At 42.0% G+C, this 57671-nt stretch carries 46 protein-coding genes and 1 pseudogene (1 of these 47 running past the window's edge); 23 read left to right on the top strand and 24 right to left on the bottom strand.

The window, feature by feature from the left end; all coding sequences use genetic code 11:
* Together B2863_RS13220 and B2863_RS13215 are read right to left on the bottom strand one after the other, a co-directional pair.
* Positions 1-749, bottom strand: the 5' portion of a protein-coding gene (locus B2863_RS13220) for a hypothetical protein (RefSeq protein ID WP_296211400.1). The gene continues 286 nt to the left of window position 1, outside the view; 749 of the gene's 1035 nt are visible here — the first part of the coding sequence; its start codon is at positions 747-749; its stop codon lies beyond the left edge, outside the window.
* 1248 nt (positions 750-1997) lie between these two features.
* Complete coding sequence (locus tag B2863_RS13215; RefSeq protein WP_156410733.1) at positions 1998-2084, bottom strand: helix-turn-helix domain-containing protein; 87 nt, start codon at positions 2082-2084, stop codon at positions 1998-2000.
* Between the two features lie 100 nt (positions 2085-2184).
* Here B2863_RS13215 and B2863_RS13210 point away from each other — a divergent pair, with 100 nt between their 5' ends.
* On the top strand, positions 2185-2613 hold the full coding sequence (locus tag B2863_RS13210) for an MgtC/SapB family protein (protein ID WP_296211399.1): 429 nt from the start codon (positions 2185-2187) through the stop codon (positions 2611-2613).
* Between the two features lie 62 nt (positions 2614-2675).
* On the opposite strand, the gene B2863_RS13205 is transcribed toward B2863_RS13210, so the two are convergent.
* Positions 2676-4868, bottom strand: coding sequence for a heavy metal translocating P-type ATPase (locus tag B2863_RS13205; RefSeq protein WP_296211397.1), 2193 nt, complete (start codon positions 4866-4868; stop codon positions 2676-2678).
* Between the two features lie 188 nt (positions 4869-5056).
* Between B2863_RS13205 and cadR the strand changes: the two genes are divergently transcribed.
* A complete protein-coding gene (gene cadR, locus B2863_RS13200; protein ID WP_296211395.1) occupies positions 5057-5488 on the top strand; it encodes a Cd(II)/Pb(II)-responsive transcriptional regulator in 432 nt (143 codons plus the stop codon).
* 124 nt (positions 5489-5612) lie between these two features.
* Here the strand turns inward: cadR and B2863_RS13195 are convergent, their stop codons facing one another.
* On the bottom strand, positions 5613-6392 hold the full coding sequence (locus B2863_RS13195; protein ID WP_296211392.1) for a PaaX family transcriptional regulator: 780 nt from the start codon (positions 6390-6392) through the stop codon (positions 5613-5615).
* A gap of 131 nt (positions 6393-6523) precedes the next feature.
* Between B2863_RS13195 and B2863_RS13190 the strand changes: the two genes are divergently transcribed.
* Complete coding sequence (locus tag B2863_RS13190) at positions 6524-8182, top strand: isovaleryl-CoA dehydrogenase (protein ID WP_296211391.1); 1659 nt, start codon at positions 6524-6526, stop codon at positions 8180-8182.
* Between the two features lie 187 nt (positions 8183-8369).
* On the opposite strand, the gene map is transcribed toward B2863_RS13190, so the two are convergent.
* The 5 genes from map to B2863_RS13165 all read right to left on the bottom strand — a co-directional run bounded on the left by map (position 8370) and on the right by B2863_RS13165 (position 13200).
* Positions 8370-9143 carry a type I methionyl aminopeptidase gene (gene map, locus B2863_RS13185; protein ID WP_296211389.1) on the bottom strand — a complete coding sequence of 258 codons (774 nt, stop codon included), beginning with the start codon at positions 9141-9143 and terminating at the stop codon, positions 8370-8372.
* A complete protein-coding gene (locus B2863_RS13180; protein WP_057761037.1) occupies positions 9136-9342 on the bottom strand; it encodes a ParD-like family protein in 207 nt (68 codons plus the stop codon). Before B2863_RS13180 ends, map begins: the two co-directional genes overlap by 8 nt.
* A 216-nt stretch (positions 9343-9558) precedes the next feature.
* Positions 9559-10962 (bottom strand): YjiH family protein, encoded by a 1404-nt coding sequence (locus B2863_RS13175; protein WP_296211387.1) that lies wholly within the window; start codon positions 10960-10962, stop codon positions 9559-9561.
* 96 nt (positions 10963-11058) lie between these two features.
* On the bottom strand, positions 11059-12075 hold the full coding sequence (locus B2863_RS13170) for an arginase (RefSeq protein ID WP_296211385.1): 1017 nt from the start codon (positions 12073-12075) through the stop codon (positions 11059-11061).
* Between the two features lie 30 nt (positions 12076-12105).
* Positions 12106-13200 (bottom strand): ornithine cyclodeaminase, encoded by a 1095-nt coding sequence (locus tag B2863_RS13165; protein ID WP_296211383.1) that lies wholly within the window; start codon positions 13198-13200, stop codon positions 12106-12108.
* A 168-nt stretch (positions 13201-13368) separates the two neighbouring features.
* Here B2863_RS13165 and B2863_RS13160 point away from each other — a divergent pair, with 168 nt between their 5' ends.
* Positions 13369-13800 (top strand): Lrp/AsnC family transcriptional regulator, encoded by a 432-nt coding sequence (locus B2863_RS13160; RefSeq protein WP_057761040.1) that lies wholly within the window; start codon positions 13369-13371, stop codon positions 13798-13800.
* 266 nt (positions 13801-14066) lie between these two features.
* On the opposite strand, the gene B2863_RS13155 is transcribed toward B2863_RS13160, so the two are convergent.
* Positions 14067-14792: a GntR family transcriptional regulator gene (locus B2863_RS13155; protein WP_296211381.1), complete on the bottom strand. Its 726-nt coding sequence runs from the start codon at positions 14790-14792 to the stop codon at positions 14067-14069.
* 337 nt (positions 14793-15129) lie between these two features.
* Here B2863_RS13155 and B2863_RS13150 point away from each other — a divergent pair, with 337 nt between their 5' ends.
* From B2863_RS13150 to B2863_RS13130, 5 genes are all read left to right on the top strand, one after another.
* Positions 15130-16419 carry an SLC13 family permease gene (locus B2863_RS13150; RefSeq protein WP_296211379.1) on the top strand — a complete coding sequence of 430 codons (1290 nt, stop codon included), beginning with the start codon at positions 15130-15132 and terminating at the stop codon, positions 16417-16419.
* 578 nt (positions 16420-16997) lie between these two features.
* Positions 16998-18011: a Bug family tripartite tricarboxylate transporter substrate binding protein gene (locus tag B2863_RS13145; protein ID WP_296211377.1), complete on the top strand. Its 1014-nt coding sequence runs from the start codon at positions 16998-17000 to the stop codon at positions 18009-18011.
* A 116-nt stretch (positions 18012-18127) separates the two neighbouring features.
* Complete coding sequence (locus B2863_RS13140; RefSeq protein WP_102092303.1) at positions 18128-18583, top strand: tripartite tricarboxylate transporter TctB family protein; 456 nt, start codon at positions 18128-18130, stop codon at positions 18581-18583.
* A gap of 5 nt (positions 18584-18588) precedes the next feature.
* Entirely contained in the window at positions 18589-20094 is a 1506-nt protein-coding gene (locus B2863_RS13135; protein WP_296211374.1) for a tripartite tricarboxylate transporter permease, read from the top strand.
* 185 nt (positions 20095-20279) lie between these two features.
* Positions 20280-21053, top strand: a complete 774-nt coding sequence (locus tag B2863_RS13130) for a sulfite exporter TauE/SafE family protein (protein WP_296211372.1) — start codon at positions 20280-20282, stop codon at positions 21051-21053.
* 440 nt (positions 21054-21493) lie between these two features.
* Here the strand turns inward: B2863_RS13130 and B2863_RS13125 are convergent, their stop codons facing one another.
* From B2863_RS13125 to rutA, 9 genes and pseudogenes are all read right to left on the bottom strand, one after another.
* Complete coding sequence (locus tag B2863_RS13125; RefSeq protein WP_296211370.1) at positions 21494-22090, bottom strand: malonic semialdehyde reductase; 597 nt, start codon at positions 22088-22090, stop codon at positions 21494-21496.
* A gap of 18 nt (positions 22091-22108) precedes the next feature.
* Positions 22109-22885, bottom strand: a complete 777-nt coding sequence (gene rutD / locus B2863_RS13120) for a pyrimidine utilization protein D (RefSeq protein WP_296211368.1) — start codon at positions 22883-22885, stop codon at positions 22109-22111.
* A gap of 200 nt (positions 22886-23085) precedes the next feature.
* Positions 23086-23679, bottom strand: a pseudogene (gene ribB / locus B2863_RS13115) (3,4-dihydroxy-2-butanone-4-phosphate synthase); the annotation flags it as partial.
* A 108-nt stretch (positions 23680-23787) separates the two neighbouring features.
* Complete coding sequence (locus tag B2863_RS13110; protein ID WP_296211366.1) at positions 23788-25287, bottom strand: CoA-acylating methylmalonate-semialdehyde dehydrogenase; 1500 nt, start codon at positions 25285-25287, stop codon at positions 23788-23790.
* A gap of 39 nt (positions 25288-25326) precedes the next feature.
* On the bottom strand, positions 25327-26685 hold the full coding sequence (locus B2863_RS13105; RefSeq protein WP_414706951.1) for a solute carrier family 23 protein: 1359 nt from the start codon (positions 26683-26685) through the stop codon (positions 25327-25329).
* A gap of 35 nt (positions 26686-26720) precedes the next feature.
* Positions 26721-27302 carry an NADH-dependent FMN reductase RutF gene (gene rutF / locus B2863_RS13100; protein WP_191114002.1) on the bottom strand — a complete coding sequence of 194 codons (582 nt, stop codon included), beginning with the start codon at positions 27300-27302 and terminating at the stop codon, positions 26721-26723.
* A gap of 132 nt (positions 27303-27434) precedes the next feature.
* On the bottom strand, positions 27435-27818 hold the full coding sequence (rutC, locus tag B2863_RS13095) for a pyrimidine utilization protein C (protein ID WP_296211362.1): 384 nt from the start codon (positions 27816-27818) through the stop codon (positions 27435-27437).
* A 75-nt stretch (positions 27819-27893) separates the two neighbouring features.
* On the bottom strand, positions 27894-28613 hold the full coding sequence (gene rutB, locus B2863_RS13090) for a pyrimidine utilization protein B (protein ID WP_296211360.1): 720 nt from the start codon (positions 28611-28613) through the stop codon (positions 27894-27896).
* Positions 28614-28627: 14 nt separating this feature from the next.
* Positions 28628-29731 (bottom strand): pyrimidine utilization protein A, encoded by a 1104-nt coding sequence (gene rutA / locus B2863_RS13085; RefSeq protein ID WP_296211358.1) that lies wholly within the window; start codon positions 29729-29731, stop codon positions 28628-28630.
* Between the two features lie 487 nt (positions 29732-30218).
* Here rutA and B2863_RS13080 point away from each other — a divergent pair, with 487 nt between their 5' ends.
* Positions 30219-30854 carry a TetR family transcriptional regulator C-terminal domain-containing protein gene (locus tag B2863_RS13080; protein WP_296211356.1) on the top strand — a complete coding sequence of 212 codons (636 nt, stop codon included), beginning with the start codon at positions 30219-30221 and terminating at the stop codon, positions 30852-30854.
* Between the two features lie 274 nt (positions 30855-31128).
* The gene (locus B2863_RS13075; protein ID WP_102078430.1) at positions 31129-31407 is read left to right on the top strand and encodes a peptidylprolyl isomerase; all 279 of its coding nucleotides are present in this window, start codon (positions 31129-31131) and stop codon (positions 31405-31407) included.
* A gap of 227 nt (positions 31408-31634) precedes the next feature.
* Here B2863_RS13075 and B2863_RS13070 read toward each other — a convergent pair whose 3' ends face one another.
* A complete protein-coding gene (locus B2863_RS13070; RefSeq protein ID WP_296211354.1) occupies positions 31635-32573 on the bottom strand; it encodes a pirin family protein in 939 nt (312 codons plus the stop codon).
* Between the two features lie 308 nt (positions 32574-32881).
* Between B2863_RS13070 and truC the strand changes: the two genes are divergently transcribed.
* Positions 32882-33655 carry a tRNA pseudouridine(65) synthase TruC gene (gene truC / locus B2863_RS13065; RefSeq protein ID WP_296211353.1) on the top strand — a complete coding sequence of 258 codons (774 nt, stop codon included), beginning with the start codon at positions 32882-32884 and terminating at the stop codon, positions 33653-33655.
* A 157-nt stretch (positions 33656-33812) separates the two neighbouring features.
* Positions 33813-34499 (top strand): hypothetical protein, encoded by a 687-nt coding sequence (locus tag B2863_RS13060; RefSeq protein ID WP_296211351.1) that lies wholly within the window; start codon positions 33813-33815, stop codon positions 34497-34499.
* Positions 34500-34640: 141 nt separating this feature from the next.
* On the opposite strand, the gene B2863_RS13055 is transcribed toward B2863_RS13060, so the two are convergent.
* From B2863_RS13055 to B2863_RS13045, 3 genes are all read right to left on the bottom strand, one after another.
* Positions 34641-35276 (bottom strand): hypothetical protein, encoded by a 636-nt coding sequence (locus B2863_RS13055; protein ID WP_296211350.1) that lies wholly within the window; start codon positions 35274-35276, stop codon positions 34641-34643.
* Between the two features lie 1261 nt (positions 35277-36537).
* Positions 36538-37410, bottom strand: a complete 873-nt coding sequence (locus B2863_RS13050) for an alpha/beta fold hydrolase (protein ID WP_296211348.1) — start codon at positions 37408-37410, stop codon at positions 36538-36540.
* Between the two features lie 7 nt (positions 37411-37417).
* Complete coding sequence (locus B2863_RS13045; protein ID WP_296211346.1) at positions 37418-38209, bottom strand: class II aldolase/adducin family protein; 792 nt, start codon at positions 38207-38209, stop codon at positions 37418-37420.
* An 85-nt stretch (positions 38210-38294) separates the two neighbouring features.
* Between B2863_RS13045 and B2863_RS13040 the strand changes: the two genes are divergently transcribed.
* From B2863_RS13040 to B2863_RS12995, 10 genes are all read left to right on the top strand, one after another.
* Positions 38295-38984, top strand: a complete 690-nt coding sequence (locus B2863_RS13040) for a Crp/Fnr family transcriptional regulator (protein ID WP_296211344.1) — start codon at positions 38295-38297, stop codon at positions 38982-38984.
* Positions 38985-39125: 141 nt separating this feature from the next.
* The gene (locus B2863_RS13035; RefSeq protein ID WP_296211342.1) at positions 39126-40844 is read left to right on the top strand and encodes a phosphoethanolamine transferase; all 1719 of its coding nucleotides are present in this window, start codon (positions 39126-39128) and stop codon (positions 40842-40844) included.
* Positions 40845-40950: 106 nt separating this feature from the next.
* Complete coding sequence (locus B2863_RS13030) at positions 40951-41646, top strand: response regulator transcription factor (protein WP_296211341.1); 696 nt, start codon at positions 40951-40953, stop codon at positions 41644-41646.
* Positions 41647-41773: 127 nt separating this feature from the next.
* The gene (locus tag B2863_RS13025) at positions 41774-43114 is read left to right on the top strand and encodes a sensor histidine kinase (protein WP_296211339.1); all 1341 of its coding nucleotides are present in this window, start codon (positions 41774-41776) and stop codon (positions 43112-43114) included.
* Between the two features lie 178 nt (positions 43115-43292).
* Entirely contained in the window at positions 43293-43766 is a 474-nt protein-coding gene (locus B2863_RS13020; protein WP_296211337.1) for a diacylglycerol kinase, read from the top strand.
* Positions 43767-43904: 138 nt separating this feature from the next.
* Positions 43905-44729 (top strand): PAP2 family lipid A phosphatase, encoded by an 825-nt coding sequence (locus B2863_RS13015; protein ID WP_296211334.1) that lies wholly within the window; start codon positions 43905-43907, stop codon positions 44727-44729.
* 203 nt (positions 44730-44932) lie between these two features.
* A complete protein-coding gene (locus tag B2863_RS13010) occupies positions 44933-45547 on the top strand; it encodes a YceI family protein (RefSeq protein WP_296211332.1) in 615 nt (204 codons plus the stop codon).
* A 121-nt stretch (positions 45548-45668) separates the two neighbouring features.
* Positions 45669-47057, top strand: coding sequence for a c-type cytochrome (locus B2863_RS13005; RefSeq protein WP_414706954.1), 1389 nt, complete (start codon positions 45669-45671; stop codon positions 47055-47057).
* 69 nt (positions 47058-47126) lie between these two features.
* A complete protein-coding gene (locus tag B2863_RS13000) occupies positions 47127-48728 on the top strand; it encodes a flavin monoamine oxidase family protein (protein ID WP_296211330.1) in 1602 nt (533 codons plus the stop codon).
* A gap of 102 nt (positions 48729-48830) precedes the next feature.
* The gene (locus tag B2863_RS12995) at positions 48831-49514 is read left to right on the top strand and encodes a c-type cytochrome (protein ID WP_296211328.1); all 684 of its coding nucleotides are present in this window, start codon (positions 48831-48833) and stop codon (positions 49512-49514) included.
* A 147-nt stretch (positions 49515-49661) separates the two neighbouring features.
* On the opposite strand, the gene B2863_RS12990 is transcribed toward B2863_RS12995, so the two are convergent.
* Positions 49662-57650: a beta strand repeat-containing protein gene (locus B2863_RS12990; protein ID WP_296211326.1), complete on the bottom strand. Its 7989-nt coding sequence runs from the start codon at positions 57648-57650 to the stop codon at positions 49662-49664.
* Positions 57651-57671 lie beyond the last annotated feature (21 nt).

Below are 57671 nucleotides of genomic sequence, written 5' to 3'. Positions count from 1 at the left end.
GGTTCAATCTGCTGCATACCCATAAACTTTAGCGGCTTCCACAATACGATCGACAATGCCGCTAAGATAGGAACAAACATGACCACTCGAATAAAGTGGTAAAACATTGCCGCATCTCCAAATGGGGAAGCCAAAAACGCCCATTCGTCGCCAAACTGTTGCTTCAGTTTGGTATCTGCACTATTACCACTAAAATACAGATTAAAGAATTTTCTATTCTCACTAGTCGGAGGCAGCGCCAAATTATTATGTATCCAGCCAATGCAGGCATTGACCCAGTCAGGCTGCCACACTAGGCTCAGTTCTCTTATCCAGCAGCGGGTATACAATATATCGAAGAGTATGAATGCAAATAGAAACGCCAGTGATAGCGTTTCTAGTCGGTTAGGTGGCAACTTGCCATTGCTAGTAATCTGCTTATGTACCTGCTCTCTTTGTTCCACATCTTCTATGCTGTCTAATGTTTCATATACTTTGTCAGTAGCTTGAAACAGGTACGCATTTTTGCCTTTTATCAGCCGATACCAAAACTTAGGAACACTTAAGGCCACACATAAGAGCAAGAACCATACTGAGTTGAGGATTAGGTTTTGAATATCATTGAATACAGGTATACGTACACCAATAGAAAACAAACCAACGAAAAACCAAAATAGGCATATGAGTAAATAAAAGAACAGATACTCTTCATAGAGACGGTCTGATGTCATCCATTCTTGGATAGATTCGTTATCGGAAGAGATTTTCATTAGCACCTTAATACTTGATTGTAATTTGGTTAATCATTTTTTAGTCTTCCTCATCAATAAAGTATTTATCTTCAATAAACGTTTTTATATGTTCGGAAGCGATTTATCGTAGGCAGACAAAGTAAACATCATCAGTATGATAGCTAAACTCGTGATTGGTATTATCTTCAGGAAATTGTTTATTTTTCGTATAGACGGTAGTATTTCAGAGATAATCAGTAACTAATACTAACAATTGTTTACATAACTGTACAGTCTTTTTATTGTACTTTTATGGCGAATATCAACACCTTGAATCTAATGTATCTTCATAAGATAGATGTTCTTAATTATTGATAAAAGGACTAGAAAAGATAAAAGATAAAGGTTAAGAAGATGGATATAGAAAAGTTGAAGTACATACTGGAGCGTGGATTGTAACATTGATATATTGAATTCTTGGCCGCTATGAGCATTAGCGTTATAGGTAGGTGGATTGAATAATGAGAAGCGGTATGGTTTATGAAAGATAAAGAGAACAACTTGGTAAAGATATAGAAGGTACCGCTGTATATGTCTAGCGGTATCTAAGATTTGACTTTGATCTTCCCCTTTTGTCAGTCCCATTAGATGCTTCTCTTGCAGAACTTGAGCATGATCTCGCAATTGTTCAAGCTCAGCATTTAATCTGGTTAACTTGATTTTTAGCGGCGTTACATAAATATGAATCAGAAAATAGTATACGATTAGCAAAAAATACTTTTGCTTTAAAATAAGATTATTGACCGTTATAAATGGCTAAAAACCAATTATCACCTGAGATATTATGGACAGAGTAGCAGTCAAAAACACTGCCAAATGACAGTGCCTAATTACGAGTTAAATATTAATTTACATCAATTTCATACTGATATATAATTATGAATATAAGGCTCTAGCCCTTTAATTACAGTACATGTAGAATCAGGTCATTTGAAGGCAGTTGGTCGACCTACCTTGACATGGTAGAGGTCGTTGGTTCGAATCCGATTACGCCTACCAGATTCGAAAAACCCCAATCTTAAGATTGGGGCTTTTTTTTCCGTGAAATATGGGCTGTAGAGAAAAAGGAAACTATACGCCGATGCAAATTATCTCTTTTCTCACTTTCAGCAAACATCATCAAAGAACGTGTGTGCCCAAACTGTGTCCGCTCTTTATTTTGCCTTTCTTTCAGGGTAGCACTTTCGGCGTCTACCCTAAATTATCTAAAACACTCTCAATATTTATTTACTTCTCTTTATCTAGCGAGTCGTTAGGTACATAAGTAAATAAATCACCTACTTCAATATCTAGTGCCTCACAAATTTTATCAATTAGATCTTAGACACTACAACTTACTAATTTCTGTTATTCTTTATTTATACTTATATTTTTAAAAGTAAACCATGCCATAAATATATTCTGAGTTATTACTATGTTTAACTTCGATATTAGTCTAAATGTTCTGGTGTATCATGCCTTTCAATTAGGTATTGCTTTCATATTGTCACTACCGATCGCGCTTAACCGTGAACTTGAAGATAATGGTGCAGGTTTAAGAACCTTTCCTCTAGTGACCATTGCTTCGTGTGCTTTTATGCTAGTAGGCATGGATATTTATCAAGACGCCGATGCTGAGGCTAGAATTATGTATGGCATCATCACTGGAATGGGTTTTATCGGCGGTGGCGCTATCTTTAAAAATGAAAGTGGCGCAAAGGGCACTGCTACTGCGGCTGGATTGTGGAATACAGCCGCCATTGGGATATCGGTGGCTTATAGTCGCTATGAGATTGCCATTATATTATCAATAGTTGGTTTTTTAATTCTACAATTCTCAAAACCTTTTAAACCAAAATCTTAACGTTGCCATTCTTAGTCATTAGAATAGAGAATCAAACCGCCATTTTAATAAGAACTTCATACTTACTTTGCTTTGGACAAAGTTGTTAGTGGTTGAGCTCCTTTGAACCTTAGCAAGCGTAAAGCATTGAGAGTCACTAGTACCGTTGCACCAGTGTCCGCTATCACAGCAATCCATAGTCCGGTAATACCTAGTAAAGTAGTGATTAGAAACACGGCCTTTAGTCCTAGAGCAAAAATTACATTTTGATGTATGTTGGCCATGGTTGCACGCGATAAGGCAATGAGGTGAGCAACGTCTGTAACACGACTTTTTAATAATGCGATGTCGGCCGTTTCGATAGCAACATCCGTACCACCACCCATAGCAATACCTACGTCTGCTGTTGCTAACGCTGGCGCATCGTTAATACCATCACCAATCATCGCTATCTTGCTATTATCCTTCATCTCATTGAGCAAACGTAGCTTATCTTCGGGCAACAGCTCAGCTTGCCATTCTATCTCTAAATAACTAGCAAGCGCCTGAGCGGTCAGATGGTTGTCACCCGTGAGCATCACAGAGCGCACACCCATCGCTTTGAGCTGAGCCACGCCTTCTTGAGCATCATCTCGCAACTCATCTCGTAATGCTATCAATCCAAGCACTTCACTACTTTGCTCATCATACAAAACTGAGACAGTCTTGCCTTCCTTTTGCAATACTTCAATGTCTGCCTGTTGGTCCATTGACAGCAAGCTTTTTTCAGTTGCATAGACTGGTGATCCAATGGCTAAAGGGCGATCAGCTACCGTTGCATGTACTGCTTTTCCCGCAGTAACATAAGCTTTGGAAGCCACTGGTATGGATGTCTGGGCAGCTTTAGCATGATCGATAATAGCTTTTGCAAGTGGATGGCTAGAGGCGGATTCAACGCTGGCAAACAGCGCTAGTATCTCATTATGACCTTCAGACCCTATGCTTTCTTGTACTGATAGCTTCTGTGTAAAGGCAATCACGTTGGTCACCTGTGGCTTACCTTCAGTCAACGTACCTGTCTTATCAAAAGCCACGACATTTACGTGACCCATGGTTTCTAAAGCGCTGCCCCCTTTGATAAGTAAGCCTCGGCGTGTACCGACAGCCAATCCTGATGCAATGGCAGCCGGAGTAGATAGTACAAGCGCGCAAGGACAGGCGATTAGCAACAGTGCAAAACCACGATATAGCCAAGTCGACCATTCACCTCCCATCGCTAGCGGCGGAACAATAATAACCAGTGCGGCAATCGCCATCACCGCTGGGGTATAATAACGACTGAATTTTTCAATAAAACGAGCCGTAGGGGCTTTAGAGGCTTGCGCCTGCTCTACCAGATTGATAATGCGTGCGATAGTGTTGTCAGCAGCTGTCTTTTGTACACGGATTTGCAGCGCCCCATCCATATTGATTGATCCTGCAAATACTGCATCGCCCATGTCTTTAGCAACGGGTATGGATTCGCCAGTAACAGGTGAGTCATCAAGACTAGAGCTACCTTGAACAATGACACCATCAGCAGATACTTTATCGCCAGGACGTACCAATACCAGATCATCGATCTGCAACGAAGCTGCAGGAACGTCATGCTGTCCGCCTTGTGCATCAAGTAAAATCGCAGTCTTTGGAACCAATGATGCCAATGCTCTGATACCAGCACGGGCACGATCTGCTGCCACACCTTCTAACAATTCACCGACGGAGAACAAAAAGACAACCGCCGCCGCCTCTTCAGCTTCACCAATGATAAGTGCACCAATTGCCGCGATAGACATCAGCATTTCAATAGAAAACGGGGTGCCTGTCATTGCCAAGGTCATAGACTTTCGGGCAAAAGGGAAAACACCCACAATGACGGCAATAGCAAATGCCCACATGCCATAATCAGGGAAAAGTAATGCCAACGCGTAGGCGACACTCATCAAGACGCCGAGACCAACCACTTGCTTACCTTTTCTGGTTTGCCACCAACGCTGTTGCTGCGTATTTAATAGATTATCACTAATGCTGTCTGCTGCGTTTGCTTGATCAGTAGTGGCAGATATGCCAAAACCCAGACGCTTGATGGTCTTTTCAATATCGTTGCACTGAGTATCTGAATCAGGGGCAAGCGATAGCTCTAACTTTTCAGTCGCAAAATTAAGCTGTATGTCAGAGACACCAGGTATACGTGCTAATGCAGCTTCAATCTTTCTGACGCAACTGGCACAGTCCATACCTTCAATACGATATTGCATAATAAACTGCCTCATTATAAGAATTCATTTGATAACGCTATTTTGAACCCTCTAGTGGCTTCAGAGTCAAGGCCGTTTATATACAGTTGTATAAACTTGATTTCCTTAGGGTTAAACCTTATAGTTACTTTAATGTTTTCAATTTTGAAATGACTTTGGAATAACTTCAAGAGAACTGTGAGATAATTATGCTAATAAAAATCGGAGAGCTTGCTAAGCGTACAGGTGCTACAGTAGAGACCATTCGCTATTATGAAAAAGAAAAGCTATTACCAGAGCCTGCGCGTAGTGAAGGGAATTATCGCTTATATCGCGAAAGTCATATCGAGCGTCTACAGTTCGTTCTGCACTGTCGTACACTAGATATGACATTGGATGAAGTACGGACTTTACTTAAGTACTGGGAAGAACCTAGCAGAGATTGCGCTGATGTCGATACCTTGTTGGATGAACATATCCGCGCTGTAGAAACACGTATAGAAGAGCTAAAACAGTTAAAAAAACACTTAAGTGTTTTGCGGCAGAAGTGCGTCAGTAGCGCACCAGCGAAGTCATGTGGCATATTGAATGCACTTGCTGATCATTCTTGTCATGAAAATTCGCCATATGGCTCACATTAAATACTATTCGAATAGATGCAAATAATTAATGCTTATTCATCGCTATAGATAACGCCTATGCTGCTTGTTAATTACTGTGCCACCATTTCACTTGATTCTATTTAAGCGCATTCTAATGACTTGGTTAAACGGATTCTAACGATTTGGCCTCTTCGAAAAAGGCAAACCATAAACGCCTACCCTCCTCATTAATACGCCGCACCGTCTCAAAATACTTTTGCCGTGCTTCTTCATCTACTAAGGGAGCAGGAAGTAAGGGGTCAAAAACAACACTGCGGATACCTGCATCTCCAAGCATGAATATTTCTCGAAGCGCTACATGGGAGGGCAATTCGTCCAAATCACTTAGCCAGTCGGTGAGCTGCTGCGACTTTTCCTTATAATGCTTTTCAAGATGCATGTCTGACCAAAGCGCTCGTGCTTTTTTCTGCCTAACCTCATCAAATTCATTGGCTTTAAAAACTGCAGCTTCCTCTTCTAAGCCCAAGTCCAATAGACGCTGACGGACGACATCAACACCGCCTAGTAAATTATTGGGACGCAGATAAAGCCCTTTATCAAGTTCACGAAACCCCAATAATGATAAAGCACGAGCACGGGCACGCAGCACTTTACGATCACTGCGAGGTAATCCACCGGTCGCTACCGCTATCCATGAACCATCGGATTTTATCGTTCTTTTATCTGCTGTTTGCCATAAGGCCACATCGGCGCCCAATTTTTGAGCTTTCGGTCCGAGTTTGTAGGTGGCAGGACCAATCGACTCAGCAAGATCCGCTTGGATCAAACGAGCCAGCGTCACACGTATACTATTTTCTGTCATACCAAAAATAGAGCCTGCCAGCACTGCTTCGGAAGCACTAAGTGTGTTTGCCTCTGCCACCATAAGTAAGCGTAAAAGCAATAAACGAGGCGTTGGTTTGTTCATATTACACCTATTGACGTAATTATTTTTTATATGTAATACTAATCGTGTAAGTTACTAAACTACTGAAACTTAGGAAATGACATTCAAAATCAGGGAAGATAATCATCATGTCAATTGTAAATCAATTTAAGACCCATGAGGTGCAGAATCAACCTTTTGCCTTAGCCAATTATAATGCATGGGAAGCAGATACAGCGCTCAAAGAAGCTGTCGCAAGAGAAGGTGCTGCTTGGGCAGCAAGTCACTTAAAAGAGTTTGGGGCACTGACTGGTGGAAATCTGATCACTAGCGGATTCCTAGCCAATGAAAACAAGCCTAAATTGCGCAACTTTGATAGCTATGGTCGGCGTATAGATGAAGTAGAGTTTCATCCGGCTTACCATGATTTGATGCGTGCAGGAATGAAGTACGGCATGAGCAATTTTGCTTGGCGCAATGAAGAGCGTGATAGTGTCCACGTGGCTCGAGCGGCCGTCATGTATCTCGGCTCACAGCCTGAAGCTGGGTTTGGTTGCCCTATGTCTATGAGCTATGCCGCTATCCCTGCCCTACGTCATTCGCCTTTACTGGCTGAAAAATGGCTGCCAAAGCTATTATCCGAGCACTATGATCCGCGCAGCTTGCCCATGGAAGAAAAACTAGGCTGTACGATGGGCATGGGCATGACAGAAAAACAAGGTGGGTCAGACTTACGCCGCAATACGACTCGAGCCACACGACAAGAAGATGGCTCTTATGAAATCATTGGACATAAATGGTTTTTCTCAGCGCCAATGTGCGATGCTCATCTCGTCTTGGCTCAATCTGACAGTGGTCCTAGTTGCTTTTTAGTACCACGCTTTCGGCCTGATGGCACACGCAATGCCGTACAAGTCCAACGCTTAAAAGACAAATTAGGAGATTGGGCAAACGCTTCCTCAGAGGTCGAGTTTCAAGGCGCATTCGGTGAGCTAGTAGGCACTGAAGGTCGCGGTATTCCTACCATTATTGAGATGGTCGCCCTAACCCGACTTGACTGTATGATTGGCTCCTCAGCTCAAATGCGTCAAGCGATCGTTCAAGCGATTCATCACACCAGTCAGCGTGAAGCCTTTGGTAAGTTATTAGTCAACCAACCTATTATGCGTAATGTGTTGGCAGACTTAGCCTTAGAGTCAGAAGCGGCTTTGGCCCTAACAATGAGGATTGCGCGCGCTGTTGATAGGATAGAAACAAACCCTCATGAAGCTGCACTTGCTCGTATCGCGACAGCAATTGGAAAGTATTGGATATGCAAACGCGCCCCCATTTTTATCAATGAGGCACAAGAATGTTTGGGCGGTAATGGCTATGTCGAAGAGACTATTATGCCGCGTTTGTACAGGCAAGCGCCGCTAAACTCAATCTGGGAAGGCAGCGGCAATGTGCAGTGTCTAGATGTGCTACGTGCCTTAAAAAAGGAGCCAGAAACTCAGCGAGCTTTATTTAAGGAACTGCAGCAGGCAGCAGGGAAAAATGCTGACTATGATAAAGAATTACACCTGCTGATAGAGCGATTTGAGGACACTCAAACCTTGGAGTTCCGTAGTCGCTATGTGATTGAGCGCCTAGCACTGATGCTACAGGCTTCGATACTACTGCAGACTGAACATATGGAGATCGCTCAGGCATTCTGTCGTTCTAGGATTGGGAATGAGCATGGGCTGGCCTTTGGTACACTAAGTCCTGATGCTCCCGTGGATTTATTGATCGAACGGGCGGCTGGCGCGACCAAAGCGGTTCTCTAAATATATTTGTATGTGTTAAATAGTCCTCTGCTACTGATTGGTGTCGCAGCAGAGGCTTTTGCCCTTAACGTCAGTCACTTTCTTCTCAGCCATAACTGGCTAAATAACAGTCACATGACATCCTAAAAAAAGGCGCTTCTGAATTACAGAAACGCCTTACCGAATCGTCGTTCAAATATCAAATCGCTTAAAGTATTTCATCGTTTCGCAGAGTGAGAACCTCATAGCCGTCAGAAGTAACCGCAATGGTATGCTCCCACTGAGCAGATAGCTTTTTGTCATTGGTGATGACGGTCCAACCATCTTTTTTGACTTTAACTTTGGCTTTACCTTGATTGACCATTGGTTCAATGGTAAATGTCATACCTTCTTGTAGGACTAGACCTTTTCCTTGATGTCCGTAATGTAGAACTTGCGGTCCCTCATGCATTTCGCGTCCAATACCGTGACCGCAATACTCTCGCACTACTGAATAGCCGTGCTGCTCAGCGTAACTTTGGATGGCATGGCCAACATCACCCAGCGTTGCTCCAGGTTTCACCACTCGTATTCCTTCCCACATAGCTTCATAGGTCTGATCAACCAAGCGTTTTGCAAATGGCAACACCTCACCTATCAAATACATTTTGCTAGAATCAGCGATAAAACCTCCTTGTTCTAGGGTAATATCCACATTCACAATATCACCCGATTTGAGTATTTGCTGCTCTGAAGGAATGCCATGACAGACCACGTTATTCACTGAGGTATTCAATGCATATTGGTAACCATACTGACCCTTACTAGCTGGACGTGCACCTAACTGATCGGCAATATAGTGCTCAGCAAGGTTATTGATGTCCATCGTAGAAGTACCAACTGTAATTTTCTCATCGAGATAATCAAAGACAGAGGCTAGAAGTCGCCCAGACTCGCGCATGATTTCCAATTCTGCTGCATTTTTAAGTATGACCTTATCCATCTATAAGGTTCCTTACATTGACATCAGCTTGTCTCATTTGCTCATTGATAATTTGGTTGTAAGACATATTGGGGTTGGCTTCAGCAAGCATGCCTATCTTCATCCAATATTCAGCTTGTGCGTTGATGGAGCGCACCATGACGGCACTTGCTTTACGAATATCTTCATGCAGTTCATCATCAATTTTAACAATACCCATAAAAACACCTTAATATACGAAACGTATATGAATCGTATATCTATTTTTGTATGGTTGCAAGAAATTATGTATCGCTTGAGCTCAGTTTCCTTATATCGAAATTATTTGAATTAAACTATAGCTTGATACTGATAGCAAAAAACCACCTATCAAGGTGGTTTTTTGCGACTGATTTTTTGTTCAAATGTGGTGTAGCCAGCTTTTAGAAAGTTCTATTTAGAAAATCATATGAGCACACACCGCAATGATTGGTAACGAGATAATGGTTCTCAATAGAAAAATGACTAATAACTGAAAAAAGCTCACTGGGATTTTTGTCCCTAAAATCAATCCGCCGACTTCTGACATATAGATCAATTGAGACACTGACAAGCAAGCGATGACAAATCGAGTTAGTTCTGACTCGATTGAAGAACCGATAATAGCCGGCAAAAACATATCGGCAAAACCTACCATAATCGTTTTTGACATTTCTGCAGCAAAAGGTATGTTCAATAACTCTAAGAATGGAATAAACGGCATACCTAAATAATCAAATACAGGTGTTTCTTCTGCAACGATTAACCCCATAGTGCCGATTGCCATAACGACAGGCAATATCCCAATCCACATATCCAAAATATTCTTTAGACCATCTCTTAAGAAAGTAAGAAAACTTGGACTCTTATCTGCTTTTTGGACAGCTTTATGTAAACTGTGGGTGAATAACGTTTTTCCTTCAGGAATGGTTTCATGATCTCTATCACTGTTTTCGATAGTATAAGTATCTTCAATTCTAGATAAAGGTAACAACCTTGGGACTATTAAAGCACAAACAATCCCGCATAAAGCAACGACCCCAATCATATTGATAAAGTAGCTCTCAAGCTTAACCTGAGAGATGACAACCAAACAGAATGTAATCGATACTGCTGAAAAGCTTGTAGCGATAATTGCCGCTTCTTTTTTGGTATAGAACCCACCTTCCAATTGTTTATCGGTTAATAAGACACCGATAGTGCCATCACCCAACCATGACGTTAGACAATCTACAGATGACCTACCTGGCAAGCCAAATAAAGGTCTCATTACTTTGCTTAATAGAACACCGAAGAATTCTAATAAGCCAAAATCAAGCAATAATGGTAGCAGCAATCCAGCCAAGAAAAATACGATAAAAAGTATGGGCATTAATTCATATAATATTAAACCGCCAATATTGTCTGAATATATTGCCTCAAACCCAAATTTAAAATAGGTCACGACAACGAAAAACGCACCAAGCATTCTAATGATAAGCCAAGGCGTTGTAACGTTTAATAAATTATTCAAAAACGAATTATTCAGAATAAATGCAGGTTTCATGACTTTAGTATATAAAGTACAACACAAGGTAATCATGATCGAGGTGACAACCAATAGCGGCAAAAGGTCACCAATATAACCCTGTATATAATCCTTCAATACAGATATAGGAATGGTAAATCCTTCTGCATAGGTGACAAACTTACCGTCCACATAGGGAATTGGAAATACGAAAAGCATCAAACCTATAATAGATGGGATAAAGAACTTCAAAAACTGTTTGATATTGATACTGCTAACATCTCGACTTGCAGCGCTGGCTTTAATAATGTCCATATTATTTTTACTCGCAGTCCCTTTTTAACCAACCTAAAGAAGGTTTTAACAAACCCCTTTAGGCTAGATTCTGTTACTCATTTTGAATATTCAGTACTAGTAATTGCTCAAAAGTGTGTGGGTCACTTTCTCTAAAATTTTAAATATTCTGGTCGAGTCATCTTTTGAGTTGTTGTACAAAGGATTTATCTCTGCCATTTCCCAGCAGCATACTTTCTTGTTCTTAATTAACTCTATATTAAGTTGCATCGCTTGCTCGTATGACAGACCATTCATTGCAGGCGTACCGGTGCCTGGCACATATAAAGGGTCGACACTATCAACATCAAACGAAACATAGATATGATCGCAATATTCTAGTTTTTTGAAGATTTCCTCTACGGTAGAACTGATGCCTTTTTGGGTTATCTCAGCCACGCTATATAAAGGGATTTTATGTCTTCTAATTAAATCCATCTCTTCTTCTTGATAATCTCTAACCGCACAAAACACCACATTTTCTGGCTTAATTGATGGCTCGCTTGATGCCATAAACTTTAACTTTTCCCAATACTCTTTTTCTTTTTCAGAAAGCTCGTTACGCTGACATTCCAAATTATCAATGGCACAAGCCAACGCCAAAGGCATGCCATGCATATTTCCTGATCCACTGGTATATGGTGAATGAAAATCAGCGTGAGCATCTATATAAACCACGCCGATTTCCGCATCAGGGTGCGCCATTTTTAGGCCGTGCATGGTGCCTGCACAGCTAGAATGATCACCTGCAATAACAATCGGAAATTGATTCTCATTTCTTATATCTTTGATTTTATGCGCTAATTTAGAAATAACAGGCTCAATTACATCGGCGTATTTTGCATGCTTAAATGGCGACTCTTCTTCATGTATATATTCATTTTTTATACTATCAAGTTGCAATTTTTCATAGTAGTCTGCATTCATCTCTTTTGATGACGCGCGCAATGCATCGATTCCTAGTGACGCGCCTTTTTTATGCCCTGCGACATCTGAATAAACTTCTACTATTCGCACGTTTTTCATTAAATCATTCATTATTTTGTCTCTATTAAATAAAACAATTTTTTCATCATTTGAGTCCAAATCTGGCATTGAACTCCTATTTTTCTATATTCAAATGACTTATGATGCGGCCATCGCTTCATCCGTCTCTAGGCTACGATCTTTGCTATGAGCTTTGACTACCGAATAGAGGTTTTTAGGGTCTTGTTGCTGAGGAATCAAGTCAAGCAGCTCATATGCATCCTGCTTTTTGATCAAATCACGCAAAAATACCAAAGCCGTAAAGTCTTCTGAGGCAAAACCAACACCATCAAATACAACCAAGTTATCTTCGTTGGTGCGTACTGCTTTTTCACCATTTACGATGCGGTGAAACTCTGTCACAGGGAAATCTTGAGAAAGCTGTTGAATATCGCCTTCAATACGGGTTTGTGGTTCAAACTCTACAATGACATGATCGGCTCTTAACAAGATGTTGGCATCTAGCTCTGTTTTGCCAGGGCAGTCACCGCCGATGGCATTGATATAAACGCCTTTTTTGACCATATCATCACGCAGAATGGTGGCGTTTTTCTTATCTGCGGTACAGGTAGTGATGATATCTGCACCTTCAACTGCTTCTTCTACCGTTTTGCAAATAGTAATCTCTAGACCTGTATCGGCAAGGTTGCGCGCTACTTTTTCAGATGCGGCTGGGTCGACATCGTATAGACGTACTTTTGAGATACCCACGACTGCCTTCATACCCATTGCTTGGAACTCACCCTGAGCACCATTACCGATAAGCGCTAAAGTCTGGGCGTTTTTGGGCGCACAATGTTTGGCAACCAATGCAGAAGTCGCTGCTGTGCGTAAGGCCGTTAAAATACACATTTCTGTCAATAAAATCGGATAACCTGTATCGACATCAGACAACAAGCCAAAAGCGGCTACCGTCTGCAAATCGCGCTTGGTGTTGATCGGATGACCATTGACATATTTGCACGCAAACATTTCACCATCGCTGACAGGCATCAACTCTATGACGCCGTCTTTGGAATGAGAAGCAAAACGACTGGATTTTTCAAAACTATCCCAACGAGAAAAATCTTGTTCTAAAGCATCTACCAATTCTTTTATCGTCTGTTCTATACCATAATTACTAATGATTTCAGCCATCGCCTGTACGCTAACAAATGGCACACCCTGCTTCTGTGATACGATAAATTTAGACATTAATTTTGCTCCATTCCTTGAATATTATTTATTTAACCGACAATTAATATGCTACCAATTATAATTGTCAGTTAAAATGTCAATAATTTACCAAATATGGATATTTTTTTGACACATTGTTAGGTGCTACTTAGCATAATGTCAAAATCTAATAAAGGAAGCATTTTTATGGCGTATTACACTTATGACTCTTTAGATAGCGAACTGATATCTGAACTTCGACAAGATGGTCGAGCAACCATCTCAAACCTGGCTAAAAAACTTAAAGTCTCTCGTGCCACTGTCCAGAATAGATTGGATAGATTGATTCACAACGGTGCTATTTTAGGATTTACGATTCGAGTGCATGAGGCACTAGATAAAGAAACAGTCAAAGCGATGATGATGATTGAAGTAACAGGAAAATCTACTTCACAAGTGATTAGGAAACTGCGGGGTATCCCTCAATTGATTAAGCTACATACGACCAATGGGGCATGGGACTTGGTAGGAGAGATACACACGACAAGCTTGAGAGAATTTGATGAAGTGCTGCGTCAAGTCAGAGAGATTGATGGCATTTTGAATAGTGAAACAAGTGTTCTGCTGTCGAGTTTGTAATGTCATTAAACTCACAATCGCATAAGCGATGCTGTTTATCTGATAGATATTGACTTAGAGTGTTGTAATTAAGCCGCCTGAAGGTAAACGTAAAAAGAATATATTGGCGCTTTATAAGCTAGATTTTTTAATTTTTATTTGACTGGTACAATAAAACTAAAGAACGTATCTTTTACTACGTTCTTTAGTATGAGAACACGATGGTATCTTTAACTCAGACGATATTTTATCTTAAGACAAGAAATCTACTAATGGCTTACTATTTATTAAATAATATTAACTTCATAGCTGAACTTCTCCGCCATTCCATATGACTCTCTATATTCGATAGGATCACCTTCTAGACTCTTAGCAATACGGCATACCTTCACTAGGTTTTCTTGCTCATTATTATCTAAATAAGGGTCTACGTGATTGGCTACAAAAAATAAAGTCTCTACGGCAGATGAGACAAACTGACCACACTTTGTATAATAAAACGGATATAGCAAATTCTCAAAATCTTCAGGCTCTAGACTTACAAAGGCTTGATAACGACTCTTAGGTAACCAAATTTTTTCACTCAGCGAAACTTTGCCCTCAATGATACGTACACGTTCTATATAAATAAGCGCTTTATTCTTACCAATATCTAGCTTTTCATTAATCTCTTCAATACCCTCTATTACCATGACCTTTTTGACCACGCCTGTCGGTGTCGCATAGCAGGCATCTTTATCACGAAATTTGAAAAACCGTAATAATGAGCTTTCAAAATCTGGACGCTTTAGAAAGGTACCTCTGCCTTGATACTTGGTTAACACACCATCGTCGACCAGCTTTTCAACCGCTTTTCGAACGGTTCCGACTGATACTTGATACTTGTCTGCAAACTCCTGCTCAGTCGGTAAAGGTGTGTTTTCATCCCATTTACTTTCTGTCAATAAAGTCAAAATGTGCCATCGTACTTGCTCATACCGTGGTATTTTAAATTTTTCTAAATTTTTTAGCATTATTTCACCACAATTTAAGGGGTTTATGAATTGTTTTACTGTTTTTAAGCATTGTTATCATTCTAGAGATTGGAATATAACGGAGTACTCTATCTTAAGCGCTAAGAAAACCTTATATATCATTGCAATACTAACGACTGTCTGGCATTTTGTGGGCACTCTTATCTAATTCATATTACTTTTTTTGCTATTATTCCACTTATTTATACGTGCATTTCAGGCTTATACGATTCTGTAATCTAGAAAGTTGTTTGTCAATATTCTCGTAATGCTCTTTACCTATAGAAGTCGATACAGTTCTCTATAGAATTCATGTAGTTAAGCTCAAGGGACAGTAATGACTCTTTATATTCTAGCCGCAATAGTAATATGTATCATTTTTGGCTATACCACCAAGATCAATATTGGTCTATTTGCTATTGCATTTTCATACCTCATCGGCTGTTTCGGTATGGGAATGAGCGCTTATGAAATTGTTGAGCTATGGCCTCTCAAAATTTTCTTTGTTATTTTTGCTGTTACTCTCTTCTATAATTTTCCTTTAGCGAATGGCGCTTTAGAAAAACTATCGAATCATTTGATCTATAGATGCCGTCATTTTCCCGAGTTTTTACCCTTGGTTATTTTCTTTGCTGCTACGGTCGTTGCTGGCTTAGGAGCTGGTTATTACACCGTCTTAGCCACGATGGCACCTATGATTCTGTTATTGTCTAAGCGTACTAATTTGAGTCTTGTCATTGCTACTTTATCTGTTAACTATGGTGCATTGGCTGGTGCTAATTTTATCACCTCACAAAGCGGGGTTATCTTTCGAGAACTGATGCGCGGGGCCGGCGTCGCAAATGATAATACCTTTACTTATGTTTTAGGTGTCTTTGCGGTTACCTTTCTCATGCCAGTGATCGTCCTAGGTATCTATTGCTTTTTTAATGCTAAAAATAGCAAAATTGCGATTCAAACGATAGTACCAGAGCCTTTCGATAATAAGCAAAAACAATCTATTATGCTGATTTTTATTATGATGGCTATCGTGCTTATTGTACCCATCTTAAATCTCCTAATGCCTAACATAGAAGCAATTCAGTTTTTGAACGCTCGGATTGACATTGGTTTTATCGCCATTATTTTTGCCTTAATCAGTTTATTACTGAAATTAGGTCACGAAAAAACAGTAATTGCTTTAATTCCTTGGAATACACTTATTATGATTTGTGGGGTCGGCATGCTAATCGGCCTTGGCGTCGAGATCGGTGTTATTTACGAGCTAACAGAATGGCTAAGTACCAACGTTCCTATCTGGATGATACCGATTTTGGTCTTCGTTATTAGCGCAATCATGTCAATCTTTGCTAGTACACTTGGCGTAGTCGCTCCTACTCTATTTCCTATGGTGCTGCCTTTAGCCGTCGCCTCTGGACTTAACCCTCTATTGTTATTTACCTGTATTGTGGTGGGAGCACAAAGCTCATCCCTTTCTCCTTTCTCATCAGGAGGTAGTCTAATGTTAGGCGCTTCTCAAGTAGTTATAGAAAAAAACAAGCTGTTTAATGCGCTACTATTCAAAGCGGTACCCTTAGATATTGGTATTGGCATATTAGCCATTTTCATTATCCAGCTGCTGTTTTAACTAGTATGTATTCTTATGTTGAGAATGGGAACACGCTCTACCCTTAAGCAAACCCCTCCCAAAAGACAGTTTTGAAGCAGCTGTCTTTGGACTAACATATACGACCAAACTTCTTAAATGCCTAATAAAGTGCCCGTCATGGCGCTTAGTCTCATCTCACTGACTTCATCTACCGAGTTAGCTCTTCTCCTTATACACAGCAATATATCCTAGCACGTTTTCAATGTACCTCTCATAATTACCAATATCTATAAATCATTGTATTAATTAGTTTTTATCGAAATAGACATCTTGTATTCTGAAGGTTTTGCTGTCTTATCTCTTTCTTGATATTGAGACAATAAGTAATTTTGTATCAGTCATTGCGATAGTACCTTAAAATAAAATTCATGTATACATACATATGTTTCTTGTTATTTCTATAATATTCTGTTACTTTTGCAAAACGCTAAAAACTCTACTTTTATGAAGTTTAGTAGTTATTGTCAGGATGATCTGAACTTCATCTGTCATCACTTAATTATTTTGCTCAGAATTCTATTGAGCTATTCATTAAAAATACACACAAGGAGTGTCGTGTGAACAAACTATCCTATTTGGCTCTTGGCCTTTCTGTACTCACCCTTACCGCATGTAATAAATCTGATACGACAGCATCTGATGCCAGTTATGACGCACCTTCACGTCCAGAATGTATCGCCCCAGCAAAACCAGGCGGTGGCTTTGACTTGACTTGTAAACTTGCTCAAGCTGGCTTAAGAGATACCGGCCTATTAGAAGATCCGATGCGAGTCACTTATATGCCAGGCGGTGTAGGTGCGGTTGCTTATAACAAAATCGTTGCCAATGATCGTGCTAATAACGATGCAATCATTGCTTTCTCTACTGGCTCTATCCTAAATCTATCGCAAGGTAAATTTGGTAAATTCACTGAAAAAGACGTGAAATGGCTAGCAGCCGTTGGTACTGATTATGGTGCTATCGCTGTCAATGCAGACTCACCAATCAAAGATTTGGCAGGATTGGTTGCTGAGCTTAAGTCAAATCCAAAAGCAATTAGTTTCGCCGCTGGTGGTAGTGTTGGTGGTCAGGACTGGATGCAAACAGCTATTTTAGCTAAAGCGGTTGGGGTCAATCCTAGTGACATGACTTATGTTGCGATGGAAGGCGGCGGTGAAGCTATTACAGCGGTCATGGGTAACCATGTGACTGTCGTAAGTGCTGGTATCGCTGAGATCATGCCACAAGCCACTGCTGGCAAATTACGTGTACTGGCCGTATTTGCAGATGAAAGACTCGGTGGCACTATGGCCGATATTCCTACTGCTGTAGAGCAAGGCTATGACGTTACTTGGCCTGTCATGCGTGGTTATTACATGGGTCCAGATGTCAGTCCTGCCGCTTATGACTGGTGGAAAGCAAGCTTTGATAACATGCTTGCGGATCCAAAATTCGCTGAATTACGCGAGCAGCAAGAGCTACTACCATTCTCTATGACTGGTGATGAGCTAGAAGCATACGTTTATAAACGTACCGGTGAGCTACGTGAATTGTCTGCTGAGTACGGTCTTGTTGATGCTGCAGCTAAGTAGCATTACTCAGATCATATCCCCTTAATGATTGAATACTGATTTTTATAGTATTTATCGAAGGTTGACAGATGAGACATCTCTCAACCTTCTTGTTTTGGAATTCAAGGAATACTTCTATGACAATGGAACGTGCGTTTTCTGGATTAATGGGGCTGTTTAGCTTATTTTTGGTCTATTTAGCTATTGGTTACGTTGCTCCTATTGCCTATGATCCTATCGGCCCTAGACCCTATCCTATTTTGATTTTCTCACTTACGGCGCTTTTGACCTTGGTTATTGCCTTTCGTCCAGCACGGTTTACGAAAGTCATCGATTTGGGCTATAACAACGTCGTGCTTAGAAATCTTGTGCTGTGTGTCAGCGCATTATTGATTTATAGCTTAATTTTTGAGCCTTTAGGTTTTGTGATTGCTACCACACTGATGTGTTTTGCGGTTGGTTTATTATTTGCCGGAAATCCTATTAAAAGCCTTATCTTTTCAGTTGTGATCAGTATCGCCCTGTATGTCTTATTTGACATGGCTTTGGATGTGATTCTGCCACTTGGAATATTATCAGGAATAATGGGATAGCTATTATGGAAACTTTTGACTTTTTAATGCAAGGTTTTGGCGTAGCGATGTTGCCCAAAAACTTACTGATTGCACTCATTGGCGCTTTTATTGGTACAGTTGTAGGCATGTTGCCTGGCCTTGGCCCTATTAATGGTGTGGCAATTCTATTGCCTTTTGCCTTTGCCCTTGGTCTACCACCCGAGAGTGCACTTATCTTACTGGCGGCTGTTTATCTTGGTTGCGAATATGGCGGTCGTATTTCTGCCATTCTACTTAACGTGCCTGGATCTGCCGCAGCGGTTATGACCTCATTGGATGGTAACCCGCTAGCGGTTCAAGGCAAGGCTGGTATCGCCTTGTCTATCTCTGCGGTTGCCTCGTTTATTGGTTCTACGATTGCGACCATTGGTGTGGTCTTGTTCGCACCTCTATTGGCTAAATGGGCAGTGTCGTTTGGACCTGCTGAATACTTCGTATTAATGGTATTCGCGATTTGCTGTTTGAGTGGTTTGGTTGGTGATCAACCTATCAAGACAGCAGTGTCAGCGTTAATCGGCTTGGGTCTGGCTACTGTTGGTGTCGATGCGGTCACAGGTATCTATCGCTATACCTTTGATTCAGTCAACTTATCTGATGGTATTCAGTTCACAACGATCGTTATTGGATTTTTCAGTGTCAGTGAAATCTTGATTTTGCTCGAAAGAACCAGTACTGGTGGGAAAATTATCGCGCAAGGTAAGCGTAGCTTATTCAACCTAAAAGAACTTCTCTTTACCATTGGCGCCATGGTGCGTAGTGGCATAATGGGCTTTTTCGTTGGTATTTTGCCTGGTGCAGGTGCGACTATCGCGAGTGCGATGACCTATGCTAGTGAACGTAAAATTGCTGGAGACAGCGGCAAATTTGGTGAAGGCGATCTTCGTGGTTTAGCCTCTCCAGAGGCGGCTAATAACGCATCAGCATGTGGTTCATTTGTACCGATGTTGACTTTGGGTGTTCCTGGTTCTGGTACGACAGCGGTCATGATGGGTGCCTTGACTTTATATAATATCACGCCAGGTCCGCAGCTATTTACCGAACAGCCAGACATCGTTTGGGGTCTGATTGCCTCATTATTCATCTGTAACGTTATCTTGTTAGTAATGAATATTCCTTTGGTTGGTGTATTTTCTAAGCTACTTAATGTACCAAACTATATCTTGATACCATCTATTGCTGCTATTAGTTTCGTTGGTGTTTACTCTATCAACAGCACGACCTTTGATATGGTATTCATGGTAGGACTTGGGATATTTGGTTACTTCTTACGTAAGCTACATTTCCCTCTATCAGCCCTTATTCTAGGTTATGTACTAGGAGAGCTAATGGAGTCTAACCTCAGACGCGCCTTGTCTATTTCTCAAGGTGAGATGTCTATTCTATGGAGTAGCCCAATCACTGTGTCACTATGGGGTCTGGTAGTTGTTATGATATTCATGCCAATCATTCGTAAAATGTATCGTAAGCGCTTTAAGAAGACTGCTGCATAAGTTCTTGCTATTTCGTCTCTAAATCTCTCTCCGGCGGTGGTTGTACTCTATGTATGGCCACCGTTTTTTTAGAGATACTTTCACCTTACTTTCAACAGCTATTTAACACTCCTAACTCTTTTGTCAGCTTTCCAAAATTAGCAAAACATCACTACTTGATGTCACTTATGAAATAGGATTTTATAGTGCTCTTTGTTTTAGATTTATTGCAAACCATTCCAACTTGGCATTTAGTAGGTTTGTTTGTCGCTGGCATGGTCGCTTTTATTATCTCCACTATATCTGGTGGTGGCGGTGCTATGCTACTGATACCAGTTACCTCTTCGATGGTAGGGACAGCGATTGCACCACCTGTGATCAACGTGGCTACCTTTCTGAGTAATGCCTCACGGCTCTATCTATTCTGGCATGATATTGATTGGTCATTGACCAAATATTATGTCCCAAGCGCTATCGTAGGTGCATGGCTAGCCGCATTGGTGTTTAGTCGTTTGGACGCAGGCTGGATTCAGTTATTGGTTGGCGCATTTTTAGTCTCGACTATTTTCCAATACAAGTTTGGTAAAGTAAGTAAAACATTTGATATGCCAAAAGTAGGTTTTGTGCCTGTGGGCTTTGCCATTGCTTTTATGAGTACATTGGTGGGTGGCCTCGGCCCTATTCTTAACCCTTTTTATATGAATGCTGGACTGGAAAAAGAAAGTCTTATTGCGACCAAAACAGCTAATTCTTTTTTTGTAGGTATTGTACAAATCGTCAGCTACACCTTTTTTGGGATACTCACCGTCAAGATATGGGTGTATGGTCTTGTATTAGGACTGGGCGCCGTGATTGGCAATATAATTGGCAAACGCTTTTTGGCAGGTATTAGTATTAGCCAGTTTAGAATCATGCTGCTGATACTAATGGTCATCAGTGGTCTAATAATGATAATAAGAAATATTGATGTACTGTTCTAGAGACTCTTCTATGCCATAACTATTCATAGTACATTTGCATAAACAATGACAGTACTTTCACCGCATATATTTTTACTGATTGAATATCTGCGTACAGTATTTTTATTAATTGCATTACAACTTACATTGTTGTTGTTCAACCATATAATACCTATAATTCGATAGAATCAATACATGTAAGATATTGTCACTCCATAACATCCAGTTGACCCACTTTAAAATAGTAGAGATCGTTGGTTCGAATCATATTATGTTTGCCAAATGTAGATAGCCCCAATCTCAAGGTTGGGGCTGTTTTTATGCCTGCAATAACAGAGCTGTAGCGGAAAACCTTTAGTTTCAAAGCTTTGTAATCAAAAATGGTTATTAAGCGTCATCATAGTTCACTTAATAACCCAGTCGAAAACAGCTACCCTTTCACATGGATGAATCGTCTGTGTTTATAAGATCTGGCAAGCCTCATCAAAGTCCAATCTTGGCAGACGGCTGTACAATTGATCTTCTTGGCCATAACCTATATTAATGAGCAGGTTTGAGGTCCATTTACTGTCTTTAAGAAAGGTGTCATTCACTAATTCATTATTAAACCCAGACATTGGGCCTGTGTCTAAACCCAAGGCTCTACAAGCTAAGATGAGATACGCCGCTTGCATAGAACTGTTTCTAAACGCCGTTTCTTTTATGAGTTCAGGGCTAGAGTTAAACCATGATCTGGCGTCAGTATGTGGAAATAATTTGGGAAGTTGCTCATAAAACTCATTGTCATAAGCGACAATCACTGTGATAGGTGCTGTCATTGTTTTTTCGATATTACCTGATGACAGTGCTGGCTCTAAGCGCGCTTTAGCGTCATCAGATTTAAGAAATATAAAACGCGCCGGTGAACAGTTGGCCGAGGTAGGTGCCATTTTAACTAAATGATAGATCTCTTCAAGTAGTGCATCTGGTACGTCTTTTTTTTGCCAAGCGTTGAAGGATCTGGCCTTACCAAACAGTTGGTCAAGACCGTCTGGAGATAACGATAGGGAATCAGTCATAGTACGTCCTAATTGATATTAATTTTTGGATAAGAATTGAAGAATTTTACTATTGGTTGAGCAGGTCTCTGTGATTGTACTAGCATGTCCACCTGTCACCATCAACTCAAATTGAGCATTCTGCATATTTTCAGCCAAAGCCAGACCGCGTTGCCATGGCACCAACACATCATCAAGATTGCTTAAAACTAGCGTTTTATTTTTGATATGCTTGGCATTTATCAGGGGCTGATAAGCCTGCAAGGCTTTTAGTCTCGTTGAGACGTTCTCGACTGGCGCAAAGTGAGCGATGGCTTTATTTTCTTTTTGCGTGAGTGTATCTATGTTGTCTGAGATCCAGATCGGTGGGTACAAAAATATCGCTTGGGCACGTACAAATGCTTCTACCCCTGTATCTTGTAGCAAACTGGTTCGCATGCTAAAACATTTAATAGTGTGAGGATCTAGGCTTTCCCATCCATTTAAGATGACCAGTTTATCCAACAATTCTGGCGCTTTATAAGCGACTTCCATACCAATGAATCCGCCAAGTGCATGACCAACGAAATGACAATTAGACAGCCCTTCTTGTTTTAAAATTTCGATTAATTGATCCGCTAAATCTTGCATGGAATAGTTATCAGGTAAGAAGTCACTATCAGGTGATACCCCCTCTTGTTCATAACAAATCACATTGTAATGCTCGGTAAAACACTCAATTTGAGGTAACCAAAAATCAGCATGCCCGCCTAAACCTGAACTAAATACGACCGTTTCTGACGTGTCGTTCTTACAAGGGTATTTTTTAACTAACATAGGGTTTCATCCAATTTCAGTAAAATTCAAATTGCGGTAAAAGTATCTAATAGCTTATAAAATCAAGTTAAGTTAAATTGATTTTACTAAATCAATTCAACGGTACGCTCATCGCTTTCATCATATTCATACGCTACGGTTTCTTCGAAATTTTCGACTTCTCTTTCACCCTTACTTTCAACAGCCTCTTGAGATTCAATATATTTAATTAACGCGTCTATGGTGCCGACCTTTAGGTTATGAGTATCAGCAAATTTCATCAGATCATTTCTACGAGCCATTTCACCATCTTGATTGATAATCTCTACAATAACTGCAGCAGGCTCCAAGCCAGCCAGCTTCGTTAAATCGCAACCTGCTTCGGTATGCCCAGCCCGCTCTAAAACACCGCCTTCTTTAGCCACTAATGGAAAAATATGACCTGGGGTTACGACGTCATCAAAGGTAACGTCTTGAGACACGGCAGTTCTGATAGTCTGAGCTCTGTCTGCCGTTGATATTCCGGTACTTACCCCTTTTGCTGCATCAATAGAAACGGTGAAATTTGTACTATAAGGTGCTTGGTTGTCTTTGCACATGAGAGGTAATTTTAATTTTTTGCAGCGCTCGGAGGTCAAGGTCAAACAAACCAAACCTCTGGCATGGGTGATCATAAAATTGATATCATCAGGTTTGGCTAAAGTGGCTGCCATAATCAGGTCACCTTCATTTTCCCGATCCTCATTATCCATGATGATGACCATCTTTCCTGCTTTAATGTCTTCAATGATTTCCGGTATTGTATTGATATTCATAAAATCCACCATTTGCATTTAAATTTGCTTTTGTATGTTGTTATGTAGAGCCTATTGTCAATTAATCACACGCTCTACATAACGTCCTACGTTTGCTAGGCCGTATAGCTACTTCATAGAGATTGTGGTATTTACGCCTTCACTAGCATCCTCATCAAACCAGCGTGATATCACGGTTTTAGTCTGCGTATAAAACTGTACCGCTTGCTTACCATAAGGACCTAAGTCACCGAGCTTACTGGCTCTAGACCCTGTAAACGAAAACATCGGTAGCGGTACTGGAATTGGTAAATTGATACCGACTTGTCCAACATCGATATCTTGTTGGAACTTATGTGCATGGGCGCCAGACTGGGTAAAAATCGCAGTGCCATTACCATTTGGATTGGTATTGATAACCTTAATAGCTTCCTCAAGCGTGTCGGCATACATAATGCATAGGACAGGGCCAAAAATTTCTTCGGTATAGCAGCTCATATCCGTTGTTACATTGTCCAAAATAGTTGGGCCAACAAAGTTACCTTCTTCGTAACCTGCTACCTGACAACCACGGCCATCTAGCCTGAGAGTTGCCCCTTCGTCTATACCGGCTTGGATTAAGCGCTCGACACGGGCTTTGGCTTGCTTAGATATTAGCGGACCTAAATCTTTGTCATCCTTGCCAGCAGACACTACTAGCTGTGCTGATTTTTCCACAATCTCATCAACCCACTGTTTAGACTCTCCAACCAATACGACGACAGACAGTGCCATGCATCGCTGCCCTGCTGCACCAAATGCTGCTCCTGCTAACTGATTCAGACTTTGTTCTTTATTGGCGTCAGGCATGATAACGGCATGATTTTTCGCACCCATCATACATTGCACACGTTTGCCAGCCTGACCGGCTCGATCATACACATGCTTGCCCACCGCAGTTGAGCCAACAAAAGATATCGCTTTTATGTCAGGGTGATCGCACAGCGCATCCACCGTGTCTTTACCACCATGAACCACATTTAATACCCCTTTTGGTATACCTGCCTCAAGGGCCAACTCGACCAATCTCATGGTAACGATTGGGTTTTGTTCAGAGGGTTTTAAGATAAATGTGTTGCCTGTGGCGATGGCCATTGGAAACATCCATAGCGGTATCATGGCAGGAAAGTTAAAGGGGGTAATACCTGCACAGACACCGATTGGCTGCTGCACGGTATACATATCAACACTACTGGCGACGTTTTCGATGTAGCCACCTTGTTGCAAGTTACCGATACCTGATGCGTGTTCTACAACCTCAAGACCTCTAAATACATCACCTCTAGCATCTGCCAGCGTTTTACCTTGTTCTTCAGTCAGTAGCGCTGCCAGCTCATCCATATTTTCACGTATCAATTGTTGATACTTTAGAAACACACGGGCTCGTTTGCTGATAGGTGTGACACGCCAACTCTGAAAAGCCTCAGATGCCGTTTTGATGGCTTGCTCGATTTCCGCAGGTGTTGACTGTGGTACCTTGGCGATAATTTCTTGCGTGGCTGGATTGGTGATATCAATCCATTCTGTGGTAGTCGATTCAGTAAATTCGCCATTAATCAATTGTTGTACGCTGCGTGGTTCTGTATTCATGACACGATTCCTTAAGGTAATATCAAATAGGGTTTAATTTTATGGATTTAGTTTTAAGAGCGGCTCTGATGTAGCGATTTCTCTCTCAGTGGTCACGCTCATCTCTTTTTGTTTATTTTTAAAATTGAAAACGAGATTCATAAGAATGGCTAAAAAAGTAGCGGTACCGATACCGCCTAAATCAAAGCCTGCAATATTTAGTGAATAGTTGCCAGTACCTAAGATTACTGGGACGGCGGCTACCAACATATTGCCATTCTTACTAAAATCAATTTTTGCATTCATCCAGATACGCGCACCAGCGATCGTAATCAAACCAAAGACAACGATTGAAGCACCGGTCAAAATAGGCACAGGAATGGTACTTACCAAGGTTCCAAACTTAGGGGATAAACCCAATAAGATTGCAAAGACACCTGCTATGACAAAGACGACTGTAGAATAAATTTTGGTCGCGGCCATCACGCCGATATTTTCTGCATAGGTCGTCATACCAGTGCCGCCTACCGAGGCTGAAAGCGTAGTACAAAGGCCATCAGCGAAGAACGCTCTACCCATATAAGGTGAGATACTTTTGCCAGTCATAGCTTCTACCGCTTTGAAATGCCCAAGATTTTCAGCGATCAAGATGATAAAGACAGGTGCAATGACTAATATGGCACTGGTCTCAAAGACAGGAGAATAAAGGGTTGGAATACCGAACCAAGCGGCATTTGCAATTGGACTAAAATCAATAGGCGTGCCCATGCCCAATACATTGGTTAATAGGAAATAAATAAAATACGCAGCGACCAATCCGATTAACAGTAACAGGCGTCTGACCATGCCTTTGGTAAATACGGCGACTGAACAAATACATAATACGGTGACTAATGCCATCCAAGAGTCAAAGCTACTGCCGATGACGCTTTGTATGGTGACCGGCGCTAAGTTCAACCCGATAATCATAACAATGGACCCAGTGACCACAGGTGGCATCAAGTTCTCAATCCACTCTGTCCCTGTTTTCATCACCAGCAGACCCATCAATGCGTATAAAACCCCGCAGACAACGGTACCTCCCAGCGCAATACCAATATTTGGATTGATACCAGTGCCGCTATACCCTGTTACTGCTGCAACCGCTCCGATAAATGCAAAACTAGAGCCCAAATAGCTTGGTACGTGACCCCCAGTAATCAGAAAGAAAAGTATCGTGCCTATACCCGTAATCAGCATGGTTAAGCTAGGATCAAAACCCATCAGTAAGGGAGCTAAGATTGTCGCACCAAACATTGCGAATGAGTGCTGTGCGCCTAACACCACACTTTTACCCATTGGTAAGTATTCATTGATACCTACCGGTGTCGTTTCTAGGTTCCCGGTGTAGGGACGCCATTTCACAAACCATTTATCCATTTTGGATATCCTTAAAAAAAGTAGAGGTGTGATACTTAGTTTTTGCACTTACTTAATTGATGGTAGTCTCGATTGAAATAGATGAGACTTTCACAATCAGGCTTGTGTTTGATATCCAATACTTCACAAATAAGAATATCGTGGGTCCCCACCGAACTGATAAGTTTGATTTTGCAATCAAAAGAAATGCTGGCATCCTCTAACACAGGCGATCCGGTTGACAGCGTGGACCAGTTGCCTTGCTCAAATCTTTCTTCCAGCGCCTTTTTACCACCGAACACACCGCTCAAATCTTTATGTTCAAGACCAAGTGTGTTGACGCATAGCACCATATTTTCTTTAAAAAACTTGTATACAGAAGCGCTTCGGTTTAGACACACTAATAGGGTTGGCGGTTCGTCAGTGACACTGCACACCGCTGAGGCTGTAAATCCTGCGCGCCCTGCTGGACCCTCAGTGGTAATAATGTTCACGGCAGCCGCCAACTTGCTCATCGCATCTCTAAAAGACTGCTGCATGTCGGTTAAGTTTCCTGCCGTAGAGGTGAATGATTCTTTAGACTTATGTTTCATTAATGAGGATTGCGTTACTTGGCTTTCTTTAATTACTGTATTCATCTGTCATTTCCTTTTAAACAATATTCCGCCACATGTGTAGTCAACTAAAGCGCCCTACTACAGTCCAATGCTAGGGGGTTCGATGTCAGGTAACTTTAAATTCACTAACTGCAGTTATTTTTAAACAGGTCTTTATCCAATGTGCGCTATGGACGCGATTTCGACCAAAGCGTCTGGTTTAACCAATCCACATTGGATACAAAATCTTGCTGGCTTTTCATTGGGAAAAAACTCTGCATAGACTTGATTGACCGCGTCATAATCTACCCAATCTTTTACAAAGATCGAATTAAAGGTCACATCATCCATATCGCCGCCAGCGGTTTGAATCACGTTTTTGATCGTTGTTAACACATGGCGAGTTTGAGCAGCGGCATTACCCACATGTACGACATCGTTGTTTTCATCAAAGGGCAAGGTGCCCGAGACATAAACGATGTTGTCGGCCTTAGTCGCTGGGACATAAGGGGCTAATGGTTTGCTGGTACCTTCAGGGATAATCACTTGTTTAGACATATCTACATTCCTATTGCGGTTAGGTTAAGTATGAAACGCTTGGTTTAGGTTGCTAAAAACTGGCTAGGTAAAACGTTAGCTATCTGAAAAACACTGCTGCATGCTAGCAACATCAGACACCCAACCAAAAAAGGTTTTTACGTTATATAGTGTGGCGTCATGAGCTTCTACTGGCCCTGCCTGATAACAAGCGTCATCTAATAACACCCCAAAATACTCAAAGAAAAACCCATCTCGAAGCGTAGATTCAACACAGACGTTGGTCGCGATACCTGTGAGCAATAAGTTACGTATGCCCCGTGACCGCAATACACTATCGAAATTGGTGTTCGCAAAGCCGCTATATCGAGGTTTATCTATAACGATGTCTTGAGGCGCAGGGATAAGCTCGTCGACCAACTCATAATCCCAGCCACCTTTTGCCAATAGCGTTCCCTCAATTTCAGGATTCTTACGCATGGTTTTTAGGGCATTTGACTTGTGATAATTGGGCGATCCACTACCACCCGCTTCGACATACTTGTTATCCCAGCCATTTCTAAAGTAGATAACTTGTATGCCAGATTGATGCGCAATATCCACGGCTTGCTTGATTTTATCAATGACGGGTTTCGTCGCTGTGACATCAAACCCTGCCAAATCTAGATAACCGCCTTGGCTGGCATAAGCGTTTTGCATATCCACTACGATTAGCGCCGTCTGGGAGGGGTCTAACTTAATAGGTTCAGGCAACGACTCTAAAACAGGAGAAGATTCCTTGGTAAAGTCTGCACAAATTGTATTAACCGAATTCATATCTGCTCCTTGTATTAGGCTTCGCTGACAGCTTGGCTGGCCACTGGTGTATCGACATTGATGCGGCTCTGCATCAGCGGTTGAATTCTGCTACCGAAATCTTCCACGCCTTGCACGAAATCATCAAAGGTCAATAGAACACCGTCCGTACCTTCCACTTCAGCGACTTCGTCTAACATACTGGCGACATTTTCAAAAGAGCCGACCAGCGTACCCATGTTGATATTGACTGGCGAAACGCTTGAGGCCATATGGCGAACGTTGGTATCTTTGCCTGAGGTTTTGTCCTTACCGCCTTGCGACTGCAACCAATCAATGGCTTCGAAATCCGCGCCATCATTGTATGATTGCCACTTTGCTTGGGCTTTTTCATCGGTCTCATCTGCAATGACCATAAAGAGGACATAGGTCGGAACATTACGGCCCGTCTGATCCGTATGTACCTTTAAGCGATCATTGATACCGGCATAGGCAGTTGGCGTGTTCAAACCTTTACCAAAAACAAAGTTATAGTCAGCGTATTTTGCAGAGAACGCCAAGCCTGTATCTGATTGGCCCGCACAGATAATCTTCATATCCGCTTTTGGAATAGGCTTCACCTGACAATCATTCATCTGAAAGAACTCACCCTTCAAATCAGATTGGCCTGTTGCCCACAGATCTCTCAAAACTTGTACATATTCAGATAGGTAGTCATAGCGCTTGCCAAAATAATCATCGCCTGGCCACATTCCCATCTGTCCATATTCTGCTTCTTGCCAGCCAGTCACGACATTCAATCCAAAACGCCCGTTTGAGATGCTATCAAGCGTTGATGCCATTCTCGCTACGATCGCAGGTGGCATAACCAACGTCGCCGATGTGGCATAGATTTTTATTTTGGATGTGACCGCAGCCAACCCTGCCATCAAAGTAAAGCTCTCGAGGTTGTAATCCCAAAACTCAGTTTCCCCGCCAAAGCCGCGCAGCTTGATCATCGAAAGCGCAAAATCGAACCCATAGTGCTCAGCACGTTGCACAATCTGTTTATTTAGCTCAAATGTTGGCTTGTATTGCGGCGCGTTTTTCGAGATTAACCAACCGTTATTACCAATCGGACAAAAAATACCTATTTCCATGATTTCACCTATACGTTTGAGGAAGAAAAGAGCGATAAAAGAAATAAAGATTATTTCATGTTTTTTATGTAGCATAATTTATGCCAAATTAATTAATACTTATTTATCAAATACTTATATAATTTTCATACAAAAATTATTAAACCATATGGTCTAAAAATATGCAGAGAAATAGTGCGGGCTGTTATAAATTGGTGCAAAGTGTTATAAAATAGTGCACAAATGTATAAATTATTTATAAGTGCATTTTGATGGTGGTCTGAATGAAGATAAGGTGGAATAAGCAGCAGAAAAGACTGGTCAACAGCAGGTTGTTTTAGTCAGTGAACCTGTAAACCGATATGGTATTGCTCGCTGTTGGAGTAGTTGGCATACCCGTTTTGATCAACCAGTAGCATCTGCATTTGGTTACTTCGACCCTTTTTTAAATTGAATCAACTATCATTTAAAATTGGGTTCATATGGCTTTACGATGAGGGAAAATATAGTGAAAGAATACGCACTAAAAGAAGAGACAGAGACGAGTGCAAAGATATTAAAAAAGAAAGAACATATCATTAATGCTGCATTGATCGTATTTTCCCAAGAGGGGTTAAATGGCGCGCGCATGGAGCAAATTGCCGAAGAAGCTGACATATCTAAATCGAATATATTTTATTACTTTCAAAGTAAAGAAGTTCTGTATGTTGCTGTTTTAGAAAAGGTGCTGAGTAAGTGGCTATCGCCTTTGAGTGAGATTAACGCCAACCAAGATCCAAGGGTTGCCCTTAAGACCTATATTGAAGAAAAATATAAAATCTCAAAAAAATCGCCTGCAGCATCGAGACTATATGCGTTAGAGATTATACAAGGGGCACCTCATTTGATGGCCGTATTAAAAGGCCCTTTGAAATCTTTGGTTCGTGAAAAGGTGGCAGTGATTGATGGCTGGATTGCAGATAACAAAATTAAGTCCGTGTCTGCTATCCATTTGATTTTTCATATTTGGGCGGTGACTCAGCACTATTCTGATTTTTCTACGCAAACTGAAGCGGTGTGTAATCATAGTTTGAGGAATAAGAAGTTCGCTAATGAGGCATTAAATACTAGCATTCAACTTCTGGTAGATAGTTTGATTCCGTGATTTAATATGAGTAAAGTACGGCTACCCAATTAGGAAAGCCCCAATCTGAAGATTGAGGCTTTTTTTATGTCCGTCATTTAAGGGCTATAGTTTGAATAAGGGACTATATTTTAAATAAAACACTACATGACTAAAATTTCTTTTCTTCAACCCCTATAGTCACGATTGCATAAGGATGACTTGGGAGAGCTCAGCACCTACAAGTGAGGTTAGCAACCAAAGTAAGTAGTGATATAATGTCCTGATAATTGATATTTTATAAAAGGGTTACATTATGGCTCGTACCGCTAGCGCATTGCACATTTTAGTAAAACATAAAGAACAAGCTGAGGACATTATTGCCAAGCTTAAAAAAGGCGCTAAGTTTGATGTACTGGCCAAACGATACTCAACTTGCCCATCAGGCAAAAAAGGTGGCAGCTTAGGTGAGTTTGGCAAAGGTGATATGGTAGGGCCATTCGATAAGGTTTGCTTTACCGGCGAACTATTTACCCCGCATTTAGTAAAGACCAAATTTGGCTGGCATGTCGTAAAAGTACTTTATAGAACTTAAGCGTTGACGCTCTGATTGTAAGCCAACTGGAGTATGCCTCAAATATTGTCCTGATTCATATATGATTTATCATCGTGGTAATTATGTGCGAATCAGGATTTAATTTTTGGTCGACCTACCCCTTCTAATCCTTACATCAAACTACCCTTATTTTATTTAAGCAGTATTTTACTTAAGCAGTTTTCTACGAGTTAAGGTCAAATAGTGAGGGGCGAGATAAGTTGTAATCAGCCTTTAAAACCTTTTGGTAGTTCAGGTGCAGGCAAACGCTTCATATCAGAGTCAACATTACCGAAACGCTCATGACCATTATTCCAATCAATAATAGACTGCTCAATCTCAGCTTTGTTATCAGCAACGAAGTTCCACCACATTAGCACTTGGTTATTCAGCGGTTCGCCGCCGATGAACATGATACGTGTGCCCTTTTTGGCAACCAGCTTAATACTTTTGTTATTAGCGACATCGCTATCATGAAAACGGAATAACTGGTCTTGCTGACAAACCTTGCCTTCAGACTCTACCTCCCCTTCTGAAACCAAGATACCGTACTCAAAGCCTGGCTCTAAATTCAATGTTGCTTCGCCATCTTGCTTAAAGTACACATCTATACCAACCAGTTTAGAATACTGAATGGTAGGCGCTTCAAATGTCTTACCTGATGTATTGGTATAACTGCCTGTCGTTAGTATCATCTCTACGTTGCCCTCGCTCCATGTCGGTAGCTTAGGATAATGATGAAAACTGCGTTTGATTTTCTGATCGGTGGGAAGCGCAATCCATAGCTGCACCATACTGATACCACGTGCAGCATTTTCTGAACCGCCCGTATCTGGAAAGACACTTTGCTCTGTATGACTGATACCTTGGTGTAGACCCGTACCTGCTGTCATGACATTGACTTGGTTTTTGGTAATGACCTGATGATTGCCCAAACTGTCTTTGTGTAGCACCTCACCATTTAGCATCCAGCTGAAAGTCTGCAAGTTAGTATGCGGATGGCGACCCACTTGTATCCCTGCATCATCCTGACCAAAATTAGCAGGACCTGCATGATCTAAAAAGCACCACGCACCGATCGGTTTTTTGCCTTTATTGGGTAATAAACGTGCGATTGGAATACCGCCAACATCAGCCAGCTTTGGCTCAAACGTTTGAATACTCATAAACCTACTCCTTTCTTGATACTCCATATATTACAAATAATGAGCGTAGAAAAGTGTTGAATGGTTGTTGGTACTTCCATGCTCAATACATCGGCAGCTGACATCTTATCATTTAGCGTTTTACTATTTATATTAACGCTTCTGCTAACGGTAAAGATATAAACGCCGTTGCGGGTATTTTTTAGCCGATATGGTTAATTTTTATCATCGTTCCTTTGTATACCGCGTATTTTCTCTGCATCACTATCTAAATTTATTATGCCACTACAGGTACAATAAAAAGAATATATAATTGACGCATCTAAAATATGAGCAATGAAAACATGGATATCGAAGGCAATACTGCTGATCAAATAGAAATTATCTATGAAGATGAGTATATAGTAGCGATTAATAAAGAAGCTGGTCTGTTGGTGCATCGCAGTTGGCTGGACAAAGGCGAGACACGCTTTGCCATGCAGCTTACTCGTGATGCGGTAGGCTGCCATGTGTTTCCAGTACATAGGTTAGACAAACCTACATCAGGTGTATTATTGTTTGCCAAGAGCTCAGCCGTGGCACGTAGCCTTACCGAAGCGTTTACTGAACGCAAAGTGACTAAGCAATATTTGGCCGTGGTGCGTGGCTTTATGTCTGAGCAAGGTACTGTTGACTATGCGTTGAGCTTTAAGCCTGACGCCATTGCCAATAAATTTGCCAACTTAGATAAACCTGCTCAAGAAGCGGTCACCCACTGGCAGAGTTTGGCACAAGTTGAACTGCCATTTGCAGTATCAAAAAAGCATACCACTAGCCGCTATAGTCTGGTGCGCTTAACGCCTGAAACTGGCCGCAAACATCAGCTGCGTCGGCATATGAGACATGTATTCCATCACATCGTGGGTGATACCAGTCACGGCGATATACGTCATACACGATTTTTTCGTACTCACTATGATTGCACGCGTATGTTGCTGCATGCTCAGACTTTGGCGCTCAGCCACCCCATCACTGGTGAGCCACTAGTACTAAAAGCTGGATTAGACGATCAATGGATGCGTATCTTAGAAGAGTTCTCTTGGACAGATAGTGTTAAGGTTTAAGTTCCTAGTGGGGACTTGAATTTTCGGCTTTAGATTAATGATAGCAATAATTTGAGTTATTGAAATAACATCGGTGTACTTCGTTGTGTACACGCAGTCAGCTTTTCGTGGGCACATAAAATTACCCTTAATAGTTGTGACAACCAGGACAGCTGCAATGACATTTTATTTAAAAGATAGCGACCAAGAGTATTTCAGCAAGTTTTGGGTGCAAGAAAGACAATATCTAAGCGAAGTTGGGGGAAGGTTATTAACCGTAGATGAAGCAAATGCTCACCCATTTAATGATCTATTAATTACAGGGTCTAAAGGAATCATGGGGAGTGATGCTATGAAGCCTAGGCTAACTCATAGCTACCATTACTTTTGTATTCCCTATGAGCTAGGGGAAGAAATAGAAGAAGGTTTAGTAACTGAAACTATAATATCTCAATTAATTAATGATAATTTAAAGAGTGCTATTTTTATAGCATCAACCGATGCCAGTTTTGGTTGTTTTTGTGAGTGCTTTCACACAAACGAGGAAGTAATTTGGAATTTTTCATCATCACACCTAAATACACCGTTTCTTATATTTGATAATGAAAAGAAAGTGTTTGCGCTAATAGACTATGACTTACCCTTACAAATCATTGGCTATAAAACCCATGTTTTAGACAGCAAGGACTATATTAAAAGTGAAGTAGGTCAAAATGGATGGGATACTGTATTTGAAAGGTATTCCCATTATACGAACATACCACACCTCTTTAATGAGTATTTTAAGTTTCTATTGCCCGATAAAGTAGTTAATTTTTTAGATTCTATGGTGATACCTCCTCCAACGAACTGCACTCAAAAATAGAGTTTTATGGACACTATCATAGTCAGATATAACTCCTAGAGTGGATATTCAAAGAATTGTGTTTGGTGCGCTATACAGGAATCGAACTGGCAGATGTATGCAGCACCTCGGAATTTCCATACTCTCTCAGATTGTTGAATATTAGACAATCCCAATGTGGCTCAGCATGCGCATACGCATCAACCATACAGCGTCAAAGAAATACTTTTTGTGGTATTCATCGGCCCAATAGTGATATTGATAATATCGCAAACCTAGGGAGCACAAGAAGCTTACTACCAATGCCAATATAAACCATGAAACATGCGGTGTTCTTTTAACAAAGAAACGATAAAGTATTAAAAAAGACATGGCACACAAACTAAAATACCAAGCAAAAGCACCATATCCCCATGCCACTATATGCCCGTTTGAAGTGTAGTTGACAGGAAAAACATCATAAAAACTTAAAGCTATCGAACATAATAACAAGATGGCTAAAACGACTGAAAATTTGGTCGAATAGTTTGGTATGGTAAGTAATCGAATAACAAGGTAGAAGAATATATAGTTTCCACAAACAGCTAATATCCCATAGTCTCCATACATCAGACCAAAAGGTAAGTATAACGTACCCAGTATTAAAGTACCCATACCTCCGCCATCTTCACCACTCCCTACCATTATACTTAGCTTATAAGCAGGCAATAATAAACAAAGAACATAAGTTATTATTAGAAATGAAGTTACTAACTTGAGGTTTTGGTCTGATACAAGCAGATCTGGTCTTTTATTCATAATATTTATGGCTTGCATACGATTTTGTAAGTGGATGAGGAACAGTACAATTCGAGCTTTCTAAATAGTCAGTGATAGCTTTTGATTCAAGGCTGTTCAATAAAGAGTATACCCAAATTACTATTACCTTTTAAAAAAGCCACTCTCCGATATATTTGGGGTAGTTCATAATCTCTTTGTGGCAAACCTAATATTATTCAGTGGTCATCGTAAATGTCATTCGATGACAATGTGAGATAATAATGACTGGCAGTTCTGATGTAATTCTTTGGCAAAACTAATGCAATTATCCATAAGTTGCTGATTCGCTTGCCTACCAATTATTCATTTTTGAAAATTCAGATTAAGTAGAACATTTCATTACATTATTCACGCTAGTATTTAACTAAGTTACAACCAATATAATTAGCTTGATATGCGTTAAGCGACATTGAATACATGTAAATTAATGGATTAGATATGACCGAAAGAGTAACCAACAAAGCAATTTTCAGTAGTAGAATTTTTTCAATTAATTATGTTACCTACCCTACTAGCCACAGCGTTATGAAGCACTGTGACCCTGTGCAAAAAGGCCGTTATTACAAATTAAACTTTGTTTTAATTCAGCCTAAAGTTGGTGGTGTGTTCGAGTGTTCAAACTGCATTATAAACCTGTTCGACAGAGTTTATTTATTTCGTCCCGATAAATATGAGCACAGTGTTTCACGAATTCAGTCTGGTAAACGCGTGTTATTGAGTTTTGCTTTGAATATTTAGCCAAAGCTTACTAAAGCTGGGCAAACTGTCGAGTTATTTTCCTTTGATTGGTTTGCCCTAGGTATATCCCCCAACGGAACTAGCTATTTCACCCTTTAAGTCTATTAACAGACTACTTAAGACAGACTGATATAATAGAACCACTTATAACAGTTTTTAAGAATAGTTATATCTGTTAGGCTTTATTCGAGTACTTTATATTCTCATAATACACTTAAAAGATAATCTCTTATACTACGCTCCAAAACCTCAAACTTTTCAAAATATCTTTTTTATCAAATCATCAGTATCTTGTAGCACCACGAATATAGACCACTCAATCATAATTAGCCATTTATTAGTGATCATCTTATCAAAAACCTTTTCCACAGCTACGTGACTACGCTCACGGATGTTAGTCTCATTTAAACTTACACATTTTTCTTGAAAGCTAAAAGATAACAAGAGAATAAAAAACGCAGAGCACCATTTGATGCTCTGCGTTTGTTAAATTGAACTGTATTTACAGAATACTGCGTCTAAATTGTAGATAGGCCGCTGTGATCGCTGCCGCATCCTCTATCTGCGGATAATGTCCTAACATAGGCATATTGGTTATATCAGCATTGGGTATCAGTTGACGATAACGATCAATCATATGCTGACCTGAGATAGGATCTTTGGCACCTGCGATCAATTTCACCGGTACAGTACTGTCGATAATCGCACCTACCCATCGCTCGCGGTACTGCTGACGTTGGGGCATATAGTTAATCAGCTTATGCATCACACCCAATCCATCATTGTGATTTAACAGCTGCCATAGCGTATCTATCACCTCTACTGTGGGCCGCGTGTCGGGGCCAAATATTCGCTGTAGACTGCCCGCAAATTTCTGCTTATTAATTAACTTCGATACCAGAGGGCCCAATGGCGATAGCAGTAGTTTCTGCACCAATATAGGTTTGTGCGTCTCAGGAAACAGACCACCGTTCAAAAAGCATACGCTAGCAATGTGTCGCTCAGCACTACCCTCTACTTGTCTTGCCAGCAACTCCTGAGCCACTGTATCACCATAGTCATGCGCTAATATATGATAATCACTGACGTCCAGTTTTTCTAAAACTGCTTGATAAATGTCAGCTTGTTCACTGATTAGATAGCGCGCGTTTTTGGGTTTATCTGACAACCCAAACCCCAGCATATCAAGCGTAATGACATAATAATGCTCGGTTAGCGCGTCCCACATACCCTCCCAGTCCCAACTGGCACTAGGATAGCCATGAATCAATAGCAATACAGGCGCACTTTTATCCCCTGCATGCCGAGTAAATATTTGATGCCCATGAATAGATTCATATTGCCCCTGCCGTTGCCAATCATCAAGAGTTATCATTAGAGACTTACTCCTCAAATGATGGGTCGGTGCGACGCAATTTTCTCAATAATGCAGGCCATGCGATATCGCCATTCGCGCCACGGGTGACTTGCTCAGATGCCGCTTGGATACCGGCCAATATTTGTGCTGGTATCGGCGTCAAGGCACCTCCTCCGCTCTGCGCTTTGATCTGAATCTCGCAGGCTCTTTGCATGATATACATGTATAAGAACGCATTGGCAACCGTATCGGCACAGGTGAGCAGACCATGGTTACGCAAAATCATAAAGTGAGCATCACCTAAATCAGCAACCAAACGAACCTTTTCTTCAGGGTTTAATGCGACACCTTCGTAGTCGTGGTATGCCAAGTTAGATAGCGGAAATAATGATTGTTGCGAGATAGGTAGCAGGCCTCTTTCTTGCGCTGAGACGGCAACGCCATCATTTGTGTGCAGATGAATGACGCAATGCGCATCATCACGAGCCTCGTGCACAGCACTATGAATGATAAATCCAGCTGGATTTACCTCAAACTCTGATGGCGCTACTTTTTCGCCTGCTTTATTAACCTTTACCAGACTAGAAGCGGTAATCTCTTCAAATAGCATCCCGTACGGATTGATTAAAAACTCATCCTCAGTACCTGGTACGCGCGCAGAGATGTGAGTGAATACCAAATCGTCCCAGCCATAAGAGGCAATCATTCGATAACAGGCGGCAAGATTTACGCGCATCTGCCACTCTTGCTCGCTCATGTTATGGTGTACACTCGAGGTTGAATCGGTCAATGTCGCGGTTTGCATAGTTGTTTGCATGGTGTATTCCTTTACTGTGTTAGATATCCTGAATGATTACTTTACACCATTTCATAAAACCAAATCTGTCAAAAACATTACACTTATGAATATCAATCATTATTTAAATAACGACCCATGGTTTAGTCAATTGCCATCCATTGTGCAGCCGCTACTGGCAGGCGATGCGGTGCTAAAGGTATACCAAAAAGGTCAAATGATTCATGCCATCGGTGATAACGATGATGCCGCTCTACACTTTGTCGTGTCGGGTACGATTAGAGTCTGTAATGTGAGCGCTAGTGGCCATGCCATGACACTGGCACATCTATCTAGTGGTGAGTGGTTTGGTGAGATATCTATCATAGATGACAATCCTCGCACCCATGATGCGTGGACGATTAATAAAGTAATGCTCATCTCAATCCCAAGAAATCTAGTCATTCAGACAGCGCAGTTGCATCCGATTTTATACAAGCACCTCGCGCTTATAACTTGCCAGCGGATTCGACGAGCATTTGATTGGATTGATGATGCTACCTCACTCAATACCTCAGCGCGATTGGCTAGCATGCTGATTGGACTGATCGACACTTATGGTAAGCAAATAGGTGACGATATAAAAATAGATCTGCGCTTATCGCAAGAAGAGCTGGGCTTTATGCTTGGCACCACCAGACAAACCATAAATAAAATCATTCAATCTTGGCAAAAGCAGAACCTTATCGATATGCACTATGGTTTTATCACCATAAAGGACAAGCCCCAGCTGATGGCAATGATGAATCCTGCCTGACTTAAATGTATAAAGCCATCTCAACAATCCACACAACATCTAACTTATTAGAGTTGGCATGAACCGCCTTAACATGTTCTTAACAGACCACTTGCTATGGTAAGGAATGACGTTTCCTACCACCTGTTGAGAAGTATCTGTATGTCCATACCTCAAATCATCAAGACCAATGTGCTAAAAAGCTACGCGCCCAACGCCAACGCAAAAACCCGCTACCTTAGTAAGCTCTATGATCGTGAGATAAGTCTCAGTTATCTTATTATTATCGTCGCTTTATATTTAGTAGCGACTGCAAATCTTGCGTTTTTTCAGCAGGTACTGGCGGTCTATCCATTTAGCACAAACATGGGCTTTATACTCTCCATCATAGGTTTGTTATTTGGATTGATGTGGCTAGTATTACAACTATTTTGCTATCGTCCCATTGCCAAACCCGTACTAGCTACGTTACTGATTATCGCTGCCATCTGTGGTTATTTTACTGATGCTTACGGGACGATATTTGACACCAATATGCTGATCAATAGTCTGGAGACCGATCAAGCAGAGGCGATGGGATTGTTTGCTCCTAGCATGGTCATTCGAGTGCTGATATTAGGCGTGTTGCCGGCATTTATCATTAGCAAAATTCGTCTAAAACATTTTACTTGGCAACGAGGCATTCTGCAAAAAACGGCAACCTTGATCCTATCTGTTGCGCTAATCACCATTTGTATTTTGCCGTTTGGTGACCAGTACGCCAGCTTCTTCCGTCAGCATAAACAAGTCCGTTCTTATGCTAACCCGATCACGCCTATTTACTCTACGATCAAACTTGGCGAAAACTATGTCGATGAGCTACGCCGTCCTGATACTTTGACACTGCATGCGACAGATGCAAAGCGTGTTTCACCTGCTAATAGTGTGAGTGGCAGTGCTAAACCAAAACTGATGGTGTTTGTGGTTGGCGAAACGGCTCGCGCAGATCACTTCGGTTTGAACGGCTATACACGCAACACCACACCGCTGCTCTCAAAGCAGTCAGACCTCTATAGCTTTAAAGATGCCGTCTCTTGTGGCACTTCTACGGCCTACTCCGTACCCTGCATGTTTAGCTATGCAAATCGAACAGACTACGATATCGATACAGCCAAGTATAATGAAAACGTACTAGATACGCTAAGTAAGCAAAGGGTCAATGTTATTTGGCGCGACAATAACTCTAGCTCAAAAGGCGTGGCTGATCGCGTTACTTTTGAAGACTATAAAACAGCTGATACCAATCCGAACTGTGATGTTGAATGCCGAGATATCGGTATGCTTGATGGGTTTGATACACTGGTTAAGTCAGGCAGCTCACAGAAAGAGATGCCGAAAGACACACTTATTTTGCTGCATCAAATGGGCAATCATGGCCCCGCCTATTATCAGCGCTATCCCAAAGAATTTGAAGCGTATAACCCTGTTTGCATGACCAATGAGCTGTCTAAATGTGATGCTCAGTCGTTGGTAAATGGCTATGATAATGCGATTCGTTATACCGATTATTTTTTGAATAATGTGATTGATACGCTAAAGCCTTATGAGCAAGATTATGATGTGGTAATGGTATATATTAGTGATCATGGGGAGAGTTTGGGTGAAAATAATATCTACCTGCACGGCTTGCCCTATAAGTTCGCACCAGATACCCAAAAACACGTGCCTACGATAGTTTGGTCGCCCAATAGCAATAGTATCGATACTGAAAATCTTTCTAGTATGGTCAATGAGCCTGTGTCGCACGATTTCATTACGCCAACATTGCTTAGCTTTTTTGGTATTACGACCGATGAAGTCAAAGGTGAAGCAACCCTTTTCAAACTGTCCCATTCTAATTGAGTGGTTAAAAGTGAGTTATTCCAAATAATTTGTTAAAACAGCTCTCTACATTCGTTTTTATATTACTCAGTCCTTTTAGGTAACCACTATTTTTTAGGTCAGCATCATGTACAAGATACTCGTTATTGAAGACAACCCCGATATCGTGGCCAATATTTATGCTTTCTTTGAGCCAAAAGGGTTTGAGTTGGACAACGCGCATAATGGTTATAGCGGGCTAACACTTGCCTCAAACAATCGTTATGACGTGATACTGCTAGATGTAATGCTACCCGGTATGGATGGCACGCAGCTGTGCAAAAAACTCAGAGAAGAGTTGCATGACAAGACTCCCGTACTAATGCTCACGGCTCGCGATACAATCTTGGATAAAGTCGCTGGGTTTGATAGCGGCGCTGATGATTATTTGGTCAAGCCATTTTCGTTGGTTGAGTTGGAGTGTCGTATCAAAGCGCTCATACGTCGCCATGAGGACGATCATTTTGCCCACAGTATTGCTGTCGGAGCGCTGTCCTTAAACAATAGTGAGCATACCATTATGCGCGACGGACAATCACTAAAGCTCACCCCTACTGGCTTTAAAATATTGCATATCCTAATGAGCGCAGCGCCTAGAGTCGTCAGTAAAACTGAGATTGAAGAAAAAGTATGGGGACTAGATATACCGAGTAGTGATGCACTGCGCACCCATATGCATAGTGTGCGCGCACAGGTTGATAAGCCATTTGACATACCCATGATAGTCACAGTACCTGGCGTAGGTTACCAAGTTGTTGACCCTAATAAATCAGTAAGCGCGTAGTCATCATTGCAGTATGGATTGAATAAACCTTATCCAATTTACTAACTGACTGACCGTATTGTATTTATTGCTCTATTATATATAGCTCTGTTATATATCGCCTTCTTCTATTAAGTTGTCCTACGCCATGCTCAATATAGACTCGATAGCCAATAAATTCAGACTGTCTTACTTCATATTCGCGTTATTACTGTGCGCAGCTTTTGTCAGTATTTTCTTGTACGCAGAGAGCCGAATAGAGCAAGATTTGGTCAAGGCTCGCCTATTGCAGCAGCTAGAGCTTAGTCAAGAAAAGTACGGTGACCAGCCTATCTATGTCGCTGACCCAGGTATCAAGATTTATCGCTATGACAAAGCACCTGCCAGTTTACAAGCGATAGCCAATGACACGGTGCAAGAGACTTCTGTCACTGTTAATAAGGCCTCTGGAGCAGGTCATGCCAACCTGCATCTTTTCGCCTACACCCAAGACGGTCAAGCTTATATTTTGACTTACTTAGAAAACACAGAAATGGTGATGGGAAATTATCCAGTCTTGGCGATATTTGAGCACCTAGAAGACATATTTGCAGATACGCTAAAAGTAGCCGTGATTTTAAGCTTACTTATCGCTGCTATCTTTTCCCAATTGTCCTCTAAACAAATCATCAAGCCTTTATTAGATTTGAAACGAGCTGTCGAAACCGACCATCATAACTTAAGCGATTTAACACATTTGCCATCTGAAGTTGGTGTCTTGGCACGGGCTATCGATGAGAAAAACCACAAGTTAGAGCAGTATCTCAAACGCGAGCAACTGTTTACTGGTGATGTCAGCCACGAGTTACGCACGCCATTGACTATTATTATGGGGGCTTCTGAAGTGTTGGCCTCGCAACTAGACTCTGACAGCCACTTAAATGAGTTTACCAATCGTATCAGCACTACTGCCAAAGAAACTTCTGAGATTATCACCGCCCTGCTCCTACTATCGCGCGCGCCTGAAAAGTTAGACGCACCGCAAACCTCTATTAACAGTATCGCCTTAGCAGAAATGCAGCGCCTAAAATACTTACTGCGGTATAAGTCTGTTACTTGTCAGATAATTGCTGAGCAGGAATACAGCGCTTACGTACGCCCCGAACTACTAAAAATGGCATTGGGCAACCTCATAAAAAATGCGTTTCAATATACCGATGATGGCGAAGTAGTCATTACTATCGATGACGAAAAAATCACGGTGACTGATACTGGCTTAGGTATTCCTGAGGCGATGATGCCCTTACTCTATGAACGGTTTGAGCGACTAGAGTCTCAATATAATGGCGAGCAAACAATGCTGTCGTCAGAGCATGAGACAAAACATAAGGTTGAAGGATCAGGTCTAGGACTCAGTATCGTCCAGCGTATCATGTCGCATATGGGCTGGCAGCTCACTCACCAAGCCAATCGCTCAGGTGGTAGCACCTTTAGTATTTATTATAAGTAACCTTGTGATAGTCCAAAGACATCTTCACCTCCCAATCATAATTGCTGATTGGGAAATGAAAAATTTAAACAACCATTACGCTTTATTCTCACCTCTCTATATCCTCTTAACGTTTTCTTAACCTCTCCCGTCTTATACTCAGGCTATCTTAATTTTAATAGACCATTAAGAATGCCATATGAAGCCAATCGCTCATACCAACCTTATAGACCCAACAGCCGAGCATAGTTCTGTCAACCAAACAGCACATGATAGTGTACTCGCGGCTGATAGCTTTGCAAGTCATACCAAAGGTAAAACGGGAATCCTTCGCATTATAAAAGCCACTAGTTACTCTATAGATGGCTTTAAAGCCGCATATAAATTGGAAGCGGCTTTTAGACAAGTTTTGTGGCTCAATCTTATACTGCTAGCTGCTGTCATCGTTATGCCTTTTGCGCTTGGTATAAAAATGATGCTGGTCGTCGCTTCTTTTATGTCGTTGATTGTTGAGCTAATCAACACAGGTATCGAAGCTTGCGTTGACCATACTTCAACCGCCAAACACCCACTCGCAAAAATCGCAAAAGATGTTGGCTCTGCGGCGCAGTTCTTAGCGTTAAGTTTGTTAATGGTTTTATGGGTAATGGCATTATCTGCTCTACTTTATTAAAGTCTGCTCTATTTTATTAAAGCATGGCGAGCATTCGTATAACAGCGCAACACGCTGCTAGCACCATCTTAGACAAACAATGAAACGAAGGTCGTATTAGGATCTATCAACATCGCATATACGTTATCAGGTGTAGTCATGACTTCAGAAAACAACGCAATGACTTGGGACTGGCTAAAACTACTGTGCGTGACCATCATGGCCACCTTGGTTTTTGAGCATAGCCAATTAGATGTACGCATCAGTGAGCTTTTTTATAATAATGATCACTGGCTACTTGAAAAAGGCGCGCAGCCTTATGCATTTATCTTTTATGATTTGCCCAAAGTATTATTGATTATATTGGCTGTCTACCTCATAGCGGTTTTAATCATCAAGTATAGACAGGCAAGGCTTAATGCTACTGCCTTAAACCGTAATAAGTATAATCGTAGTAAGCTCAGTCATAATAAGCTTGATAAATTTCTACTTCCTTTACCTATGCGCGAGATTGGCTACCTACTGATTATATTGGCGATTGTACCTGCTATCATTGCCACGCTCAAAGGCGTCACCCATGTTAGTTGCCCAAATGACTTAGTTATTTTTAATGGGGATCTGCCCTACCTCAATCTTTGGCAAAACATCGTAGCAGCAACGCCTGCCAGATGCTTCCCAGCAGCTCACGCCAGCGCAGGGTTTTCTTTATATGGACTGGCTTTTTTACCGACACTAAGAAAACACCGCTACCAGATAGTCATATCAGTAACTGTTTTGGGCTGGACAATGGGACTGTATAAGATGCTGTTTGGCGATCATTTCTTTAGCCATACATTGGTCTCAATGCTGCTGTCATTAACGATAGCCTGTATGCTCGCAGCCCTATTTTTCAAACAATCAATTAAGAATAAAACACACAGTACTAGCGATGATAAAAGACATACTGGTCTTAGCTTGTCTAGCATTGAGCACTCTAACACTTAAAGTTAGCACTTAGGTTCAGTACTTTGAATTGACGTTCGGGCATGACAGAGTTGTTCATTATCTCTTTACTAAAATAGCACTACTAAGTATTTGAAAAACTCTGTATAAATAATAAACAATCACTGGCTTATTGTTAAGCAAACGCAAGGATAGCGCTTGTGAATAAGCTCCTCTATATCAAGAGGCTGTAAAGGAATGTAGCTATGCGCTTGTTGTCTATTGGACCAAAACCTTCGCATGTCTATTATTTTTTGACCATTCCATTATTGCTCGTGGGCGCTGCAAATAGCAGTCAAGCTGCCAGTTACGCTATTAATCCTGCCAACACTCATATTCGATTTGCTATCGAACACTTTAAAAGTTCATCCACGACTGGGGGTTTTTACAATATCAAAGGTCAATTGCAATACGATCCAAACCGAAGATCAGGCGACATCTCATTGATCATACCGATAAACTCCTTAAATACGGGCAACCCTTCTTTTAATGATAGTCTAACGGGGCCTGAATTTTTTGATATGCAGAGGTTTCCTTCAGCGCATTTTGAATCGACAAAATGGCATTTTAATCAAGATAAAAAAAGCCCGCAGGTCATTCGGGTAGATGGACAACTGACACTGCATGGCGAGACACACCCAATTAGCCTAACCGCGACTAAGTTTGATTGTTATCTAAACACGAGCATCAGAAAGGATGTTTGCGGTGGCGAGTTCACTGCTACGATTAATCGCACAAAATGGAATATCAATAAATTCGCTTGGTTCGGACTGACCAAAAACCTTGACTTAAGTATCAAGATCGAAGCCGCCAGACAGTAGTATTTTTAACGTTTCGCCACTGTCTTAATAGATACGGGTAGTTATTTGCAGAAAGCTTAAAAAGGAATTAGACATGATTCATTGGTATTATAAGAGTATTGCGAAACCACTTTCTGCCGTCATGCCAGCATTGTCATTTTCTTCGATAATAACACTGACATTGGGATTCAGCTTAGTGTCTAACGTCGTGATGGCAGGCACGGTCAGTTTGCCAAGAGATACTTTGCCCAGTCGAATAACCCTACCAAATGTTAGCCCTGCTAATAGTGTGCTTGCCAATCGCGGCGCTTACGTGGCGCGTACCGCTGACTGTATGGCTTGCCACCGTGATGACTATAGTGGCGGCGTACCAATTGAGACGCCCATTGGCAATATCTACTCAACCAATATCACACCATCGACGCGCTATGGTATCGGCAACTATACTGAAGCCGATTTCAAAAAGGCTTTGCAAAAAGGTCGTGCACCCAGTCATCAGCTTTATCCTGCCATGCCTTACCCGTCTTATCATGGCATGACAGATAAGGATATCAGCGCCTTGTTCGCGTACTTTCAGACCGTTGCTATCGTAGACAAACCACCTGAAAAAACCACTCATTTGCCTTTCCCGTTAAATATTCGTAGCTTGATGCTGGCATGGAATGTCATCAATGTGCCTTCTACCGAAAATCGCTCAGGGCTGACGAAAACTCAGCAGCGCGGTGAATATCTGGTCAATAACTTAGAGCACTGCGGTACCTGTCACACCCCGCGCAATTTAACACAAGGTCTTGATAAAGATCTTTATTTGTCTGGCGCGCCACTTGGTAAATGGTTTGCACCAAATATCACGCCTGACAACGATACGGGTATCGGACTTTGGAGCGAAATGGATATCGTGACTTACCTGCGTACAGGAACACTTGATAAGCGCGCTTATGCGGGCGGCCCGATGGCAGAAGCCGTGGCGCACAGTACGCGTTATCTTACCGACGAAGATCTGATTGCTATGGCATCTTATCTAAAAGTCGTTCCAGCCATTAAGACCGATGATTATTTGATACCTGTCAATGTCTCTCGTCTACCGCAACCAGTCAGCGATTCTATTACTTATGATTTACTTGAGCAAAAAGACTATCTGGCGCAGGCAAAAGCCGAGACGGTTACTAGTGTAGATAGCAGGATCAGTTCGCACGATGTAAATGATAGCAAGTCGCCAAAAGACTTATATCTCATCCATTGCGCCAGTTGTCATGGCGTCGATGGTTACGCCCAGCCCGATGCGCGCTATGCCTCCATTGTCGGTTTAAGTAGTATTCGCCGAGTAAAACCTGATGCGCTCGTTGGCGTGATTGCCTTTGGGGCAAAAGGTGCGTTTAACACAGCACCAAAAATGCCGGGGTTCTCAAAAGACTTAAGCCCTGCACAAATCGCTAGCATTACCAACTATGTACGAGTCACCTTTGGTGGTTTACCAAACAGCGATGTCAGCGCGGCTGACGTCACGCGCGTGATAAAAGAAAAAAGCTAGCCATAAAGAATATGCCTCAATTACTATTTTTGATAATACCGCAAAGACCAGCACGATAAGGATAATCCTATGAATGACCTGCTCCAGTCTCCCACGCGTCGGCAACTGCTCTCCATGATTGGCAAGACCGCAGGCGCGACCGCCATGTATCAAGCGATGACCACGTTGGGGTTTGCATCTGAGTCAAGCTTTAAAGAAGAGATCAATCTCAAAGGCGCACCGGCTGGCGCAAGTATCGTGGTTTTGGGTGCAGGATTGGGTGGTCTAACTGCTGCTTATGAGCTCCGCAAAGCAGGCTACAAAGTGACTGTATTAGAGTATCAAAACCGCGGCGGTGGACGTAGCTGGACACTCAATAGCGGTGACAAATATACTGAACTTGGTGGTGCTGAGGTCACTTGTGACTTCGAAAAAGGCAACTACTTTAACGGTGGTCCATGGCGATTGCCCATCCATCACTACGCGGTCTTTCATTACTGCAAAAAATTTGGCGTGGCATTGCAACCCTTTATCCAAACCAACGACCGAGCTTATCTACACCGTACCAATCACTTCAATGGTGCGCCGCAGCGCTTGGGCGAAGTACAGAGCGATATTCGCGGTTATGTATCAGAGTTATTGTCCAAAGCCGTCAATAAAGGCAGTCTCGATAGTACGGTCAATAAAGAGGACAAAGAAAAATTACTCGAAGATCTCAAGGGCTGGGGTGTTCTGGATAACAATTATCGCTATGTCAAAAGCCATGAGACGGGTAAGCATCGCGGCTATAGTGTGTATCCGGGTGGTGGATTGATGCCGGATGCCAAGCCATCAACGCCAATACCGATGGATAAGCTACTAGACTCAGGCATGTGGTCGGACATTTATAGCAACTATACCGTGCATGTGCATCAACCTACTATGTTTCAACCTGTCGGCGGTATGGGAAAAATCGGTGATGCATTCACGCGCGAGTGTCGCAAGATGATTACGTTCAATGCCAAAGTCACCAAAATCAATCAAGACGAAACTGGGGTCACCGTTGACTATGTCGATAGCAATAGCCCTGACGGTGCAGCCAAAACAGTGCGCGCAGATTGGTGCATTTGTACGATTCCTTTATCCATACTGACGCAGATTAATATCAATGTCTCCGCGCCAATGAAGCAAGCAATGGCAGCCGTTCCTTATGATAGCTCTTACAAAGTGGGCTTGGAGTTCAAACGACGGTTTTGGGAAGAAGATGAATGGATATATGGCGGCATCACCTATACCGACATGCCCATCTCACAAATCTCCTACCCGTCACAAGATATGTTTACCACAGGCTCTGGTGTCCTACTGGGTGCATATGGATTTGGGGAAGCCTCGTACAAATTTAACTCATTGACACCCAAAGAACGTATCAATGCCGCACTCGCCTATGGCAAACAGATTCATCCGCAATATACCAAAGAGTTCCGTTCGGGCACGTCCGTCGCATGGCACCGTATCCCTTGGTCGCTTGGCTGCTACGGTATTTGGAGCGAATCAAGTCGTGAGCAGTACTATGAAACATTATGCGAGATAGATCATCGTATCGTACTGGCAGGTGAGCACTGTTCGCACATTCCTGCGTGGCAAGAGGGCGCGATATTATCCGGTATGGATGCTGCCAAACGCTTACATCAAAAGGCCAAGAAACTTGGATAGCTAACTTTTGAGTAATGAGCTTTGAATAACCAGTCTGCCGTTGAAGCAAGGATGATAATAATGAAATTAAGGGTATTAGGAATATCAGGGAAATCTATAAATATGGTGACATCAAACCCGATAAAATCATCTAGCTCGCTCAGCTCGAGCAAAGTAATAATGACGCTCGTTGTTGGTGGGTCGATAGCGTTAACAACGCTGTCAGGCTGTAGTCAGTATAAAGCAGAAAACGTAGCCACTATCGCCAACCCACAGACAGCACCAATGATATTCGACAAAAATTTTGATAATCAGGCCAGTCGCAATCAGGGTGCATGGGGCGGCGTATATATGTCCAAAGCAGAATTGGCTGAGCCTACTGGCGATATTGTCGATGTGCGCTCAATACCAAACATGAGTGATGATGCCAGCATGCAGCAGTGGCTCACTAAATTTGAAGGCAGTACACAAGGTAAAAAGGGATTTTTTACCACTAATGGTAAAAAGCTCTATGATGACTCTTGTGCTGGTTGTCATATGCAAAAAGGTGAAGGCGCACAAGGCGCAGGCTACTATCCACCACTGGCCAACAACAGCAAGATGCAATCAAAGTATTATATTATTAGTGTCGTTATTAATGGTCTACGCGGTATGCCATCGTTCCACCGTATGATGAGCGATGAGCAAATAGCAGCCGTCACGCAATACGTGCATAGCGATCTCAATAACTTCACAGATACAGTGACTACTGCTAATGTCGCACAGCTACGCCATGACTTCCCACCAGGATCAGACCCTAGTGAGTAAGTAATGGAATAAGCAACTGAGTAAGGAGAGCTAGCCAGTTATTAAAGTATGCTATTTCGTAGAGAACACTCTACAAAACGCCACTGGATTTGATCCAATGGCGTTTTGTAGAAGATAAAAGTCACATCTTGTACTAGGTGAATAAACCTATAGAATAGTAGTATTCACATCAGTCTGAATCAACAGATCATGGTTACCATTGGTATCAGAGAAGCTATAAACATTATAATTGATACCGTCTTGAGTGGTAGTACCGCTATTTGTCCAACCTGTCGCAGTAAGACTCACGCTATCATCACCGTCACCATTGATAATTAGGTCCTTATCGGTCATGACCGTATCATTGATGATATCAAGCACATCACTGGTCGACAGATTGGTAAGTGACTGAGCACCATTACCCGTCATATCGATAACCTCAATACTTTCAAACTTAGATGAATCGAAAGTGCCAAAGTTAATTGTGGTATTTTCTTCATTAATGAGTAACGTATCAATGCCGTCACCACCATTAATAACTAAGTCGGCAGCATCAAATACTATCGTGTCATTACCCGTTCCACCATTTAACGTATCGGCACCAGCACCACCATCTATCGTGTCGTCATCGGCTCCACCACTAAGTATATCATTGCCTGATCCACCGCTAAGGATGTCATCTCCCGCATCGCCATTGAGGGTATCTTTGCCGCTGCCACCGATAAAGGTATCATTCCCATCACCACCAGAGTATTTAACAGCGGCTGTTTGATTGACTGAAATTAAAACATCATCTTCAGTCGTGCCGTTGAAAATCAACGTTGGGGCAATATTAACAGGAAGGTCTTTTGCAGCTATGGTCAGATTATTACCGTTTGCCGATTCAACCGTTTGCAAGCTAATCTGTAACGTACCCGTATACGGTGCGGCTGATTTGACAAGCAAATCGTTCAGTTGCGATGGTGTGACGCCTATAATGGTATAAGTGCCAGTAGCCGCATCAAACGTAACATTGTTTATAGCAGTGCCACTTTTAGTTTTTACATCGAGCACATCACCATACAGGTTAGTGCCCGTCAGTATCACATTGACCGTTTCACTACCATCAATATCGACCATAGCCGCGTTTAAGTTAAGTGATGTCCACTTGCCTTGAGAGCCAATCACAGAGCTAGGACTGAACTCAATAGCATCAGCAACTGGCGTCACATCAAGCGTAACGCTAAGCGGAGTACTCACTAGGCCACTATCACTAATCACACTCATTTCAATACCCGTAACGACACCGCTTTCATTTTCTGGCGCCGAAATAAAGATATTATCCGTGCCAGCTTGCAGTTTACTCGCCTCGATTGACCATGAATTATTATCAGCGTTAGTTGGTGACACACCATTATTACTGGCTAAAACTAGATCTCCTGACGCATTGGCATAATACACCAAGTAACCATTAGGTACGTTATCTAGGCTGATAGCAGCGGCGCTATCCTCCACAACACCTCCACTGCCATCGCTGTCACCTTGAATATCACTTAAACTAATCTCATAAGGTATGGCTATTAGGGTATCTTCATTACCTGTAGCAGTCACTGTTAATGGGTCATTATCTCCATCATTATTACCGACCCCAGCGATACTAAGCGCATCTGGCTGCGCAGCAACGCTAACATCATAGCTGTGCTGATACGTGATGATATTACCATCATCCGTTCCAGAAACATTGGTCACTTCTTTGTGATCAGCATCTACAGTAATGGTAGCACTACCATCAGCATTCGCAGCAGGGGTATATTGAACGATAACGCTATCAGGAGGATTAACTAAGTCTCCTGCACCATTGTTTAGATCAACTATATACTCACCGTTATTATCTGGTGTCAACGTTATACCGTTATATGTTAATACGCCAGCAATGCCTGATCCTGTCGTTAATCCTGTTTCATCGATCTTAATATACAACTTACCATCAACTAGCGACACATAATCGCCATCCGCAGTATTGGTTAAATTAATATTAATCGCGATCGGCGCGTCTTCATCGGTTGACACGATTGAAGTCTGACCATCGTTATCAAAAGCATCGGTGACAGGTTTGATTTCAACTTTAACATCATCAATTTTGAGATTGTCGTCTAAGCCTTCATCATTCAAGGCTGTAAACTCAACATCGAAGACAAGCTCTTGACCGACTTCATTGGTGCTAAAATCAGTAGGCGGCGTCAGTGTTATTGCTGCTAGTGCTTCATTAGGCGTTAAGTTAGCGCTCGCCTCTACACTGATAATCCATTGGCCTGCAATCTTCTGCACCTGCACGTCTGGATTGCTACTGGTCAATACCGTGTCGTCTGGTAAGTCGGTCAATGTGAAACTATAAGCACTCACTGTACTTTCAGCTTCAGAGTTTAGCGTCGCATTGATTAAAGTAGACAATACAATAGCGGCATCTTCTGGCTGAGGTACCGAGGTGACTGTCAGCGTATTGATTAAGTCTGGATCTACAGGGTCTATACCACCAGTACCGTTTCTTGCTAGCGTAAGTTTAAAGATTTGGCTATCACGTGCTTCATTACCGTCAATACCCTGCCCGTTAACATCTTGGTTAAAACCAACCACCGTAATGTCATAGATATCTGGACGTATGTTGACTATATTGGTATCTCTGATGAATACCAACTCATACTCTGGTGCTGGTGCCGCACCTGTTATCGCCGTATCTGGCACATCGACATACCAAGTATTACCAGCCAATATACCGCCTTCTACTCGAATACCGGCCGGCACGTTGCTGATTTCTAGACGGGTAAAGCTTTCTGAGCCATCTTGATCAGGTGAGGTTAATGAAACTGTGACCGAGGCTGTATCATTTGAGCCACTATTGTCGATAGTGCTATTAGGAGCCGTGTCCCCTGGCAATGTTATAGCCGTCAATGTTAGAGTCGGTTGGTCAGTGACAGCTTGGAAAGTAACATCTACTGATTTGCCAGTAATGACTGGTGATGTTGTGGTGATGGTTGAACCATCTGTTAATGTAGCCGTGTCGGTATACGTGTAATCAAAGGGTATGCTGACATCATCATCACTATGACGCTTGTCATCATCGTACATAATCTCAATGCGCTGATCTGGTGTATAGATATATGTCTCACCTGCCACCAGCGTAACTTCAATATTATCAACACGCAATGCGACTTCCCTGCTGATTAAGTCATCAGCTTTTAGAATTATGGTTTCTAATGCCTCATAACCAGTCGCAATATTTACCAGTGCTGTCGTGTCTGTACTAGTGTAAACAGAAAGGAAATTGACAGTCGTCCAAACATCCTCTGTCGCTAGCACTTGTGGGTTAGCCACTACACTGTCAGTCGCATCTGGTGTTATTAGCACCGACACATTTTGAGTATTATGCGTGGCACTATTACCAGAGACGGTTTCAGTGGTTGTACCAGTGATAGTAAAATCGACTTCACCAGCGAAGTTGCTAGGCGTTACCAGTTCCGCTGTACCATTTTTTAGTGCATCTAAAGATACAGACCAACTGCGTGTGAGGCCGCTACCACCTAAAAATACGGCACCTGTAATATCAAACCCTGTTGGCAAACCGGTCACTTTATAAGTGACTTGTTCGGCAGTGGGTACATTGCTGTCGTAAGCAGCAATATTGGCCGAATCAGAGAAGAACTCTGATAACGCAATATTACCAGCATCTTCAGCACCTACGTAGGTGTAATCCTTAGTGGTTTCTTGACCATCAGTAGCTGTTACTGTAGCGGTTTCAGTGGCTAGCGTATCATTCAATATAAGATCTGCCTTGCCAATAACGGCAACAGGTAAATTGAGTATGGCGCTAGATGCACTGATATCACCATCACTTTCTTCACTCACTGCAGACACTTTCAGATTGACTGTACCACTGTAGTTTTCAGCAGGAACAAAATAAAGGCTAGTCACGTCATTGGTATAGTTATTAATAATGGCTGTCTCGGTGACTTTACCAGTAGCGGTGTCAGTAACTGTGTTAGTAGGTACCAACGTTGAAACACCTGATGCATTAACAACATATAGCTGCGCGCCTACTGGAATATCTGTGATGGTTACGTTATAAATCTCAGAGCCATCATCATCACGCGAGCTTGGGCGAATTTGCAGCGCAATACCATTCGTCGGATTAACTACAGCAGTCGATGACCCGTCACGCATATTGCCACCCGCGAGTGCTTGATCTTCATTACCGTAAGATGGGTCAACGCCTAGTGAGACACTATCAGCCACACCTGCTACTTTAAATGTCAAATAGCTTTCACCACTGATGGCCTCGACATCCATGCCTGTATCTTCATCATAATCTATAGTTTTGGCTTCTACTTTGACCGCGGTCTCGGTACCACTAGCAAGGTTGAAGTCACTATAATCTTCTGGCGAGATAACAGTCACACTATTAAGATAGGCAGCTGGAATATCAACACCAGTACCACTATCAGTTAAAGTAATAGTGCTAGTACCGTCACTATAAGTGAAGACCGCGCCTTCAACTGCCTCAAAGCCGCTAGCATTTTTATAACCAAACGTTAGGTGAGCATAAGTCTGCTCAGAATCCTGAGGATTATTCGTATGGCTTTCTTGTCCAAAGTCGACCGTATCATCTTGGTTGGCCCAACCAGTGAGTAATCTAAATGCACCATCAACACCAAGGCTAAAGGCAATTTCTTCTTGTGCAACATTCGTGTATGCATGGTCTGGATTGATGGTTAGATCAGCTGTGCCATCACCATCAGTATCTGAAATGACACCGTCACCAACCTTTTCAGCCACCGGTGTAATCGTGACCGTCTGGGTCAATTCTGTTGTTGTACTAATCGAAACAGCACCTAAACCTCCGTCATCATCCAAATCTGCACTAGTTACTTCAAAAACAATGTCAGTATCTGTTGAAGATTGCGCAAGTGGCGTGAGCGATAAACTACTTAAGTTGGAAGTGTCTGTAATAGTAATAATAGATGTAGGAGTGCCATCACCTACTTGCGTAGTGGTACCGTCGCTATAAGTCCAACCTACTGGCAGGGTAAACCGAATCGCAGTGATGACTTCTTGAGTAAGGCTACCACTCGACTGATTATCCAGCACTTGGAAGTTGAATTCATCTAGCGTGATAGCCGTGTCTTCAATAGTTGCAACATCGTTCGCAGTCACTTGTCCCGCGACAGGCGTCACAGTCATATCTACTGTCACCGTACTGATCAGTTCAACCGTTTTGTTTCTTGGGGTCGAGTCAGTATCATGGTCTTGGGTATATAGAGATACCTCGATATTCTTCATATCGAGTGAATTATAGATGGCTGATTTAATACTAATCTTAGGTTCTGAGCCGCTACTCACAGCCAGTGTAGTCGATGTAGGTGAAGTGGCATTTACACCGATCAATACTTCACCGCTACTGTTAGCAGTGTACTCAGTGACGGTGTTACTGCCCGCAGGAGTAAACGATATGACCGCATCTGGCTGTAAGCCACTAATAACAAACCCATAAGTCTCGCGATTATTGCCACTACCTACCAAATCACCAAATGCAGTGGTAATTGGCAAAGCAACAGACTCGCCCTCTTGAGTGCTGACCGTATAAGTGTTACTAGCCACAACCCCTGTATCACCTGCCACTATAGTATAACCAAAGCTACTGGCATCATCACCAGTACCATTTTTGCTGGTGCTATCGGTCACTGCTTGCACGTCCACCTTTATCGTTGTGTTAGATGCAGCGCCTGCTACCCCTGAAACTATCGTACCTGTGCTATCGACCTCATATTCTGTCACTGACATGCCAAACGAGATATTAATAGCACTGTCTCTAGGTGGCGTTAGCGTCATCGCTTCAAACTCAGCAGTAGTCATGGTAATGGTTGGTGTACCAGGGCTACTAATGACATTCGCATCACTCAATAAAACCGTGATCGTCTGATTGGCAGTGGTTGTCGTAATACTGCTACTACCATAGTCTAAGGTCACACCTCTAGGTATGCCAGTTAGGGTAATCAAGCCGATACGTTCAGGGCTGTCATCTGTATTTGTTGTGAGATCAGTGGCATCGTTAATGATAGGTGCTTTTAGCCCTAGTACCACAGCGGTGTCTTCGTTCGTTGTCACTGATACGGCTGATAAAGTGGGCGCATCTGAGACTGGCGTCACGGTAATATCAAGCGTTTCAGAACCTGATGATCGGTTAGCATTACCAATTGGCAAGCCGTTCGACACATTAGCTGTAATGGTAGGGACAGTACCACTATAATTGGCAGTTGGCGTAAAGACGTAGCTGCCGTCACTATTCATAGTTATCTGCCCCACTATATTTCCATCTATAGTCACAGGCATTGCGGTATTTGTACCTGCCGTTACAGGTACTACCGTGCCATTAACCTCATAACTCTCTATCGTCAGCATCTCTCCAATATCAGGATCATCATTATCATTGGTAAAGATATTGCCAGTTAGGGTGCCGTCTTCGAGCATTGTCTCACTATCATTAACTAGAGCAATGCCGTCGTTTGTACCTGTGATCGTAACTTGGATATAACGAATTGCACTGGCACTGAGTTGATTGCCATTAGCGGCAGTCGTGATCCCTTCATTATCATTGACCTGTACAGCATAGCGAATCGTTACCGTCTCGCCAGGCGGGATAAAGTCAAGCGCAGTAGAGGAAGCATTAATATTCCAACTCGCCTCATTAGTAGACGTTGATGGTTGATTTACGCTAAATATATTTTCTAGTGCCACTTGTTGGTCTGCTGTTAATGACGTCAATGCAGTATTCGAACCAAAGGTAAAAAGGTTTTGGTTCGTTAGATAACTGAGAGTTAGCTCATTGCTAGTGTCCACATCAGTAAAGTTGATGGTACCTGTTTGCGTAATAACAGAGGTATCTGTTTGCTCTGTTATTTGTCTACTGTCTATGACACCGTTTGTACTGGCACCATTGGTGATTTTTGGTTGGTCATTGGTACCGGTAATGGTGATGGTCAGCGTTGAGTTTGCTAACTCACCATCTTGGTCTCTAAAGCTATAGGTAAACGTCTCCGTCAACGTCTCACCTATTGCCAGTGCTTGTACGTCCGTATTGCCGTTGCTGAGCGCGTAGTTGTAAGTACCGTCTGGGTTTTTAGTGATACTACCGTAGCTTGCAAACTCTGTACCCCAAGTGAAGCTTTGAGTCGGTGTGTTGCCCAAATTATCATTGGTTAATACGTTACCAGAATTTGAATCAACGCTCACATTTTCGATTAAGCTTAATGTGTCTGCTACTGCTACTGGCACGATGTTGTCGTTCACCCCGCCTGGAGTCGTACCATCAGTCGTACCATCATCATAGATCGTAGTGTTTACAGTATTGTTTACAGGATCAATAGTTACGTTACCTGTCGATACTGGTGCAATACTCGAAATGCTGACAGTAAAGTTCTCAGGGCCTTCAAAATTTGTGTCATCAATTAATGGCACTGTAATGTTGACTGATGTTTGGCCAGCTGGAATAGTGACCTCTTGGGTAACAGGAGCGATGTAATCTGTGCCATTACCGGTTGCAGAGCCTGCAGCAATACTGACGACCACACTAGTATCAAGGGCGCTTGGATTACTTAAACTGACCGTATAAGTAGCCGTATTGGCCGACCCATTGGCGGCTGTTTCACTTAGGTTTTCTGTACCTGTGATGCTGACCACTGGCTTATCACCATCAGTGGTGCTGCCGTCATTGGGGTTCCCGTTATCTTCATCAAACACGGTGCCTGTGGCACTGGCATTACTGCCAAAAGTGGCATTGGACGCATTGCTGATCGTAAGTACGATGTTTTCTGATTGCTCATAAATATTGTCATTAATCACAGTGACTGTAATAGCAGGGGCGCTCGTGCTACCTGCTGGTATCTTGACACTATCGCCATTCGTGAGAAAGTTTTGAATATCAGCAGTATTGTTCAGCGTGATCACTGCACCAGTGGCATCGGTATAGCTGATGCTGGCAATGTCAGCAGCGACTAGTGTACTACTGCCTAAACTAACCTTGACGGTGGTATCAAAATTACTGAGGTTGTTTTGAGCCACAGTAAATACTAAGGTATTGTCTACCCCTTCAATTGCTTGACCATCAGTGGCAGTAATACCAACCACTGGCTTATCGCCATCGACTTC

It is taken from the genome of Psychrobacter sp. UBA3480 (genome assembly GCF_002377945.1).
In the GTDB taxonomy this organism is placed as follows: Bacteria; Pseudomonadota; Gammaproteobacteria; order Pseudomonadales; family Moraxellaceae; genus Psychrobacter.
The sequence above is the reverse complement of the archived record's forward strand: the minus strand, read 5'-3'. Positions and strand labels throughout refer to the sequence as shown.

Bases quoted from the DNA above. Each gene is read 5' to 3' on its own strand.
- B2863_RS13175 (WP_296211387.1), bottom strand. From the start codon at position 10,962: ATGGACATTATTAAAGCCAGCGCTGCAAGTCGAGATGTTAGCAGTATC.
- truC (WP_296211353.1), top strand. From the start codon at position 32,882: ATGAGCAATGAAAACATGGATATCGAAGGCAATACTGCTGATCAAATA.
- B2863_RS13015 (WP_296211334.1), top strand. From the start codon at position 43,905: ATGACTTCAGAAAACAACGCAATGACTTGGGACTGGCTAAAACTACTG.
- B2863_RS13035 (WP_296211342.1), top strand. From the start codon at position 39,126: ATGTCCATACCTCAAATCATCAAGACCAATGTGCTAAAAAGCTACGCG.
- B2863_RS13055 (WP_296211350.1), bottom strand. From the start codon at position 35,276: ATGAATAAAAGACCAGATCTGCTTGTATCAGACCAAAACCTCAAGTTA.
- rutC (WP_296211362.1), bottom strand. From the start codon at position 27,818: ATGTCTAAACAAGTGATTATCCCTGAAGGTACCAGCAAACCATTAGCC.
- B2863_RS13050 (WP_296211348.1), bottom strand. From the start codon at position 37,410: ATGATAACTCTTGATGATTGGCAACGGCAGGGGCAATATGAATCTATT.
- B2863_RS13190 (WP_296211391.1), top strand. From the start codon at position 6,524: ATGTCAATTGTAAATCAATTTAAGACCCATGAGGTGCAGAATCAACCT.
- B2863_RS13105 (WP_414706951.1), bottom strand. From the start codon at position 26,685: ATGGATAAATGGTTTGTGAAATGGCGTCCCTACACCGGGAACCTAGAA.
- B2863_RS13140 (WP_102092303.1), top strand. From the start codon at position 18,128: ATGACAATGGAACGTGCGTTTTCTGGATTAATGGGGCTGTTTAGCTTA.
- B2863_RS13125 (WP_296211370.1), bottom strand. From the start codon at position 22,090: ATGACTGATTCCCTATCGTTATCTCCAGACGGTCTTGACCAACTGTTT.
- rutD (WP_296211368.1), bottom strand. From the start codon at position 22,885: ATGTTAGTTAAAAAATACCCTTGTAAGAACGACACGTCAGAAACGGTC.
- B2863_RS13040 (WP_296211344.1), top strand. From the start codon at position 38,295: ATGAATATCAATCATTATTTAAATAACGACCCATGGTTTAGTCAATTG.
- B2863_RS13030 (WP_296211341.1), top strand. From the start codon at position 40,951: ATGTACAAGATACTCGTTATTGAAGACAACCCCGATATCGTGGCCAAT.
- rutA (WP_296211358.1), bottom strand. From the start codon at position 29,731: ATGGAAATAGGTATTTTTTGTCCGATTGGTAATAACGGTTGGTTAATC.
- B2863_RS13110 (WP_296211366.1), bottom strand. From the start codon at position 25,287: ATGAATACAGAACCACGCAGCGTACAACAATTGATTAATGGCGAATTT.
- B2863_RS13020 (WP_296211337.1), top strand. From the start codon at position 43,293: ATGAAGCCAATCGCTCATACCAACCTTATAGACCCAACAGCCGAGCAT.
- B2863_RS13150 (WP_296211379.1), top strand. From the start codon at position 15,130: ATGACTCTTTATATTCTAGCCGCAATAGTAATATGTATCATTTTTGGC.
- rutF (WP_191114002.1), bottom strand. From the start codon at position 27,302: ATGAATACAGTAATTAAAGAAAGCCAAGTAACGCAATCCTCATTAATG.
- B2863_RS13060 (WP_296211351.1), top strand. From the start codon at position 33,813: ATGACATTTTATTTAAAAGATAGCGACCAAGAGTATTTCAGCAAGTTT.
- B2863_RS13005 (WP_414706954.1), top strand. From the start codon at position 45,669: ATGCCAGCATTGTCATTTTCTTCGATAATAACACTGACATTGGGATTC.
- B2863_RS13010 (WP_296211332.1), top strand. From the start codon at position 44,933: ATGCGCTTGTTGTCTATTGGACCAAAACCTTCGCATGTCTATTATTTT.
- B2863_RS13205 (WP_296211397.1), bottom strand. From the start codon at position 4,868: ATGCAATATCGTATTGAAGGTATGGACTGTGCCAGTTGCGTCAGAAAG.
- B2863_RS13180 (WP_057761037.1), bottom strand. From the start codon at position 9,342: ATGGGTATTGTTAAAATTGATGATGAACTGCATGAAGATATTCGTAAA.
- B2863_RS13160 (WP_057761040.1), top strand. From the start codon at position 13,369: ATGGCGTATTACACTTATGACTCTTTAGATAGCGAACTGATATCTGAA.
- map (WP_296211389.1), bottom strand. From the start codon at position 9,143: ATGGATAAGGTCATACTTAAAAATGCAGCAGAATTGGAAATCATGCGC.
- B2863_RS13070 (WP_296211354.1), bottom strand. From the start codon at position 32,573: ATGAGTATTCAAACGTTTGAGCCAAAGCTGGCTGATGTTGGCGGTATT.
- B2863_RS13170 (WP_296211385.1), bottom strand. From the start codon at position 12,075: ATGCCAGATTTGGACTCAAATGATGAAAAAATTGTTTTATTTAATAGA.
- B2863_RS13135 (WP_296211374.1), top strand. From the start codon at position 18,589: ATGGAAACTTTTGACTTTTTAATGCAAGGTTTTGGCGTAGCGATGTTG.
- B2863_RS13165 (WP_296211383.1), bottom strand. From the start codon at position 13,200: ATGTCTAAATTTATCGTATCACAGAAGCAGGGTGTGCCATTTGTTAGC.
- B2863_RS13045 (WP_296211346.1), bottom strand. From the start codon at position 38,209: ATGCAAACAACTATGCAAACCGCGACATTGACCGATTCAACCTCGAGT.
- B2863_RS12995 (WP_296211328.1), top strand. From the start codon at position 48,831: ATGGTGACATCAAACCCGATAAAATCATCTAGCTCGCTCAGCTCGAGC.
- B2863_RS13075 (WP_102078430.1), top strand. From the start codon at position 31,129: ATGGCTCGTACCGCTAGCGCATTGCACATTTTAGTAAAACATAAAGAA.
- B2863_RS13210 (WP_296211399.1), top strand. From the start codon at position 2,185: ATGTTTAACTTCGATATTAGTCTAAATGTTCTGGTGTATCATGCCTTT.
- cadR (WP_296211395.1), top strand. From the start codon at position 5,057: ATGCTAATAAAAATCGGAGAGCTTGCTAAGCGTACAGGTGCTACAGTA.
- B2863_RS13155 (WP_296211381.1), bottom strand. From the start codon at position 14,792: ATGCTAAAAAATTTAGAAAAATTTAAAATACCACGGTATGAGCAAGTA.
- B2863_RS13000 (WP_296211330.1), top strand. From the start codon at position 47,127: ATGAATGACCTGCTCCAGTCTCCCACGCGTCGGCAACTGCTCTCCATG.
- rutB (WP_296211360.1), bottom strand. From the start codon at position 28,613: ATGAATTCGGTTAATACAATTTGTGCAGACTTTACCAAGGAATCTTCT.
- B2863_RS13025 (WP_296211339.1), top strand. From the start codon at position 41,774: ATGCTCAATATAGACTCGATAGCCAATAAATTCAGACTGTCTTACTTC.